The sequence below is a fragment of the Chromobacterium vaccinii genome (genome assembly GCF_001855275.1).
GTDB classification, from domain to species: domain Bacteria; phylum Pseudomonadota; class Gammaproteobacteria; order Burkholderiales; family Chromobacteriaceae; genus Chromobacterium; species Chromobacterium vaccinii.
Map to the genome: position 1 here is coordinate 342,187 of NZ_CP017707.1, position 50,240 is coordinate 392,426.

78 protein-coding genes (2 of these 78 only partly in view) are annotated in these 50,240 nt (G+C 59.6%); 54 read left to right on the forward strand and 24 right to left on the reverse strand.

Annotation, left to right across the window (positions count from 1 at the left end; translation table 11 throughout):
* The 16 genes from BKX93_RS25650 to BKX93_RS01565 all read right to left on the reverse strand — a co-directional run.
* Positions 1 to 3, reverse strand: partial view of a DNA cytosine methyltransferase gene (locus tag BKX93_RS25650; RefSeq protein ID WP_070978304.1) — the 5' portion only. Its footprint begins 1,914 nt before the window's first position; 3 of the gene's 1,917 nt are visible here — the first part of the coding sequence; its start codon is at positions 1 to 3; its stop codon lies off the left edge, out of view.
* Between the two features lie 451 nt (positions 4 to 454).
* Positions 455 to 664 (reverse strand): hypothetical protein, encoded by a 210-nt coding sequence (locus tag BKX93_RS01510; protein WP_070978308.1) that lies wholly within the window; start codon positions 662 to 664, stop codon positions 455 to 457.
* Between the two features lie 74 nt (positions 665 to 738).
* Entirely contained in the window at positions 739 to 1,692 is a 954-nt protein-coding gene (locus tag BKX93_RS01515; protein ID WP_070978309.1) for a recombination-associated protein RdgC, read from the reverse strand.
* Positions 1,689 to 2,201, reverse strand: a complete 513-nt coding sequence (locus BKX93_RS23295) for a hypothetical protein (protein WP_083340381.1) — start codon at positions 2,199 to 2,201, stop codon at positions 1,689 to 1,691. Before BKX93_RS23295 ends, BKX93_RS01515 begins: the two co-directional genes overlap by 4 nt.
* 26 nt (positions 2,202 to 2,227) lie before the next feature.
* Positions 2,228 to 2,386: a hypothetical protein gene (locus tag BKX93_RS24995; protein ID WP_186009475.1), complete on the reverse strand. Its 159-nt coding sequence runs from the start codon at positions 2,384 to 2,386 to the stop codon at positions 2,228 to 2,230.
* Positions 2,387 to 2,575: 189 nt separating this feature from the next.
* A complete protein-coding gene (locus BKX93_RS01525; RefSeq protein WP_070978311.1) occupies positions 2,576 to 2,923 on the reverse strand; it encodes a helix-turn-helix domain-containing protein in 348 nt (115 codons plus the stop codon).
* Positions 2,924 to 3,020: 97 nt separating this feature from the next.
* Positions 3,021 to 3,443 carry a single-stranded DNA-binding protein gene (locus BKX93_RS01530; protein ID WP_070978313.1) on the reverse strand — a complete coding sequence of 141 codons (423 nt, stop codon included), beginning with the start codon at positions 3,441 to 3,443 and terminating at the stop codon, positions 3,021 to 3,023.
* Between the two features lie 7 nt (positions 3,444 to 3,450).
* On the reverse strand, positions 3,451 to 4,488 hold the full coding sequence (locus BKX93_RS01535) for a coiled-coil domain-containing protein (protein ID WP_070978314.1): 1,038 nt from the start codon (positions 4,486 to 4,488) through the stop codon (positions 3,451 to 3,453).
* A complete protein-coding gene (locus BKX93_RS01540; RefSeq protein ID WP_070978315.1) occupies positions 4,485 to 5,357 on the reverse strand; it encodes an ATP-binding protein in 873 nt (290 codons plus the stop codon). The genes BKX93_RS01535 and BKX93_RS01540 overlap by 4 nt, the downstream gene beginning before the upstream one ends.
* 14 nt (positions 5,358 to 5,371) lie before the next feature.
* On the reverse strand, positions 5,372 to 5,542 hold the full coding sequence (locus tag BKX93_RS25000) for a hypothetical protein (RefSeq protein ID WP_186009476.1): 171 nt from the start codon (positions 5,540 to 5,542) through the stop codon (positions 5,372 to 5,374).
* Between the two features lie 2 nt (positions 5,543 to 5,544).
* Positions 5,545 to 5,955 (reverse strand): hypothetical protein, encoded by a 411-nt coding sequence (locus tag BKX93_RS01545; RefSeq protein WP_070978316.1) that lies wholly within the window; start codon positions 5,953 to 5,955, stop codon positions 5,545 to 5,547.
* Positions 5,927 to 6,142 carry a hypothetical protein gene (locus BKX93_RS24340; protein WP_145929199.1) on the reverse strand — a complete coding sequence of 72 codons (216 nt, stop codon included), beginning with the start codon at positions 6,140 to 6,142 and terminating at the stop codon, positions 5,927 to 5,929. Before BKX93_RS24340 ends, BKX93_RS01545 begins: the two co-directional genes overlap by 29 nt.
* Positions 6,139 to 6,408, reverse strand: a complete 270-nt coding sequence (locus BKX93_RS01550) for a hypothetical protein (protein WP_070978317.1) — start codon at positions 6,406 to 6,408, stop codon at positions 6,139 to 6,141. The genes BKX93_RS24340 and BKX93_RS01550 overlap by 4 nt, the downstream gene beginning before the upstream one ends.
* 91 nt (positions 6,409 to 6,499) lie before the next feature.
* On the reverse strand, positions 6,500 to 6,748 hold the full coding sequence (locus BKX93_RS01555; protein WP_070978321.1) for a hypothetical protein: 249 nt from the start codon (positions 6,746 to 6,748) through the stop codon (positions 6,500 to 6,502).
* On the reverse strand, positions 6,745 to 6,924 hold the full coding sequence (locus BKX93_RS01560) for a hypothetical protein (RefSeq protein ID WP_070978323.1): 180 nt from the start codon (positions 6,922 to 6,924) through the stop codon (positions 6,745 to 6,747). The genes BKX93_RS01555 and BKX93_RS01560 overlap by 4 nt, the downstream gene beginning before the upstream one ends.
* A 417-nt stretch (positions 6,925 to 7,341) precedes the next feature.
* Entirely contained in the window at positions 7,342 to 7,521 is a 180-nt protein-coding gene (locus BKX93_RS01565; protein WP_070978325.1) for a hypothetical protein, read from the reverse strand.
* Between the two features lie 847 nt (positions 7,522 to 8,368).
* Between BKX93_RS01565 and BKX93_RS01570 the strand changes: the two genes are divergently transcribed.
* The 8 genes from BKX93_RS01570 (at position 8,369) to BKX93_RS01600 (ending at position 13,392) form a co-directional block, all read left to right on the forward strand.
* Complete coding sequence (locus BKX93_RS01570; protein WP_070978326.1) at positions 8,369 to 8,974, forward strand: helix-turn-helix domain-containing protein; 606 nt, start codon at positions 8,369 to 8,371, stop codon at positions 8,972 to 8,974.
* Positions 8,975 to 9,056: 82 nt separating this feature from the next.
* Positions 9,057 to 9,464 (forward strand): hypothetical protein, encoded by a 408-nt coding sequence (locus BKX93_RS01575; RefSeq protein ID WP_145929200.1) that lies wholly within the window; start codon positions 9,057 to 9,059, stop codon positions 9,462 to 9,464.
* A gap of 57 nt (positions 9,465 to 9,521) precedes the next feature.
* On the forward strand, positions 9,522 to 9,893 hold the full coding sequence (locus BKX93_RS01580; protein ID WP_070978330.1) for a hypothetical protein: 372 nt from the start codon (positions 9,522 to 9,524) through the stop codon (positions 9,891 to 9,893).
* A 91-nt stretch (positions 9,894 to 9,984) separates the two neighbouring features.
* Positions 9,985 to 10,383, forward strand: coding sequence for a hypothetical protein (locus BKX93_RS24345; protein ID WP_145929201.1), 399 nt, complete (start codon positions 9,985 to 9,987; stop codon positions 10,381 to 10,383).
* A 62-nt stretch (positions 10,384 to 10,445) separates the two neighbouring features.
* On the forward strand, positions 10,446 to 10,640 hold the full coding sequence (locus BKX93_RS01590) for a hypothetical protein (protein WP_070981624.1): 195 nt from the start codon (positions 10,446 to 10,448) through the stop codon (positions 10,638 to 10,640).
* Between the two features lie 304 nt (positions 10,641 to 10,944).
* A complete protein-coding gene (locus BKX93_RS23300; RefSeq protein WP_083340382.1) occupies positions 10,945 to 11,982 on the forward strand; it encodes a ParA family protein in 1,038 nt (345 codons plus the stop codon).
* A gap of 257 nt (positions 11,983 to 12,239) precedes the next feature.
* Complete coding sequence (locus BKX93_RS25950) at positions 12,240 to 12,575, forward strand: helix-turn-helix domain-containing protein (protein ID WP_070978334.1); 336 nt, start codon at positions 12,240 to 12,242, stop codon at positions 12,573 to 12,575.
* Positions 12,576 to 12,639: 64 nt separating this feature from the next.
* Entirely contained in the window at positions 12,640 to 13,392 is a 753-nt protein-coding gene (locus tag BKX93_RS01600) for an autoinducer binding domain-containing protein (protein WP_070978336.1), read from the forward strand.
* Positions 13,393 to 13,788: 396 nt separating this feature from the next.
* Here the strand turns inward: BKX93_RS01600 and BKX93_RS24350 are convergent, their stop codons facing one another.
* Complete coding sequence (locus BKX93_RS24350) at positions 13,789 to 14,322, reverse strand: hypothetical protein (protein ID WP_145929202.1); 534 nt, start codon at positions 14,320 to 14,322, stop codon at positions 13,789 to 13,791.
* Between the two features lie 167 nt (positions 14,323 to 14,489).
* Between BKX93_RS24350 and BKX93_RS01610 the strand changes: the two genes are divergently transcribed.
* Both BKX93_RS01610 and BKX93_RS01615 read left to right on the forward strand, forming a co-directional pair.
* On the forward strand, positions 14,490 to 14,759 hold the full coding sequence (locus tag BKX93_RS01610; RefSeq protein WP_145929203.1) for a phage regulatory CII family protein: 270 nt from the start codon (positions 14,490 to 14,492) through the stop codon (positions 14,757 to 14,759).
* Positions 14,759 to 15,271 carry a DNA N-6-adenine-methyltransferase gene (locus tag BKX93_RS01615; RefSeq protein WP_070978341.1) on the forward strand — a complete coding sequence of 171 codons (513 nt, stop codon included), beginning with the start codon at positions 14,759 to 14,761 and terminating at the stop codon, positions 15,269 to 15,271. Before BKX93_RS01610 ends, BKX93_RS01615 begins: the two co-directional genes overlap by 1 nt.
* Positions 15,272 to 15,418: 147 nt before the next feature.
* Here BKX93_RS01615 and BKX93_RS01620 read toward each other — a convergent pair whose 3' ends face one another.
* Entirely contained in the window at positions 15,419 to 15,646 is a 228-nt protein-coding gene (locus tag BKX93_RS01620; RefSeq protein ID WP_070978342.1) for a hypothetical protein, read from the reverse strand.
* Between the two features lie 162 nt (positions 15,647 to 15,808).
* Between BKX93_RS01620 and BKX93_RS01625 the strand changes: the two genes are divergently transcribed.
* Genes BKX93_RS01625 through BKX93_RS01650 form a run of 6 tightly spaced genes read left to right on the forward strand, consistent with a single transcriptional unit; the run spans position 15,809 to position 19,036 of the window.
* Positions 15,809 to 16,615 (forward strand): hypothetical protein, encoded by an 807-nt coding sequence (locus tag BKX93_RS01625; protein ID WP_070978343.1) that lies wholly within the window; start codon positions 15,809 to 15,811, stop codon positions 16,613 to 16,615.
* Between the two features lie 2 nt (positions 16,616 to 16,617).
* Positions 16,618 to 17,286: a DUF6475 domain-containing protein gene (locus BKX93_RS01630; RefSeq protein WP_070978344.1), complete on the forward strand. Its 669-nt coding sequence runs from the start codon at positions 16,618 to 16,620 to the stop codon at positions 17,284 to 17,286.
* Positions 17,283 to 17,720: a recombination protein NinB gene (locus BKX93_RS01635; RefSeq protein WP_222103278.1), complete on the forward strand. Its 438-nt coding sequence runs from the start codon at positions 17,283 to 17,285 to the stop codon at positions 17,718 to 17,720. The genes BKX93_RS01630 and BKX93_RS01635 overlap by 4 nt, the downstream gene beginning before the upstream one ends.
* Positions 17,717 to 18,079: a hypothetical protein gene (locus tag BKX93_RS01640; RefSeq protein WP_186009478.1), complete on the forward strand. Its 363-nt coding sequence runs from the start codon at positions 17,717 to 17,719 to the stop codon at positions 18,077 to 18,079. Before BKX93_RS01635 ends, BKX93_RS01640 begins: the two co-directional genes overlap by 4 nt.
* The gene (locus tag BKX93_RS01645; protein ID WP_070978346.1) at positions 18,076 to 18,531 is read left to right on the forward strand and encodes a RuvC family protein; all 456 of its coding nucleotides are present in this window, start codon (positions 18,076 to 18,078) and stop codon (positions 18,529 to 18,531) included. The genes BKX93_RS01640 and BKX93_RS01645 overlap by 4 nt, the downstream gene beginning before the upstream one ends.
* 19 nt (positions 18,532 to 18,550) lie before the next feature.
* Positions 18,551 to 19,036 carry a hypothetical protein gene (locus tag BKX93_RS01650; protein ID WP_145929204.1) on the forward strand — a complete coding sequence of 162 codons (486 nt, stop codon included), beginning with the start codon at positions 18,551 to 18,553 and terminating at the stop codon, positions 19,034 to 19,036.
* 170 nt (positions 19,037 to 19,206) lie between these two features.
* Here BKX93_RS01650 and BKX93_RS24355 read toward each other — a convergent pair whose 3' ends face one another.
* Both BKX93_RS24355 and BKX93_RS23305 read right to left on the reverse strand, forming a co-directional pair.
* Entirely contained in the window at positions 19,207 to 19,632 is a 426-nt protein-coding gene (locus tag BKX93_RS24355) for a hypothetical protein (protein WP_145929205.1), read from the reverse strand.
* A gap of 25 nt (positions 19,633 to 19,657) precedes the next feature.
* Positions 19,658 to 20,221: a DUF4879 domain-containing protein gene (locus tag BKX93_RS23305; protein ID WP_186009479.1), complete on the reverse strand. Its 564-nt coding sequence runs from the start codon at positions 20,219 to 20,221 to the stop codon at positions 19,658 to 19,660.
* A 320-nt stretch (positions 20,222 to 20,541) separates the two neighbouring features.
* Between BKX93_RS23305 and BKX93_RS01660 the strand changes: the two genes are divergently transcribed.
* On the forward strand, positions 20,542 to 20,757 hold the full coding sequence (locus BKX93_RS01660; protein WP_070978356.1) for a hypothetical protein: 216 nt from the start codon (positions 20,542 to 20,544) through the stop codon (positions 20,755 to 20,757).
* Here BKX93_RS01660 and BKX93_RS01665 read toward each other — a convergent pair.
* The gene (locus tag BKX93_RS01665; protein WP_070978358.1) at positions 20,732 to 21,025 is read right to left on the reverse strand and encodes a hypothetical protein; all 294 of its coding nucleotides are present in this window, start codon (positions 21,023 to 21,025) and stop codon (positions 20,732 to 20,734) included. The two genes, BKX93_RS01660 and BKX93_RS01665, sit on opposite strands and share 26 nt — an antisense overlap.
* A gap of 360 nt (positions 21,026 to 21,385) precedes the next feature.
* Between BKX93_RS01665 and BKX93_RS01670 the strand changes: the two genes are divergently transcribed.
* From BKX93_RS01670 to BKX93_RS24360, 4 genes are all read left to right on the forward strand, one after another.
* Entirely contained in the window at positions 21,386 to 21,820 is a 435-nt protein-coding gene (locus BKX93_RS01670) for an Ntn hydrolase family protein (RefSeq protein ID WP_070978359.1), read from the forward strand.
* A 57-nt stretch (positions 21,821 to 21,877) separates the two neighbouring features.
* A complete protein-coding gene (locus BKX93_RS01675) occupies positions 21,878 to 22,369 on the forward strand; it encodes a hypothetical protein (protein ID WP_070978361.1) in 492 nt (163 codons plus the stop codon).
* Between the two features lie 245 nt (positions 22,370 to 22,614).
* Positions 22,615 to 23,004 carry a DUF1842 domain-containing protein gene (locus tag BKX93_RS01680; protein WP_070978363.1) on the forward strand — a complete coding sequence of 130 codons (390 nt, stop codon included), beginning with the start codon at positions 22,615 to 22,617 and terminating at the stop codon, positions 23,002 to 23,004.
* Between the two features lie 231 nt (positions 23,005 to 23,235).
* A complete protein-coding gene (locus BKX93_RS24360; protein ID WP_145929206.1) occupies positions 23,236 to 24,081 on the forward strand; it encodes a hypothetical protein in 846 nt (281 codons plus the stop codon).
* Between the two features lie 51 nt (positions 24,082 to 24,132).
* Here BKX93_RS24360 and BKX93_RS24365 read toward each other — a convergent pair whose 3' ends face one another.
* Positions 24,133 to 24,348 (reverse strand): hypothetical protein, encoded by a 216-nt coding sequence (locus tag BKX93_RS24365; RefSeq protein ID WP_145929207.1) that lies wholly within the window; start codon positions 24,346 to 24,348, stop codon positions 24,133 to 24,135.
* A 142-nt stretch (positions 24,349 to 24,490) separates the two neighbouring features.
* Positions 24,491 to 24,718, reverse strand: a complete 228-nt coding sequence (locus tag BKX93_RS01685; RefSeq protein WP_070978364.1) for a hypothetical protein — start codon at positions 24,716 to 24,718, stop codon at positions 24,491 to 24,493.
* 147 nt (positions 24,719 to 24,865) lie between these two features.
* Here BKX93_RS01685 and BKX93_RS01690 point away from each other — a divergent pair, with 147 nt between their 5' ends.
* The 32 genes from BKX93_RS01690 to BKX93_RS01830 all read left to right on the forward strand — a co-directional run bounded on the left by BKX93_RS01690 (position 24,866) and on the right by BKX93_RS01830 (position 49,587).
* Entirely contained in the window at positions 24,866 to 25,654 is a 789-nt protein-coding gene (locus BKX93_RS01690) for a terminase small subunit (RefSeq protein ID WP_070978366.1), read from the forward strand.
* Positions 25,647 to 26,924 (forward strand): terminase large subunit domain-containing protein, encoded by a 1,278-nt coding sequence (locus BKX93_RS01695; RefSeq protein ID WP_070978368.1) that lies wholly within the window; start codon positions 25,647 to 25,649, stop codon positions 26,922 to 26,924. Before BKX93_RS01690 ends, BKX93_RS01695 begins: the two co-directional genes overlap by 8 nt.
* A 2-nt stretch (positions 26,925 to 26,926) precedes the next feature.
* Positions 26,927 to 28,285: a DUF4055 domain-containing protein gene (locus BKX93_RS01700; RefSeq protein WP_070978370.1), complete on the forward strand. Its 1,359-nt coding sequence runs from the start codon at positions 26,927 to 26,929 to the stop codon at positions 28,283 to 28,285.
* Entirely contained in the window at positions 28,263 to 29,234 is a 972-nt protein-coding gene (locus BKX93_RS01705; protein ID WP_070978371.1) for a structural protein, read from the forward strand. The genes BKX93_RS01700 and BKX93_RS01705 overlap by 23 nt, the downstream gene beginning before the upstream one ends.
* Positions 29,227 to 29,487: a hypothetical protein gene (locus BKX93_RS01710; RefSeq protein WP_070978373.1), complete on the forward strand. Its 261-nt coding sequence runs from the start codon at positions 29,227 to 29,229 to the stop codon at positions 29,485 to 29,487. Before BKX93_RS01705 ends, BKX93_RS01710 begins: the two co-directional genes overlap by 8 nt.
* Positions 29,488 to 29,564: 77 nt before the next feature.
* Positions 29,565 to 30,302 (forward strand): phage scaffolding protein, encoded by a 738-nt coding sequence (locus BKX93_RS01715; RefSeq protein ID WP_070978375.1) that lies wholly within the window; start codon positions 29,565 to 29,567, stop codon positions 30,300 to 30,302.
* Positions 30,303 to 30,412: 110 nt separating this feature from the next.
* Positions 30,413 to 31,576: a major capsid protein gene (locus tag BKX93_RS01720; RefSeq protein WP_070978376.1), complete on the forward strand. Its 1,164-nt coding sequence runs from the start codon at positions 30,413 to 30,415 to the stop codon at positions 31,574 to 31,576.
* 47 nt (positions 31,577 to 31,623) lie between these two features.
* Positions 31,624 to 31,845 carry a hypothetical protein gene (locus BKX93_RS01725; protein ID WP_070978377.1) on the forward strand — a complete coding sequence of 74 codons (222 nt, stop codon included), beginning with the start codon at positions 31,624 to 31,626 and terminating at the stop codon, positions 31,843 to 31,845.
* Entirely contained in the window at positions 31,829 to 32,320 is a 492-nt protein-coding gene (locus tag BKX93_RS01730; RefSeq protein ID WP_070978378.1) for a DnaT-like ssDNA-binding protein, read from the forward strand. Before BKX93_RS01725 ends, BKX93_RS01730 begins: the two co-directional genes overlap by 17 nt.
* Before the next feature lie 19 nt (positions 32,321 to 32,339).
* Complete coding sequence (locus BKX93_RS24370) at positions 32,340 to 32,684, forward strand: hypothetical protein (RefSeq protein ID WP_145929208.1); 345 nt, start codon at positions 32,340 to 32,342, stop codon at positions 32,682 to 32,684.
* 12 nt (positions 32,685 to 32,696) lie between these two features.
* Positions 32,697 to 33,305, forward strand: coding sequence for a hypothetical protein (locus BKX93_RS01735; RefSeq protein ID WP_145929209.1), 609 nt, complete (start codon positions 32,697 to 32,699; stop codon positions 33,303 to 33,305).
* The gene (locus tag BKX93_RS01740; RefSeq protein ID WP_070978381.1) at positions 33,302 to 33,709 is read left to right on the forward strand and encodes a phage tail terminator-like protein; all 408 of its coding nucleotides are present in this window, start codon (positions 33,302 to 33,304) and stop codon (positions 33,707 to 33,709) included. Before BKX93_RS01735 ends, BKX93_RS01740 begins: the two co-directional genes overlap by 4 nt.
* Positions 33,710 to 33,724: 15 nt before the next feature.
* Positions 33,725 to 34,942 carry a phage tail tube protein gene (locus tag BKX93_RS01745; protein ID WP_145929210.1) on the forward strand — a complete coding sequence of 406 codons (1,218 nt, stop codon included), beginning with the start codon at positions 33,725 to 33,727 and terminating at the stop codon, positions 34,940 to 34,942.
* A gap of 14 nt (positions 34,943 to 34,956) precedes the next feature.
* Positions 34,957 to 35,283 carry a hypothetical protein gene (locus BKX93_RS01750; RefSeq protein WP_070978389.1) on the forward strand — a complete coding sequence of 109 codons (327 nt, stop codon included), beginning with the start codon at positions 34,957 to 34,959 and terminating at the stop codon, positions 35,281 to 35,283.
* Positions 35,284 to 35,343: 60 nt separating this feature from the next.
* Positions 35,344 to 35,817, forward strand: a complete 474-nt coding sequence (locus BKX93_RS01755; RefSeq protein ID WP_070978391.1) for a hypothetical protein — start codon at positions 35,344 to 35,346, stop codon at positions 35,815 to 35,817.
* 23 nt (positions 35,818 to 35,840) lie between these two features.
* The gene (locus BKX93_RS25955; RefSeq protein WP_425304948.1) at positions 35,841 to 36,098 is read left to right on the forward strand and encodes a phage tail assembly chaperone; all 258 of its coding nucleotides are present in this window, start codon (positions 35,841 to 35,843) and stop codon (positions 36,096 to 36,098) included.
* Positions 36,091 to 38,964 (forward strand): phage tail tape measure protein, encoded by a 2,874-nt coding sequence (locus tag BKX93_RS01760; RefSeq protein WP_070978392.1) that lies wholly within the window; start codon positions 36,091 to 36,093, stop codon positions 38,962 to 38,964. Before BKX93_RS25955 ends, BKX93_RS01760 begins: the two co-directional genes overlap by 8 nt.
* Positions 38,964 to 39,308: a phage tail protein gene (locus tag BKX93_RS01765; RefSeq protein WP_083340385.1), complete on the forward strand. Its 345-nt coding sequence runs from the start codon at positions 38,964 to 38,966 to the stop codon at positions 39,306 to 39,308. The genes BKX93_RS01760 and BKX93_RS01765 overlap by 1 nt, the downstream gene beginning before the upstream one ends.
* A 131-nt stretch (positions 39,309 to 39,439) precedes the next feature.
* Entirely contained in the window at positions 39,440 to 40,102 is a 663-nt protein-coding gene (locus BKX93_RS24375; protein WP_145929212.1) for a hypothetical protein, read from the forward strand.
* A gap of 14 nt (positions 40,103 to 40,116) precedes the next feature.
* Entirely contained in the window at positions 40,117 to 40,815 is a 699-nt protein-coding gene (locus tag BKX93_RS01770; protein ID WP_083340386.1) for a phage minor tail protein L, read from the forward strand.
* 58 nt (positions 40,816 to 40,873) lie between these two features.
* Complete coding sequence (locus tag BKX93_RS01775) at positions 40,874 to 41,557, forward strand: C40 family peptidase (RefSeq protein ID WP_186009480.1); 684 nt, start codon at positions 40,874 to 40,876, stop codon at positions 41,555 to 41,557.
* The gene (locus BKX93_RS01780; protein WP_070978396.1) at positions 41,550 to 42,161 is read left to right on the forward strand and encodes a tail assembly protein; all 612 of its coding nucleotides are present in this window, start codon (positions 41,550 to 41,552) and stop codon (positions 42,159 to 42,161) included. The genes BKX93_RS01775 and BKX93_RS01780 overlap by 8 nt, the downstream gene beginning before the upstream one ends.
* A gap of 37 nt (positions 42,162 to 42,198) precedes the next feature.
* On the forward strand, positions 42,199 to 45,855 hold the full coding sequence (locus BKX93_RS01785; protein ID WP_070978398.1) for a TipJ family phage tail tip protein: 3,657 nt from the start codon (positions 42,199 to 42,201) through the stop codon (positions 45,853 to 45,855).
* Positions 45,856 to 45,860: 5 nt separating this feature from the next.
* Positions 45,861 to 46,226 carry a hypothetical protein gene (locus BKX93_RS01790; protein WP_070978400.1) on the forward strand — a complete coding sequence of 122 codons (366 nt, stop codon included), beginning with the start codon at positions 45,861 to 45,863 and terminating at the stop codon, positions 46,224 to 46,226.
* The gene (locus tag BKX93_RS01795) at positions 46,223 to 46,462 is read left to right on the forward strand and encodes a hypothetical protein (RefSeq protein WP_070978401.1); all 240 of its coding nucleotides are present in this window, start codon (positions 46,223 to 46,225) and stop codon (positions 46,460 to 46,462) included. Before BKX93_RS01790 ends, BKX93_RS01795 begins: the two co-directional genes overlap by 4 nt.
* Complete coding sequence (locus BKX93_RS01800; RefSeq protein WP_070978403.1) at positions 46,452 to 47,354, forward strand: hypothetical protein; 903 nt, start codon at positions 46,452 to 46,454, stop codon at positions 47,352 to 47,354. Before BKX93_RS01795 ends, BKX93_RS01800 begins: the two co-directional genes overlap by 11 nt.
* A gap of 7 nt (positions 47,355 to 47,361) precedes the next feature.
* Positions 47,362 to 47,673, forward strand: coding sequence for a hypothetical protein (locus BKX93_RS01805; protein WP_070978404.1), 312 nt, complete (start codon positions 47,362 to 47,364; stop codon positions 47,671 to 47,673).
* Entirely contained in the window at positions 47,673 to 47,960 is a 288-nt protein-coding gene (locus tag BKX93_RS01810; protein ID WP_070978406.1) for a DUF5658 family protein, read from the forward strand. The genes BKX93_RS01805 and BKX93_RS01810 overlap by 1 nt, the downstream gene beginning before the upstream one ends.
* A gap of 17 nt (positions 47,961 to 47,977) precedes the next feature.
* Entirely contained in the window at positions 47,978 to 48,268 is a 291-nt protein-coding gene (locus tag BKX93_RS01815) for a hypothetical protein (RefSeq protein ID WP_070978408.1), read from the forward strand.
* A 62-nt stretch (positions 48,269 to 48,330) separates the two neighbouring features.
* Complete coding sequence (locus BKX93_RS01820; RefSeq protein ID WP_145929213.1) at positions 48,331 to 48,867, forward strand: transglycosylase SLT domain-containing protein; 537 nt, start codon at positions 48,331 to 48,333, stop codon at positions 48,865 to 48,867.
* 1 nt (position 48,868) lies between these two features.
* Positions 48,869 to 49,111, forward strand: coding sequence for a hypothetical protein (locus BKX93_RS01825; protein ID WP_070978412.1), 243 nt, complete (start codon positions 48,869 to 48,871; stop codon positions 49,109 to 49,111).
* Positions 49,108 to 49,587 (forward strand): hypothetical protein, encoded by a 480-nt coding sequence (locus BKX93_RS01830; protein ID WP_145929214.1) that lies wholly within the window; start codon positions 49,108 to 49,110, stop codon positions 49,585 to 49,587. The genes BKX93_RS01825 and BKX93_RS01830 overlap by 4 nt, the downstream gene beginning before the upstream one ends.
* An 8-nt stretch (positions 49,588 to 49,595) precedes the next feature.
* Here BKX93_RS01830 and BKX93_RS24380 read toward each other — a convergent pair whose 3' ends face one another.
* On the reverse strand, positions 49,596 to 50,015 hold the full coding sequence (locus tag BKX93_RS24380; RefSeq protein WP_145929215.1) for a hypothetical protein: 420 nt from the start codon (positions 50,013 to 50,015) through the stop codon (positions 49,596 to 49,598).
* 47 nt (positions 50,016 to 50,062) lie between these two features.
* Between BKX93_RS24380 and BKX93_RS01835 the strand changes: the two genes are divergently transcribed.
* Positions 50,063 to 50,240 carry the start of an SOS response-associated peptidase gene (locus BKX93_RS01835; protein ID WP_070978415.1) on the forward strand. 455 nt of this gene lie beyond the right edge of the window, so 178 of the gene's 633 nt are visible here — the first part of the coding sequence; its start codon is at positions 50,063 to 50,065; the stop codon falls past the right edge of the window.

Genomic DNA, 50,240 nt, shown 5'->3' on the forward strand with positions numbered 1-50,240 from the left:
CATTTGATGTCCTTGCATATCTTGCAGCGCCACTCGCTCCCGGCGCCGCTCGGTGTCGTCACATACGCGCCGCCAGCCAGCGGCCTGCGGAAATCACAGCGACTGCATATCCGATACAGGCTCATGCTTGGCTCCATGAATAATGGCCCGCATGGGCCGCGTTTAAACACTGGTCACTTCACAATCATCACAGTCGGTGGTAATCCTGAGCATCAACGAGAAAAGGAGCTCATCATGTGCGGATTCTGTGGACCGATAGTTGCTGGCACTGCCGGAGCCGATGAGGTTAAAAAACACCTGGACAAGCAGACCACGATGGGAGGTGAGAATGCCCATCGCACCATGTATGAGTGCAGGCATTGCCGCAGCATCCTATGGCACGACTCGAGAAACGGTACGTGGGAAGTTCAGTACCCGTAATCCACACGCCGTCTTAAACGGCCAGTGGCCTTGCTTAAGCGGCAATCCTCGGGATACCGACCGCATCGGCCGCCGCCTGCCGATCCCCCAGCTCCTTGGCGCACGTCACCATCGTTGCCAACTGCTCGTCCTTGATGGCGATGGTGTCCTGCAGCATCTGGATGTGGCGCTCCTTTTCGTCGAGCAGCCGGGACAAAGTGGCGATTTCCAGCGCATAGCGCATGGTGCTGATGTGGGTATTCATGCTCATCTCCTGGCGCGCTTGCGCCAAAAAAGAAGCCCGCATGTAGCGGGCATTGGGGTTTTGGCTCTTCAGTCCTAGGGAGTACTCATGACGGGCATGGGCGCCGGCGTCGTTGATACTGCGCCTGGACGAGCCTGGCTGTCCTCCAGGCCACCCAACGCCTCCACCAACGCTTCCACCAGCTCACCGAGCTCTTCGCTCATCAGGATGAAGGTGGCTTCGAACAGGCTTTCGCGGTCGTCGCCGGCCTGGCTGGCCTCGTCCTGCAGCACGCCCAGCCACTGGATGCGCTTCAGCTGTAGCGTGTCGGTCAGCTGGAAGCGGATCTTCTCGTTCCAGATCAAGCCCAGCTTGGTGGCCTGCTTGCCGGTGGCGATGTGCTGGCGGATCTCGTCGCTGGTCAGGTTGATGCGGCTGACGCGGACCTCGGCGCCGTTTTCGCTTCCATCCTTCAGCACCGCATCCTCATCCAGCTCGAACGCGCCCGGCGCTTCGCCGGCAGCCAGCCAGTCGGTCATCGCGGTGCGCGGCACGATCTGGGTGCGCGGCAGCGCGGCGGGGAAGGGCGGCAGCGCCTCGCGCAGCTTGGAGACCAGCGCCTCGGCGCGCGGCGCGCTGCCGGTATCCGCGATCAGCCAGCCGCCAGCCATGAGCGCCGGTACGCGGGACGGCTTCGCGAAGGCGCGCGGCAGCAAGTCGTCGGTCACTTGGTCCTTCAGCGCCAGCCTCTCCTTGCGGCCGACCTTGCGCAGCTCCTTGGCTTCGATCTCGGCGACCAAGGCGTCGACGGCCTTGCGGATCACCGCAGGTGGCAGCACCTTGTCCTCGCGCAGCAGGCTCACCAGCATGTGCCCGCGCGTTGCGAATACCGGCTCTTCCAAGTGGATGGCCGGCGCTACCCAGCCTTCGCTGAACCAATCCAGTCCCATGCAGGGTTGAAACGGGCGCTTGGCCAGGGCCTCGCTCAGGCGGATGGCGTCAGGCGCATCGGTGAGCCGGAACAGGGTTGCGTTGTTGAACCAGGTCATGCAGCCTCCTGTATCTTGCGAATCCAGGCGGCGGCGGGGCCATCGTCAGTGTCGTAGATTCCGGACAGGTACCAGCCTTCACCGTCGGGGCTGAGGGGCAACCAGCCGCAGACACTGCCGGTTTCTTCCAGGGCCTCGAATAGTTCGTCGCTATTTTCGGCCCAGTCCATCTCGATGACGGAAATTTCGTAGCCGTAACCTTCCAGCCACTCCCTCAGCTGGAAGGACTCATCCTCTTGCCAGCACAGGACCGGATGGAGCCACCAGCCGTTTTCATCGCGTTGCGGTGTCCGCGGGGCGAAAACTTTGGCGACGATGTCGTCAGACAGCCGCGGGAACGGCGCGCGGCAGGCGTCGGCATAGGCCAGAGCTGCGGGAACGGCATAGGGGTCGAACGTCAGGTCAAGCACAAAATACTCGGCGCCAGCGCGGTCGCCGCTGGACTGGTCGCGACCATCGTTGCGGCGCACGGTGAATTTCGGGTACAGGCCGGTAGTACGTTGATCCATGGGGTTCTCCAGGGTGTTGAGGCGAATCAATCAATGGAAACGGTTTGAATACCCAGCCGCTTCAACGTCAGCGGCTCTTTCAGCGCCTTGGCCTCGGCCAGCTTCGCGTCGAAGTCCTGCAGGCTGATGCTGTTACCGGCGTCGTCATAGATCCGCCAGCGGTGACGCAGGCCCAGGCCTTTCATCAGCGCTGAGAAATGGCGCTGAGCGCCCAGCAGCGCCGCGGTGAAGAGATGGGCGCCGGAGTAGTTGCTGCCGGGGGGGGGCTTCCCAGTCGACGCGGGCTCGGCCCATCGGCAGATCGTGTTCGCCGTCGGTGATGTGGAGATTCAGCTCACCGTGATATTTCTCCAGCTGCTGCTTGGGCTGTTTGCTCATGCGGCCTCCTTCAGCCCATGAACCAGCAAAGAAGTGTTCGCGGCCTCGGCTGCAATGCCGGCCGCGGCCGCCGAGAGCTTGCGCATGTGCTCGGCGGTCTTGAGCAGGGCGGAAACATCCAGTTCACCGGCCAGCAGCGCGCGGATGACCTGGGCGTTCTCGGCTGTGATCTTGGACAGGTCGATGCCGTGGACGTGGACCACGTTCATTAGGGTCTGGACCGGCTTGGGGATGTTGCGCTCGTTTTCGTACCGGCTGCCGCCGGATTGGGTGACGCCGAGGACGCCCCAGAACTGCTGCTGGTTGAGGCCGGTGCTGCGGCGGATGTCACGGGGGTTTTGCATGGTGGCTCCAGAATTGATGAAGCCCGCGCGAGGCGGGCTTGCTTGATCATGGCGGCGCGTATCCACATGCGCCGGCGATGGGCTGTTACTGGCATTGTTAGAAGGGAATCCCGTCGTCGTCTAAGTCATCCATGGGCGGCGGCGATTGCTGCTCACGACGACGCGGCGCGGCCGGCGGTTCCTGGCGCGACGAGGGCTGTCCGCCTTCCTCCTGCCGGCCGCCTTGCAGGCTCAGTTCGTTGACGCGGACGTCGGGAGACAGGCGCTTGTTGCCGTCCTTGTCCTGCCACTCGCGCAGCAACAGCTGGCCGTACACGGTCACTTGCTGGCCCTTGGCCAGATAGTTCTTCAGCGACTCGCCACGCTTGCCCCAAATCTGGCAGCTGAACCAGTTGGTGGACTTGCGGTCGCCGTAGCCGATGTCGCTGGCCACGCGGAAGGTGAGGATCGGCTCTCCACTCTGCGTGTAGCGCAGTTCGGCGTCGGCGGCCAGGCGGCCGTCAAAGGTGATGCTGTTCATGGCGTCCTCAATATTGGATGGCGACGTGGCGCACTTGTTTTTTGACGATGGCGCAGACCACTGCCTTGGCTTGGTCTTCGGTCAGCCCGGTGGCCATCAGGTCGTCCAGCGCCTCGCGGTTCACCTTGGCCCGGTGGGCGGTATCGGCTGCGCGACGGCGTTCTTCTGTTGCTTTGGCCTCGGCTTCCCGCTCCAGTCGGCGGCGCTCGGCCGCTGCAGCTTCCTCTGCGGCACGGATGCGGTTGGCTTCAGCCTGGATTGCGGCCTGCTTGGCGCGTTCTTCAGCTTCCAGGCGGTCCTGCTCGGCCTTCGCCTCGGCCTGGCGGATGCGCTCCTCGGCCTCGGCCTTCTCGCTGGCGGCGCGGGCCTCGGCGTCTTTGGCGCGCTGTTCTGCCGCCTGGCGCTCTTGTTCCGCGCGCTCGGCGGTGAGCTTGGCTTCCAGTTCGCGTCGCATGGCTTCTTGGCGTTCGGCTTCGGCCTTCTCCTCAACTTCGCGTCGCGCTTTCTCTTCGGCCTGCCGACCAATCTCGGCCTCACGCTCTTGCTGGGCGCGTAGATCAGCTTGGCGCTTCTCCTCGGCCAGGCGGTCATGCTCGCGGTTCATCAGCAGGCCGATTTCGTGATCGGCTTCGATCTGGCGGGCGAGGGCAGCAGCCTCTTCGGCAGCCTTCTCCGCGGCTATGCGTTCAGCCTCAATGCGTGCTTGCTCCGCCTCCCAGTCGGTCAGAGGTTTGCGAACCGAGTCGCGGAGGGCGTCGCATTGCGTGACGAAGTCGCGCAGCTCATCCTCGATCTTCTTTGGCAGCTCCTTGACCAGCTTCAGGTAGTCGCGGCCCGGCTTCTCGACAGCCGTCTTGCTCTGGCTGACCTTGTAGGCGAGCGAGGCAATGCGGTCGCGGCCCTTCTTGGTGGTCAGATCCGGTACTTCGTTGACCATGGCCTTGATGTACTCAAAATACACATTGAGGCCTTTGCCGGTGTAAATGGTAGGCGCTTGGCTGGCGTCGATCTCCAGCGAGACGGCGGGGAGGGCGGCGGTTGTCATGCGGCTTGCTCCTTGGTTTCCAGTGCCGACTTCAGTTGATCGTATTCAGCCTTCAGCCGGGCCTTGTTCACTTCGTCGCAGCGCTTCCATGCGCCGGCGAAGATGCCCTGCAGCGAGCCCAGGTTGTCGCAGCCGCGCATCGCCTCGATGGCCATGTCGACCTCTTCGGCCATCATCTGCGCCGGGTCTTTGCCGCTCTCCAGCCATTCCAGCAGCAGCTGGCCTGTTTCGGCACTCAGGCGGACAGGGTCTGCGAAGAGGCGCGTCCGGTCCTTGCTGGCCAGCGCGATATTGCCGTCGTGCGAGATGTCCAGGACGACAGTGAATTCGTACTCCAGCCCGTCGCGCTGCTCAGACTTCATGCCCAGCTTTGCGACCTTCTTTTTGCCGTTTTCCTCGACCTGGGTTGTTTCGGTCTTGCTTCGCATCGTGGCGATGACGTGCATGGGCGAGCGAAGGATGGCGTCGATGAAGGCGCGATGGCGCGGGGTGGTCTCGTTCCAGGCCGACCAGGTGTTGCCCTTGAATTTGGCCTTGGCCAGCGCGTCGTTCATTTCCAAGCAGCCGCCAACGCCGCTCCATTCGTGGGTGATGCTGTCGAGGATTACCGTGCTGTAACCGGCAGCCTCTGCGGCCTTCATCGCTTCAAGGAAGCGCTCAGGCGTATAAGGCGGGTCCAGTTCCAAGACATCGAAGTCCACGATGTCAGAGTAAAGCGATGCGCTCCCGCGCTCGGTGTCGATGACGGCGATCTTGCCGCCCAGGCCCTTGGCAACCACGAGCGCGCCGTAGGTTTTGCCTGCTCCGCTGGGGCCAGTCAGTGCCAGCCGTAGCTTGGCCTTTTTGCGCTGTGCCTGATGGAATTGCATGATTGTCTCCGGTCTTAAAACGGAAGCGCCAGCTTGTGGGCTGGCGCTGCGGTGTTGCGTTGGTCGAGGTGGTTGGCGGCTTGGCGCTGCTGGGCGGTGAGGTGCTTCCATCCGTCGCCCTGGTTGATCTGCGGCCACATGGCGCGGACGAAGCGCCAGGCTTGCTTCCATTCGGTTCGTTTCATGGTCATCCCCATACGCTGCGAGTGCCAAAGAAGCCTTCACGATCATCGTTGCTGCTGGACTGAATGGGCTTCTGCTCAGCTTCAATCTTGCGCGCCGCCTCAATCGGCACGACGTTCGGCGCCGGCGGCTGGCTTGTGCCGAGGCGGTCGATGGAGGCTTCGAGAGAACTGCGGAGCCGGCCACCTAGGGCGTCTGCCTCAGCGTCGCTCAGCTCGCGGATGGTGAAAGCAAGGCCTGGGTGCTTTTCCCACGGGATGGCGATCTCGCCGATAAGCGCCTGGCCCTTCACCTTGATGGCGAAAGACGGCCGCGGCTTGATCTGATCGAAGTAGCTGTTCACCCGGGCAACAAACTCGGCCAGCAGGTTGGCGGCGCTGATCAGCTCAGACGCGCCTGAGAGGTTTGCGATCATCCTTGTTGCTCCTATTCGTTAAAGGCGCGTTGAGCTGAAAGAGGATGTCCTCGATCACATGGCGCTCGCGCTGTTTTTTGGCGGCGCGCCTGGCGTGCGGCGGGGTGTCTTTCAACGATCCGCCTTGCTGGATCTGGCGCGACTTCAAGGTGTTGTGCATCCGATCGAGAGGGATGGTGCGGATCACGCGGCATCCCTCGTCACTGCCTGGGCGTAGCTCGCACGAGCCGACTCCAGCAATCGAACTGTTTGGCGCCGTGCCGGCCCGTCCGGCATCGCGTTGACAAGCGACAGCACCTGCGCGGCCATCGCCATGGTGGCCTCGCAACTGTCTGCGTCGGACCAGTCGCTCTGCGCCGGCGGACAGTCGAGTGGCTGAGTTGCGGCAAGGCGTTCGCCGTAAATGTGGCGGGCGATGGCACCTTGAATAGGGAGGAACTGACGTGCGGTCATTGGAGTTGCTCCACGGCCTGAGCCAAAGTGACTGCGGCGAAGAAGAGGGAGGTGGCGACGAGCCCGCCCAGGGCGTATTTGATCCGCGCCTTCATAGCCGCGACATTCCAGTGGGGAGGTAATCGGGCAGCATGGCGCCGGCGCGATCCAGCGCCTCGCCCTTGCTGCGGGCCAGCACGATCAGGTTGTCGATGCGGCGGCGGGTGCGTGGATACTGGAAGTGGACGCGAAACCCGGACATCGCATGCACTGCATAGCAGCCGGAGTTGGCGGCCTGCAGTTTGCGACAGTCGACGTTGATCTGCGCGGCGGCCGGCGTCGCGGTAGCGTTGGCGATCATGCTGCTTCCTTTCGCTGAAGGGTGGCGCGCGGCTTGTAGTTGGCAGCGTTGATTCGCTCCTGGCTGGCGGCGCGGATGATGGCGGAGTGTCTGTCTGATGCCTGCACACCCTCGATGCGGAGGGTGGCACCCTTGGTCTTGGCGCGCGGCACGAATTCGACGGTGAAGGTGTGCATGGCGAACTCCAAAAAGAAACCCGGCGCGAGGGCCGGGTAAATTAAGGAAAACTGAGGAGAAACCTGCGAATCGCAGGGGTGGGGCGACTGGCATGATCCATCATCCAGCCGGGGAGGGCGTGGCCCTCGGCCCCACCGCTGAAATCAGCGGTCCTACCGGCATCAGACTACCTGTGAAGGCTGCCGGCGCTGCTGCAAGGGTCTACGGTGTTCTGTGACCCACCCATCTGCGCAGTCGGTTGGGGTGCGCAACCGGAAGGTGTCCCGCCGAAGCGGCCCCGGCACAGTACGGGGGTCTACACTGCATTGCTGAACGTCTTGTGGCTCCTGCCCGGGTGGCGCCCGGTAAGCGCGGCCAGCGCTACACTTGCTCGCACAAGGCGTTCAGCAATGCAGCCGGCTGTCGCCGGCGGCGGCTTAGGCGGCCTTCAGCTGCTTCGGGCGGCAGGATGTCACCTTGTCGCTGCCGTCTTCCTGCACTTTGATGAAGTCGCCCTTGGCGCCCTTGGTGATGTCGATGATCTTGCCTTTACCTTCGCGGCCGTGGATGGTGGTGAAGCTGACCGCCTGGCCCTTCGTGAAACCCTGTTCGCTCATGCGATGTCCTTTCAGTTGTCTCGGCCGCCGAAGCGGCCCGTCTCTCAGGTTGGCGATGGCTACTGCGCGCCCTTCGCGCAGGCCATCTGAGGTGGTGGCGATGCTACTGCCGTAGTGGATCTGACTTCCTTGCCGCGCGAGGAAAGTCGCTCTCGCGGGCGCCAACCAATCAGAATCCAAAGCCAGAGCAAAAATATATCCATGCTTCTCCTGGCGTTGACCTACACGGCTGGGAACTGAGGAGGCCCGCTCTTGGCGCTGTCCAGCCAAAGGACCCAGGCGTGTGGGTGCCCGTTTAACGACCGGGCCAGTCGCATAAGCCGTTTTACTCAGGCCGCTCTCGCCTGTTTACCGCTCACACTGGATGAGGCTGGCAGACACCTACTTTCCAGCTTGGGCCTCGCGGTTGCCGCCGCTTGCGCATGTCCAGTGCGCGATCCCATCCAGTGTGCCGCCTCTCTCAAAGCGGCCTTCTACTTCACTCCCCCGTTACTCGCCACGGTGGGGTGGGCGCTTGCGCTGTCATTGGTCCGCTCCTTGCGAACCTCTTGCGCGACATGCAGGTGCTTCTGCATGACTTGGCCATCGCTTCCTCAGGTCTGAGACCTGACAGGGGGTGCCTTGCTGCGCGCCCTGGGCTGTGCCGTATCGCTGCTGGTTGTTAGAGATCGGTGCACTGTGTTGCTGTGCTGATGGGGTAACAATAACAAACAGATATTCATCAATCAATAACAAAATGATATTTCCAATTGGTTGTGTTGCTTTAATGCAATTACATTGTGTAATTGCCCGCCACGCCGCCCAACCCATGGCTGTAAGATGCTGGCATTGGAGACGGGAGGTTGGAATGAGCGATGATGACGAAGAGACGCAGCGTGAAGAGGGGCACGGATTTGCCGACGTTTTCGAAGTGCGCAAGGAGAAGCTGTTTTCACTTGTGGCACGCCGAGGGGCAACGGCCGAGCTGGCGAGCAAGCTTGGGATCAAGCCGAATTACTTAAGTCAGGTGAAGAACGACAAGAAGAGGGTGGGGGAATTGCTGGCCAGAAAGATTGAGGCCGCTGTTGGTAAGCCGAGAGGCTGGATGGACTTCCCTGGAGGCGGGGATGCAGACGTTCCCGTAGAACCCCTTGGCGAGCTGAAGGACGTATATGGAATTCGCCGAGATAACCTTATGTCCATTTTGGCAATTCGTGGCATGGCGGCAAAGCTTGCCAGCGAGGTAGGGACATCGCCCTCTTACTTAAGCACCGTCAAGTCAGGGGAGCGGCGCTGCGGTGATGAGATCGCCAGGAAGATCGAAGTGGCTGCTGGCCTTCCGAACGCGTGGCTGGACAATAATCATGCCACGGTAGGCATGCTGCCCAAGTTGTCTGACGAGAAGCTGGCAGAGGAAATTAGGCACCGGGGTCCATTGGCGGTGCTGAGTTTCATCAAACTACTTTTGGCATGATCGATCCCGATAAAGTAATGCAGATTGGCTTGGCTTGTAGCCAAGTGTAAGATGCCAATGTCAACCATTGGGTTTGCTTCACATGTGGAAAATTTCAATGTGCATTGCTTTTTCACTTGTCCTGAGCGCCTGCGCGACGCAGCCAGTTTCTTTTGCAAAAGCAAGGCCGGTAGAGCCGAGCAAAGTCATGGATATTGGTGAAGGGAGTGCGCAGATACTGGTGAAGCGTGACGCTGGAATGGTCGGCTCAGCCTGTGATACCCGCATCTACGTGAATGGAAAGTTGCGCGCCCTCCTAGGGGCTGGCGAGGTTGTCAGATTGAGGAGCAACCCGGGATCGGTAGTGATTGGCGCTGAACCGAACGGAGCGTTTTGTGGTGGCAATCTGAAGGAGGTGGCCGGCGTGGCGGGGGCCGAGCAGGAGGCTCGCTTCCGAGTGCTGATCGACCAGTCAGCCTCTATGTCAGTTGTACAGACGGCTACAGACTGAGGCTCTGGCAGGGGTAAGTGACCGAGCCGCCCTTTGATGCGGGTAAAGGAGAGGGTTGTGAAGGTATGGGTATTCGCTTGCATCCTGGCTCTGGTGCCGACCGCAACTTACGCCGATTCGATGACACGGATTGAGGCTGCGCTGAAGGCGATCCCTAGCGCGGCGCACGGCACGGCGTGGGACGCCTTTAAGGCCTGCCGCTTCAAGATCGACAAGAGATTTTCGGAGCTGACGAACACTGGAGGCGACCCTAAAAATCAGCTGCTGCACATCATCGCCGCGGCGCCGCCACCAACACCGGATGATGCTCGCTACTACAGAGAGTTTTTGATGCGCTGGACGATTAAGAACGGCAAAGCTACTCCGATGAGTACCTGGGCGGATGCGGTGCAGAACAAGTCGGATATTGCGCCATGGCTGGGATGCTGATGTCCGGCGGCTTCGACGAAAAGTCTGTGTTCACGGAGTTGCGACAGAGGCGTCTGCCGCATCTGATGGGACAGAGATGAAGGTGTGTGTATTGGCGGCCAGCATTGGCCTGTTGGCTACCAGCCCTGCAAAGGCATATGACACACCAACGGCCATTGCAAATCTCGCGGACGACATGGCTGCATGCGCCGCTTACTACACAATTGTTTCAACGGTCTCAGAAGAATCAGGGCGGACGGACAGCAAATGGAAGGCAGCTGCAAAGGCAAGTAAGACATCTGCTCTCCATGCGATGCAGATGCTTGAAGTGCTGATGGAGGGGCAGCCGCCGGAATACGCTCGATCAAAGCTCCTGCTACACACCCAGATCGAGTCAAAAGCCTTAGCAAACGAAGGTTTTGATGGACTGCTCTTCCAGTATTCCGACATGTGCAAATCCTTGATGGAGGACCCGGACAGTCGGATGCATTATTGGCTTGAGAAGAAATAAAGACAGCCGCAAACGGTGGACGAGTGCGTGCTGCGGAGATGCCGACAGTTAAAGGGCTCAACATGGCGACCTACGTACTGGCAACGACTGGCGATAAGGTGAAGTGGTACGTGTACCAGCGCGACAAGCCCGAGGCCGGCCACACACTGGCCGAAGCCCTGGATCTGAGCGCTACCCCGCTATGGGGCAACAAGGAATCCGCCAAGTTTGCCGCACTCAAGATGGGGCTCAAGACTTGGCGGTATGTGTCCATATAGCAGGTGTCGGAGCCCAATCTCTGCCCCGCCACTTGAATGGTGATGAACCGGCCGAGGCTTGGCGCAGTTGAGTGCTCTCTTTATTTTTACCGTCAACTCCTGCACCACCTGCACTTCTTCGTTGCACCTGCGCCACCTGCACTTCTTCGTTTCACCTGCATCACCTGCACTTATTCGTTGCACCTGCACCACCTGCACTTCTTCGTTTCACCTGCACCACCTGCACTTCTTCGTTGCACCTGCACCACCTGCATGCTATGCTCAACTCGTCTGCCGTACAAACTCAACATTTGGGGAAGCTAAAATGGGTGGCCTGGATAAAATCTTTGAAACGCATCGAAAAGTCGTGGAAGAAGGCTTCGTCAGAGCGGGAGATTTAAAATACAAAAACTATGCCGTCACTACACTACGAGGTGGTGTCGGCAAGTCCACGCTTAGCTTCAATTTGGCATTTGAAATGAGTATCAGAAGGCCAATGCTTGTCGCAGATGTTTGCCCTCAGTGCAATCTGAGTGAAACTCTAATGCGTGATGAAACTCCAGAGGTGACTATTCTAAAGGGCTTGCAGCCTGTACTGCTTGGTCCTGCATTTGGTGAAAAGCCATCTGATCTTTCATATAGAGTTTCTCAATATTGTGGTGCTTTTAAAACAACAAAGCCGAGCTATGTTGTTCCTGGAGATGCTGAAATGTTTGCATTTCCTTCGACACTTTATCAGCAGCTGCAGCTGGCGCACTCGCAAAGCAATCCCAAAGCTGTGAAGTCTTTGCTGGAGAGCTTGAAAAATGTTCTAGCGGAAGAGGCAAAAGAAAAAAAAGCTGAAGGCGTTCTCATCGATACAAGCCCATTTTATGCGGGCGGAACCCATCTTGCATGGTGTGCTGCAGACGCATTGGTTATACCTGTGCGAGTAGACGAGCACTCTATTGAGTCGCTGGAGCTTACGTTGGATATGCTTCATAATAATAAGCGAGATTTTGCGGTATGGAATGAACGTGCTGGGGGATTGTCAGTGCCTAAAGTAGCTGCAATTGTCATGACAATGGTAGGTTCGAAAAGTCGAATACGTTCCACGCCTGATAGAGCATCAAAAATGTATGTCGAGCGTGCGCTTTCAATTGCAGAAAAATTTTATCATGCTTTTGATGTGTCAGATCCTGCGGATGCATTTGTTCTAACTGATGATTTCGTTTCTTCAGGTCGAATTAGTGGTGCAAAAAGCATCCCTATTTCAAAGCTTCAAATAGGTGGTTTTCATACTGTGGAAGGGAAGAGGCTTCAAGTAAATTCGTCTGTTACCCGCTACCAGAGAGAGTTGGCCTATTTAGTTAGTGTGTTGTAATTTACAATCCTTCCGCTTGAAGCGGCAAAATATACTTGCCAATTTCCCTAACCCGCTCCGGCGGGTTTTCCTTTGTCTTGACCGCGCCGGCCACCACCGGCAGACTCACCTCAAGCCCAGGCTGAGCCCACCCGTTCAGATAAAAACACCTGGCGCCCGCAACAAGCCCGCTCACGCGGGCTTTTTTGCGCCCGATTGTGATGTAATGCCATCTCTGAATGGTGCCATGGCATCTCTGCCGTAATCGACAATGCGGCATGAATGTAAGAGGTGATCGAATCAGGGCCGAGCGCATGCGCCGCGGCTGGCGCCAGGAAGATCTTGGCCGGCGGGCCGGTTGCAGTCGGTCGATAGTTGCTGACCTGGAGAATGGTCGCAATCGCGAGTCTGCCAAGCTGCCGGGCATTGCGAAGGCGCTGGGGGTCTCGCTGACATGGCTGGAGACAGGCAAGGGGCGTAAGACGCCCTTGGCGAGCACGGAGGCCCCTTACGTCTCTGCGGACTCGCTGGAAGATGTAGCTGAGCAAATGCTGAGCAAAGGGCCGGACGAAGTCTGGCGCCTGGTGCAGCGGCTACTGACCACCGCACGCTGAGAAATCGGCGGCGCGGTTTTCTGCGTCGTTGAAATGTCCTACCTTGAATAGACGGGGAGGACTCATGACGACAGCTATCGATCAGCTGCCGGAAGTCGCGGCGATATCCAATAACAGAATCAATGCAGCAATCTGCGCTGCTGCAGCGCTGCGCAGCATGCTGGTGCGTGCTCGGACGCGCGATGATCTTGACGCGGCCCTGGCTCTGGTGTGCACGGTAGCCGGCGGTGCGCCGACGCTGTTGGCGACGTTCTACGGGACCAAGGTGCCATCGCTGTACATAAATCACGGCTGGTCTGAGGATTGGTTGCTGCGGTACGTAGAGCGTGGTTACGTGAAGGTTGACCCCATTGTGAGGGCGTCCGCAGGTGAGCCGGTTGTGTGGTCGACGCGGCTCTACGCCCAGGGCCTGACCCAGGCGCAGCGGAGGTTCGTCTCTGATTGCGAGCACCACAAGCTAACGCATGGCCTGACCTACATTGCCGATAAGGGCGGCGGTGTTCGATACGTGCTGTCGATGATTGGGCGCCAGGTGGAAGACGACCGCGCGCTGCGTGATTTGCTCGAAATGCTGCTTCCCGATCTGGCCGAGGTCGCGCATAGAGTTTTTGCCTCAAACGCACGAATTGCTAAAACGAGCAAAATCCAGCAAACCGTAATCGATCTGTATTGTAAGCGAGGGTTTAAAAGAGCAGAGGTGGCATCAGCTTTAGGCAAGAGTGTCTACACAATCGATTACCACATCGGACGCCTGATGGAGACTTACGAGGCGTCAACTGTAGAGCAGCTGATGTACAAGATCGGGGCATGCGAATAATACATGGCATTTAAACCATGTATTTATAAATACGTATTTTTACTGTGTACAGATTTTCTTACTATTTCTAGTAATGACCTGACAGATGTCAGGTGGGACAATGTGGCAATAAAACAAGAAGATGTCAGTAGTGACATATGACAGACGGCTACGATTGAGCACCTGAAACGGAGTTAGGAATGCAGAGCAATTGCAATACCGCTCATGCGCCATGTGTGCATGCGGCAAACTGTCATCACCACAGAGCTGGTTTCGACGCGCGCGGCCCGGTTGTCGCCGAAGTGGCGCTCAGGCGCTACCAAGATGGCTCCTTGGAGTTTGTGCGGAGCGGGGATGTGAGTAGTCTAGATTTGACCCAGGCCAGGTTTGCGGCCTAGAGGGTAGAGTGGGGCGACATCAGTCGCCCTTTTTGTTTTCCTGCTCCATGAATGCCTTGCGGAGCAGTTCGAACGCGTAGGCTTCGCCCTTTTCGCGCAGGAGCTTCACGAGCTCCTCTTCAGACTGAGCTGTGATCGTAACTGATGCCACATCTTGGGCTAGGTCCAAGTCGCCACCATCGTGAGGCAAGTCCATCCAGCCCACTGGCTTTCCTACAGCCTCCTCGATGCGACGCGCAAGCTTATCCCCCATGTTTCTTACATGGTTTTTCACAAGGCTCAGATGGTTTGGGGCCACATCAACCTTTTCGGCTAGGTGCCTGATTGTTCCATATTGCTCGATCAAGGCAAGCAAGTTGGCACGACGAAATTCTTTACTTTCCATGCTGCGATTTGACAGCAAATTGTTATTGCCTGGAACTCCCAAAATGTTATTGCTAAAAGAATAACAAATTGTTATTCTTTCTGCGTGTGCGTCTTTACTCGCTCCCTGCGATAGCTGCAACGATTGCGGTGTGTATGACAGCCTGGCGCCACTTCTTTGTGCATGCATTTATGGATTTCCTTTGCGTTTTATCCAGTTGTCAAAGAACTCCCGCATCGCGCTCCAAGGTGGTAGCCGGTCGAGGCGCTGTAGCGGGTCTGGCTTGGTGCTGAGTGAAGTATGGCAAAGCACTAAACCTTTGAAAATGATCACTTTTCAAGGAAATGTTGCGAACCATGTTTTCTGAGATCGATGTGGTGATCTACCAGGTCGTTGCCGACTGGAAGGATCGGACGGGGCTGAAGTTGAAGCACTTGGCGGACGAGCTGGGCATAAACCCCAATTCGCTGAGGAGAAAGATAAACCGGGATAAGGTTTCGCACTGCCCGGCGCGTTTTTCTGTTGCGGAACGCGCCAGGCTGTACGAACTCACTGGCGATGAGCGCCTCGCCCCGTTCCTGCCTCGCGAAGCCGCCAACGACTATGCGCTCGCGGAGGCCGCCTGATGGCGGATCTGAGCGAGCAGGTGCATTTCAGCAGCAAAACGGACGAGTGGCCGACACCGCAGGAGCTGTTCGACCAGCTGCACGCGGAGTTCGGGTTCACGCTGGACGTCTGCGCGACGCCGGAGAACGCCAAGTGCGAGAGATTTTTCACGCGCGAGCAGGATGGATTGGCCCAGGACTGGGGCAGGGACGTCGTCTGGATGAACCCGCCGTTCGGCCACCAGATCAAGCTGTGGATGGCCAAGGCCTACTGCTCCAGCATCGATGGCGCGCTGGTGGTCTGCCTGGTGCCGGCGCGGACGGATACCCGTTGGTTCCATCGCCACGCGCTGAAGGCCGCGGAGATCCGCGCGCTGGACAAGCGGCTGCGGTTCGATGGGGCAAAGGCGAAGGCGCCGTTCCCGGCCGTGCTGGTGGTCTACAAGCCGGGCGAGAACGGGCAATGCAAGTTGAGCGCGTACAAGGTGCCGGGCGCTGGCGGCCGGGCGCACGAGATCAAGGGAGGGGAGTGATGGACATCGAACAGTTGCAGCAGCAGATCAATGCGCTGAGCAGCGTGGTGACTGGCTTACGGGCGGACTTAGGGGCGACGCAGCAGCAGCTTTGCGAACTGAGCGCGCAGCTGCCGCAAGCGATCAAGGCCGCGATTGCGGATGAGCTTAGGCCGGGCGGAGCGCTTTATCGAGCCAAGCGTGGTGGCGACAAGCCTCGCGGATAGCCATCTCCATGAGGACGCCGTAGCTCGACTCATAGGCCTTGTTGATGGGGATTTCTACATCAATGGTGACCACCGATCCGAGCTCGTCGTTATCGGCAGGAATCATTAACTCCACTGCTGCATATCCGTTCGAGTGGTCGTATCTGATTTTGTTGATGAAGGTCTTCATACAGCCTCCTGTATGCAAATGGGATTTAAGCATATCAGAGGGCAGGTCTCGCAGTCTTGCAGGAAAAGAAAAACCCCCGGTCAACGGCCTGGCCGGGCCTCGCGGGGGTTAATCAAGATCAGGAGAAATTATGGCAACGAATACCGATGGAGGCAAGCGGGAATGAGCGTAGTTCACTCGTTCGATATCGCCCATGCCGCCATGTATGGCGTAGAGGAGGCAGTGTTCATCAACAACATGGCGTTCTGGATTGCCAAGAACAAGGCTAATGGGCGCCACCTCTACGACGGACGGACTTGGACATACAACAGCATCAAGGCCTTTGGCGAGCTGTTCCCGTACCTGTCTGAGAAGCAAATTCGCCGCGTTTTAGACAGCCTTGTCCGCCACGGCGTGATCATGAAGGGCAACTACAACGACCAGGGCTACGACCGGACTTTGTGGTATGCCTTCGTGGACGAATCCATTTTCCTGAACGGGCATCTCATCTGCCCAAATGGGCAAATGGAAGCGCCCAAACGGGCGAAACGAAACGCCCAGAAGGGCGAACCTATACCAGATGGCTTACCAGATAGTTACACAGATGGTAGTAAAAACAGTACTCCGCCCGCGTCCGCGGACGACGAAAATAGCAAGCCCCTTACAGCCAAAGACCTGAAACTGAGGGGAGTTGATCCTCTGCATGCCGCCGACTTCTTGCTCATCCGCAAGGCCAAGCGCGCACCGCTGACTGCCACCGCCCTTGCCGGCATCGAGCGCGAAGCCGCAATTGCCGGCCTGACGTTGGCCCAGGCGATCCAAATTTCCGCCGAGCGCGGTTGGCAGGGCTTCAAGGCCGAATGGCTGCACCGTGACACCCCTCAATCCAGCCGCCCATCCGGTGGCAAGCCAACCCTTGCCGAACAGAACCGTGCCGCTGCTGAAGAGGCTAAGCGGATGCTCTTTGGCGACGAACCTACGGATGCATGACCATGCAACAGAACGACTACGACACATTCGTCAGCCTGCTCCAGGCGGTCGCCGAGCTTTACGGCAAGCCGCTGACGACGCCCGCGATCACGATCTACTGGAACGCCCTGAAGCATCTGGACCTGGCCGTGTTCCGTGAGGCCATGAACCGCCACGTCACCAGCCCCGACAACGGCCAGTTCATGCCCAAGCCGGCCGACCTGATCCGCATGACTGCCGGCTCCAGCCAGGACAAGGCCCTGCAAGCCTGGCACAAGGTCGACAAGGCCCTGCGCCACGTCGGCACCTACCGCAGTGTCGTGTTCGACGACCCGCTGATCCACCGCGCGCTGGCGGAGATGGGGGGCTGGATCGCACTTGGCACGAAAACCGAGGACGATTGGCCGTTCGTGGCACGCGATTTCGAAAGCCGCTACCGTGCATTCGCCGGCCGGCAAGAGGTGCCGGAGTATCCGCCGGTGATGATCGGCCAGTTCGAAGCCGATAACCGCAAGGCTAGGTTGCGCTGCGAGCCACCCATGCTGCTGGGCAGCCCTGCGATTGCCAAGACTGTCATGCTGGCCGGCTCCTCGCGACCGCTGTTGGAGCGGAACGAGATGGGGGCGGAGCAAGCGGACAAGATCCTGAAGCTGGTCGACCAGCGCTCAGCGTCTCCGCGGGAGGCTGCATGAGCCGGGAAGCGCTCACCATCCAGACCGGCGCCGATCTCCGGCCGCGCATGGCCCGCGCATATCAGCTGGCGTGCCAGATGCTGGACGAGGCCGCCGATGGCAGAGGTTTAAAGGTCACGATCCAAACCGCCAGCATCCGCAACTTGAGCCAGAACGCTGCCATGTGGGCCGCGCTGACGGACATCAGCGAGCAACTGGACTGGTACGGCAACAATCTGACGGCGGAGGAATGGAAAGACCTGCTGACCGCCAGCCTGCGTCGGACCAAGGTGGTGCCGAACATCGATGGCACGGGCTTCGTGATCTTGGGCCAGCGCACCAGCGACATGAGCATCCGCGAGATGGGCGAGTTGCTGGAGCTGATCCATGCGTTCGGCGCGGAGAAGGGCGTGAAATTCGGGCTGGGCTCAGCGTACGGGAAGAAGGCGGCATGAAGCCAAGCAAAATCGTTCCTCGCCCTGGCTCCACGCCTGGCACCGGCCGGCGTGACACGACGAAGAACGCCGACTGGTTGGCCGCCGTGGGTTCGCTCAAGTTCTGCGTCCTTTGCGGCGCATACGGCATCCAGGTCGCGCACCGCGACGAAGGGAAAGGCATGGGCATGAAGTCGGCCGATGCGCTGACTGCTGCGCTCTGCCCGGGCTGCCATCACGAGCTGGGCAACGGCAACAAGCTTTCGCGCGACGAGCGGCGCGCGGAGATGAACAGGGCCATCGTGCTGACGTTGGAAAAGCTGGCGGCCGGCGGACTGGTGATCGTGAACAAAGAAGCACTCAGGAGGGAGGCCGCATGAGGCTAGGAATCGACCCGGGCATCAACGGCGCCATCGCGGTGCTGGACGGAGATCAGCTGCTGGACGTCTACGACATGCCGGTTGTAGAGCTGAAGAGCGGCAAGACCACCAAGCGGAGTGTGTCGCCGGCGCTGCTGGCCAGCCTGCTCAGGCAGCACGCCAGCGCGCATGTGGTGATCGAGAAAGTCGGGGCGATGAGCGGCCAGGGCGTTACCAGCATGTTCAACTTTGGTAAAAGCGCCGGCATCGTGGAGGGCGTCTGCGCGGGCCTGGGCCTGCCGGTATCGTTCGTCACGCCTCAGCAGTGGCAGAAGCGGGCGGGCCGCAAGGATGGCAAGGACGGCAGCCGGGCTCGCGCCGCGGAGCTGTTCCCGGCCCAGGCCTGCCTGTTCGCCAGGGTGAAAGACGATGGTCGCGCTGAGGCCGCGCTGATTGGTCGGTTTGGCATGTGAAAGGGGCGGTGCAATGGTGATGAACGAACTGGAACACGACGACAAGCTGAAGGCGCTATGTGCGCTGGAACAGTGGGGGAAATGGCAACGCCAGGGTAATGGCAAGGACCGCTCTCCCGGATTGGAAGGCAAGTTCCGCGCGAACCGTTGCCCGGCTTGTTTCGAGGACGACGATCCGTGCGAGTCCTGCAGATATCTCAAGGGTGCCGGCGAGGTGCTGGACCTGCGCCAGGTGCTGGCCGTGGAGCGCGCCATCAGCTACGGCACTATGCGAGTGTCGATGGGCGGCGGCCGGGCCCGGGTGACGAATGGCTGCAGCGTGAACGAGCGCGACATCCTGCTGAACCACTACCGCGGCAAGATCGACGCTGCCGGCACTTTCAAGCTGCCAGACCTGCGATTCAAGCGCGACCGGCTGGGCATGCACGCTGCGCAGTACGACGCGATTGTGGCGAGGCTGACACAAGAGGTCTGGAATCGCGCCAAGCGAAACCTGAGAGCTTGACCAGTTAAATGAAACGATATAACATCACATATATAATTTGATTGACCGTCGAACGGTTTGAGATGCCACCCTTGCGGGTGGCTTGTCGCGTCCGGCGGAAATGAAATGGCCCCGCCGTTAGTAAATGATTAGCAGGGCCAAGAAAGAAGGGCGGCTGATGCCGCCCTTCTTCATGAATTTGTCTGATATGCCTTTAAAAGTTCAAGACCGTGAGTTTGCGCGCGGACCTGATCATACCTACCAATCATCTTGCTGTTTTCGATAAGGCTTTGTACGCCAGAAAGCAAGTCGAATCGCTCGGGCTGCGGGCTCCCTTGCCCTTCATTCAAGGCCCTTAAATAAACCGTTGGCGCCATGGTTTGATATTCTTCAGGCGTCAATTTTCCTGACTTGGCCAGACCCGATAGCACGTCATATGCTTCATTAGTGGTGAGATTTTCCAGGTTTGGTGAGCTGGGCACTGACGAGACTTGAGCGGACGCCGATGCGTCAGACTTTGCCTTCTCCAAAAACTGCGAGAAGTTGGATGCTTGTCCATTAGCAACCACACGTTGTGTGGCGGCTAACTTCTGTTCGGAAGTCGAAAGGATTAGCATATAAGCCTCGTCAGTGTAATAAGGTTTAATGGACCTTAATATTTGCGTGATATGTGTTGGTCGGCATATTCAATGAAGTAGACCAAGATTCAAACTGACCTGCCCCGCGGCCTGCTGCATTCCAGGTTCGCATCCAACCACCGACTAATTCACCGTTCTGGCAAGGTCTCCATATCCCAGACCAGTCTTGGCAAATAGCCGTATCGGTAGATGAAAGGTTTGCTCCATTGTATTTCGCGTAGGCCCTGCCAAAACCTACTTCCACCGTTACTACATTGAGCCGTGCGCCGCCAGCGTGCTGCTTTTGAGTCTCATACGGAGGGAGATTTTCCGTATTGTATGTCTCAAGGCCTGCTCGATCAGAGTCTACAGCTATTACCCTCATGCTTTTTAGTGCCGGAGCTGGTGCCATAAGCGTAGTTATTTCACCAAGCTTGTACACCGGAGCCGTCTTTGGCAAGAGCTTGATCAGCTTCTGCGATAAGTCTTGATTGAAGATTACTGCAGGGTAGGTCGTATTTGCTCCGTTTTCAGCCATTGCAAGGGTGCTGAATGCCATGCCGAATGCAATTATAGCAATTTTATTCATGTCGTTTCCATATTTCATCGCGGAAACAGCTTTTTACTCCCTGTTGTCATGTTGATATCACTGGACTAATTGCCAGTTCCATTTCAAGCCCTTCCATAGGAAGGGCTTTTCATTTCCGAGGCCCGCATGCGGCTACGTCACACAACCATCGTCTACGAGGCTGCGCCCTGGGGCCGCGGCGCCGAGTTGGTGCTGATCACCGGCACGCGCTGCCGAGTCATCTGCCGAGACGCCGACGAGATCACGGTGCGATTTCACCGTAACCGGCAGCACGCCACGTTCACCCGCCGCGCACTCATCAAACTGGTACGGAGATAGCCATGACCCAGCACATCACCGCCCGCGTCCAGTTCGACAGCGCGACCGCCGAGGAACGGATCAAGTCCTTGGTGGCCGAGTACGACGGCCAGTCGATCAGTCCGCACCGGATGGAGGTGATCCAACGTCGCGCGGTGGACATTGCGATGGAGTGTATGGACGTGAAGATCGTGCCGGAGCTGCGCCGGGAGGCTAGAGGCGCTCCAACACTTCAATAGAGCTGGTCCTACTTGTGTTCGGAAAGCCATCCAGGTCATGAGGGAACTCGCTGGACATGATAGTAAGGGACTTGTCGGGCGCGGTTGGGTCTGGATGGACGTCCATGACAGTCAATGCCAATTCTTTTCTCTCCGCCCCACCAATTCTGACGGTGATTTCAGCAAAGTGCGCTTCGTACTCTCCGGGGAGGATGTCTATCCGGCTATGGTTGTATGCAATGCCAGCGATCGTCCTGCCGTCTTTGATGCGAATGCGGAATGCTTCCATGTTTGCTCACCTTAAATTAGCCACCACGGCTTTCCGGAGCGGGGCACTTGCCATCCCGCATCTGGTAGCCCTTCTCAGCGCATTTCCAGCCGGCAGTGTCTGCTACGACATTGGTCAACAGTATGCCGGCCACAGTCGGCAGCCCTACCAGCAGCGCAACGATATAAATCATACGGAGTGGCATCTTAACCTCCATTCATGTCAATTGGGTGGATTGTAGCAGGGTGCCGCCGTAACTATGCGGGTTTAACCCCATGCGCGGGTTGAAAACGCTACTGGTATTAACAGGGCCAGGTATTCACCTGGCAAAAACGCATCAAAACGGCAAAGTGGTATTAACGACCACCTCCGAGATGGCACATGACTACCATCGCATTCGACGGCATCACCATGGCCGCGGACGGCCGCGCTACGGCCGAGGAAGTCATCCTGGCTGACGACCTGCAGAAATTGCACCGACTGGAAACCAACCGCTGGAGTGGGCGCCCGGTCATCATCGGAATGGCAGGAGTCACTCGCAGCGTACCTGACGCGCTGGCATGGATTGAAGGCCGCGCTGATCAGCCTGGCGAAAACGCCGACTTCGCCGCTTTGGTGTGGGATGGCGAGCGGCTGGCCATGGTGAGCGATGAGTGCCTTGCCCCCGAGTCCTGGCCGGCACCCATGGCCATTGGCTCTGGCAAGATCCCCGCGCTGGCGGCTATGCGCGCAGGTGCCGATGCTCCCCGTGCTGTGGAGGTGGCGATCAGCATGGATGTGTACAGCGGCGGACACATACGAACAGCTGTCTTGTAGCTGAATGCGTCTTCCGGATGGCATAATGTTGCTCCATGACTATGGAGTATTGTGAATATGCAAGAGAGATTGAGGAAAGCCACCCAGCTCCAGTACGAATCGGTAGAGCTTTGTGACCGACTTACTGGCTATAAGATAATTTTCGAGGACGCCTTGACGACATGGTTTACGGCCATGTCTGGATCGGGAATTTCCGGAATCGTCAAGAAACGCAAATCATCCGAAACGGGGATCGTGCTCGAGATTTTTGGGTGGCAGGTGGAGCTTAGGACTAAAACGGTTGCATACGGCGGTGAAATCGGCGACATTGCTCTGCTGCTGGACTTTGTTCACGCTGGCGATGATCAGGATGTGTCTGTTTATAAGGCCTGGATCAATAAAGATGGTTGGCTGGGTGATTCGCATGGGACTTTTTCACGCCATCAATTCAAAGCGCCGTCAGCAATTGAAACCCTGATGCAAATGGCAGCTTTGGGGATTTACGAAAGTCCGCTGATGCAGGTTGGCATTGGGAAGCCGCAGCCGAAGGGTTGCATGGAGATTTTCTAAGGGATCATCTCGAGGAATTGTGGAGGCCGCAACCGCGGCCTTTTTCTATTTTCACGCCGACAAAATACTAACTGGTGAGCCATGGCGCTGAGTGGATTCTGTAATTGTTTGCGATAGTCTTGTTCCTATCCTTAAGGGCAAGGCCATAAGCTGAGCCATCGCCTAGAGTGGGTATGCATCCTGCCGATGTTGGGGAGACGATAGGTCGTCATTCCATCTGCGATATATCCACTGGAGATTTTCTTATGGCACAAGAAGGCCTGTATTTGCTTAAGCTGAGCTTTACCCCTGAAGGTGGCATGGTTGGCGCAGGCCGCATGGTGCTTGCAGTAACGGTCAATGCCTCCTCCGGCGCATTGCATGGCCAAGCCGCTGGAGTCATCCATGAGGGGACGCAGCACCCGCCGGTCTTCACCGCTCCTGTCACGGGTGCAATGCATAGCACTGGCTATGGAAAGATAACCAAGGTTGGCGCCGTTCATGGCGAAGCCGCGGTATCTGTGCCACCTCCAGCGATCGGCACCTATCTTGCCCCATTTATCGCCAGTTTTGCCCTCGATGCAGACTGGTCTGGCCATGGCCAGTTCACCGTAGGTTCAGACACCTATAAGTGTGAAGTGAAGATGGTTGATTAAGATTTGGTTTTGAGGTTGCGTGGCTGGCCATGACAGTCTGATGCAACTGTGAAAATTTTAGCAGCCCGAACTGCATCCAGAGTTCGGGCTGTTTTAAAGCTTCCTTCCGCAGTGTGAACTCTTCTCTAGGGTGAGCGTTTTTTGAAAGCTTTTGTTGGGCTCATATGATAAAAGTAATTTCATGCACTAGGTCGCAATTTATTTTGGCCTTATAAATGAGATGAAAAAATCATGATCCAATCATCATCCAGTACTGCACCTTCCTCAATTTCAATAGATTGGAATAGAGGCGAAGGAAAGGTTGGGCTTTCTGCTGAGACATTCGAAAAGATAAAAAATGGACTTGACACAAGAGATAAGTCATGGACCATAAATGACAAGCAATATAATATTCGAACAGAAAACGGGAAGATTGTAGTCAAGCGTGACTGGGAGCGCGAAAATCCACTCACTAGGTGTCTTGTGCAGCCCCACTCAGGGCATTTCTCCACGGCGCTAAGCGAAGAGTTGAATTCCAGGCAAGCTTATGGTCAAGAAGTCGTTCCTAGCTGGCGCGCCTTTGCTAATGATAATGGCAGGGGTGTAGCCAATCGGGGTGTTGCAAGCCTTCTCACGGCAAAATTCAATGATGATCTGAAAAGAATTTGTAGCAAAATAAATATTGAAAAACCGAGAGACATGCCAGGGAAAGTATTGGTAGAGGAAATATCAAGACAAATTGCAAATCAATTTCATTACAATTCCACCTCTACTGGCATATCAACCTGCCAGCAAGATGGGATGCTTAAAGGTGATTGCAAAACCATCGCCCAACTTGTGCAAATTGTTGCAAATACATTAAAACCCGGGGCTGACGTTAAAGTTTTCATGACGACAAATCCGGTTGCTCTGCCAGCGGAAAGAATGCAAATTGCAGAAGGTGCCGACCCTCACGTCGATGCCGAATCTGGGAAGTGGGAGTGTAACTTCCACGCTTGGGTCAGTGTAGATAACTATGACTACGATCCTCTGTATCTCAAACCACTGGATCAGTCTAATTGGACGGCAGGGAGGGCAATACAGAATCCTTCCAATTAGATTTTGACGAATAGATATTGCAGCCCGAACTATGTATAGAGTTCGGGTTTTTTATTTGGCGTTATTGGGTTGCCCCTTTGGATTGCTGCTTTGCATCTTGGCATCACTGGCTACAGCCTTGTTGTCCTTGCATGAACCATCTGAGCTCAGCTCGAGACCTTTTTGCATGCAATCTGCCGCGGTGATGCCATGATCGAAGTTCTTCTTCCATACTCCCCAGGCAGCAGTAAGTCCGACTATCAAGAAAACAAAATAAATCCACTTCATTCTTCGGCCCAATCGCTCTAGTCGCAGAAGGTGTAGTTTAACCGCTATGCACTGATAATGCATGCTGGATATTTGATGGCATCCCCCGACCTTTGCCATCTGCGTGAAGTCCATCGCGTGCTGATGGCCTGGGAGTAACCAATCATGCCGGCAGGAACAACATGAGAGAGCCCAGCGCCACAATGGCCACGGAGCACGCCTCGAAAGCCAGCGTGCGCCATTTCCGCCGCTGCTGATACGGATAGTCCATCAGCAGCATCCTGTGGTTGACGTAGGCAGCAGCGAACATGCCGACGATCAGCGCCATCAGCAGCAGCGCGGCGACGCGGATGAGCGGGGAGATAAACGGCCAGACGTTGATCGGTTCCATGACAGGGCTCCCAGTCGATAGCGAGAGCCTAGCATTTGCCGCATACCACCGAATCCGTACCCGTCCAGCAGGACAGACCAATCTCCGCCCAGCCACCTCGACAGGAGGTGATCTGGGCAACAACAACGCCGAGGAGGCGAGAGCCTCATGGCAAAAGAGATATCCAAGCAGCAGAAGTTGTTTGTCCTGGAGTACCTCAAGGATCTGAACGCAACTGCCGCGTACCTGCGGGCCGGTTATAAGTCGAAGGGGCCGGCAGCAGAATCGAATGCGGCAAGGCTGATAAGAAATGATAGGGTGGCGCGCGCTATCGAAGAGGCGATGCAAGCACGCTCCTATCGGACCGAGATCACCGCCGACAAAGTGCTGGATCGCCTCTGGCAAATCGCTACCGCCGACCCGAACGATCTGGTGCAATACCGTCGCGACAACTGCCGGCACTGCTGGGGCGCCGGCCACCAGTACCAATGGACCGAGGCAGAGTTCGAACAGGCCCAGCGTGAGGCGAAAGAGAAGGGCGACGACCAGCCGGATATCGCTGGCGGCTTTGGATTCATCGCCACCCGTGATCCTCACCCGGAATGCCCCGAATGCGCCGGCGAAGGTCGCGGCAAGATATTCGTCACCGACACGCGCCGAGTGAAGGGCGCCGCCAGGCTGCTCTATGCGGGCGTGAAGCAGGGCAAAGACGGCCTGGAGCTAAAGATGCACGACCAGCTGGCTGCACTGAACAAGGTGGCCGAGCACATCGGTTTATTCCGCGACGCTGCAGCAATGCGCAGGGCCGAGGAGATGCACCGTGCGGAGCTAGCGGCAAAGCAAGCCGCGACAGACAAGATTCGCCGCGACCTGGACGATGGCGATGACGATAAGCCGACGCCAGTCCAAATCGTGGTTGAGGTGAAGGACGCCAGAAAGCGGGGCGACGATGCCTAGCCTCAACGTCCCGCAATCGCGTTTCCTGGCCATGGATCACAAGTTCCGCGCCTACGTCGCCGGCTTCGGTTCCGGCAAGACCTGGGTGGGCTGCGGCGGCCTGATGCAGCACTTCTGGCAGTACCCGCTGATCAACGCCGGGTATTTCGCCCCGACCTATGCCCAGATCCGCGACATCTTCTACCCAACTGTGGAGGAGGTGGCGTTCGATTGGGGCCTAAAGGTTAAAATCAACGAGTCGAACAAGGAAGTCCACGTCTACGAGGGGCGCAAGTACCGCGGCACGACCATCTGCAGGTCGATGGAGAAGCCCGAGACTATCATCGGCTTCAAGATCGGCAAAGCGCTCTGCGACGAGCTGGACGTCATGAAGGCGGAGAAGGGGCGCGCGGCCTGGCGCAAGATCATTGCCCGGATGCGCTACAAGGTGGACAACCTCAAGAATGGCGTAGACGTCACCACGACGCCGGAGGGCTTCAAGTTCGTCTACGAGCAGTTCGTGAAGCAGGTCGCCGCCAAGCCAGGGCTGTCCGCGCTGTATGGGCTGATCCAGGCGTCGACCTACGACAACGAGGCGAACCTGCCGGACGACTACATCGACTCGCTGTTCCTGACCTACCCGCCGCAGCTGATTGACGCCTATCTGAAAGGGCAGTTCTGCAACTTGGCAAGCGGCAGCGTCTACCCCTGTTTTGACCGGAAGCTCAATCACTCCGACGCCGAGATGCAGCCCTATGAGCCGCTGCACGTCGGCATGGACTTCAACGTGCTGAAGATGGCCGCGGTGGTTTATGTGATCCGCGATGGCAATCCGATTGCCGTTGACGAGCTGGTGGATGTGCGGGACACGCCGGAGATGGCGCGAATGATCGTTGAGCGCTGGAAGTCGAAAAACCACTCGATCACGGTTTATCCGGACGCCAGCGGGCAGAACACGAGCAGCAAAAGCGCCAGTCAGTCCGACTTGACCATCCTGCGGCAGGCCGGCTTCACGATCAGCGTCGGATCTGCCAACCCTGCCGTGAAAGACCGGGTGTTGTCGACGAACGCCATGCTGCTGAATGCGAACGGCGAGCGGCGCCTGAAGGTGAACACTCGCCGCTGCCCCAAATTCACCGAGGGACTGGAGCAGCAGGCGTATGACGCCAACGGCGAGCCGGACAAGAAGAGCGGCGTCGACCACGTGAACGATGCCGGGACCTATCCCATCGTCAGACTGTGGCCTATCGCCAAGCGAACTGCGACGGTGAGCAAACCAACTGGATATTAACCATGCCGATCAACAGCACGCATCCCGATTACGATGCCAACATCGACAAGTGGCAGCGGTGCCGGGACGCCTACGACGGCGAGGACGCAGTCAAGGCCGCGAACACCAAATATTTGCCGAAGCTGGGCGGCCAGACCGGCGAGGAGTACGAGGCTTATAAGCTGCGCGCTCTGTATTACGAGGCCATGGGCCGTTCGGTGGACGGTTTCGTCGGCGCCATCGCCAGGAAGCCGACCATCATCGAGCTGCCAGATGGTCTGGCTGCGCTGGGGCAAGATGCAACTGCCGATGGCGTGAACCTGCAGGAGTTCATCAAGAACTTGTGCAGTGAAAACCTGCTCGAAGGCCGGCTTGGCATCCTAGTGGACCACGATGGCGCTCGCGCCTATCTGCGGATCTACCGCGCCGAGAACATCATCAACTGGGGCGCGAATTGGCTGGTGCTGACTGAGTCGGTATGCATCCCCGATCCGAAAGACCCGTACAAGCAAAATGAAGTGACCCAGTGTCGCGAGCTGATGCTCGATGGCTCGACGTACAAGGCTCGTATCTGGCGGCAGAAGGCCGACGCCACCGGGCGCGGCGAGTGGGCCATTGTCGAGGAACTGACGCCGACCAAGCGCGGCGCGGCGCTCAGCAGCATCCCGTTCTTCTGGCTGTCTCCGCAAGGGGGGACGCAGGCCATCAGCAAGCCGCCCTTGCTGGGCCTGGCCAACGTCGCGCTGTCGCATTACCGCAGCAGCGCCGACCTTGAGCACGGACGGCACTTCACCGGGCTGCCGACGCTGTGGGTGTCTGGTCTTGATGACAACGAGCAGCCGATCATGATCGGGTCGGCGACGCTGCTGAAAATCCCCAATCCGCAGGGCCGCGTGGAGTATGCCGAGTTTCACGGCACCGGCCTAGGTAGCCTGGAGAAGGCGCTCGAAAGCAAGGAACACATGATGGCGGTGCTTGGCGCTGCCGTGTTCGCCGACCAGCGCCGCGGCGTTGAGGCAGCTGAGACGGCGCGCATCCGCACCAGTGGCGAGACTTCGCTGCTGATGGGGACGGTAACGGCGACTGAAAGTGTCATCGTCGCCGTCCTGCAGTGTGCGGCCGACTGGATGGGCGTCTCAGGCGACATCAAAATCACCATCAATCGCGATTTTGTGGATACCCAGCTCGGCCCGCAGCAGCTTCAAGGCCTGGTGCAGGCTTACCAAGCCGGCTCGATGTCCCTCGACACGTTCATCTTCAACATGCAAGAGGCTGAGATGCTGCCGCCGGATCGCACTATCGACGACGAGAAGGAGCTGATCCGCGCCGCCGGCGCTGTCCCACCCATGGTGACCACAAATGATAGACCGCCTCAGGGATGACATCCTCGACAACCAGATGGACGTCATCCGCTATGAAGCCGAGACGGCGCGCGAGCGGCGGGATAGGGTCAAGCAGATCATCGAGACCATCGTCGCCCTAGTCCTGATGCGTAATCCCTGGGCGGTGACGATGCTCTACGCGCGCCAGCGGCGACTTGAAGCGCTGCTTGGTGACATGGGTAGCCAGGTGCGCGAAGCATATGCTGCCATGGCGGATGAGGCGCTGATCGACTCCGGCGATCTGGCCGATATCCAGACGGCCGCCATGGATCAGGCACTCGGCCGGGCGCTGGGCGATCAGCAGGATGACCGGCGCCGGCGTAAGCCGCCGTTTGACGTGGCCGACCTGATGCTTTTCGGAGCGACGCTCAAAACGTGGTACGAGCGCCAAGCTCAGGATTTGCTGTGGCGCGCGCGGCTTGCACTGCAAAACGCCATCGCCAGAAGCATGAGCCTTGATGACGTGATCGCGGCGCTTCGCGGGATCCAGGTGTCGGCAGAGGCAAACGCAGATGCGCTGATCAGGTCGTTTGTCCAGGAAGTGGCGGCATCCTCGGCGATGGCGGTTTACCGCAGCAACGCCGATACCATCAACGGCCTGGTGCAAGTCAGCGTGATGGACAGCAGAACGACAGCCATCTGCCGGCGCTACAACGGCGCCACCTGGGATCTGGACGGCGCGCCGATCTTGGGCAATCAACTACCTTTCGATGGTGGCACGCCGCGGCACTGGGGCTGCAGGTCCATCATCCTGCCGCTGGTGAATGGCGTGATGCCATCAGATATCACTTTCGAAGATTGGCTAAACAGCAGGCCCGAAGCCAGGCAGCGCGACATCCTGCGTGGCCGATACGACATGTGGCGTCGCGGCGCTCTCAGTCCGGCCGATGCGCTGGACCAGCGAGGCAATCCGATTACTCTCGACGAAATGAGGAGCCGATATGGCTAAGTACAGGCTGAAATCAGCCATTGTGGATGCGGTGCAATGGAATGCCGCCGGCGACCACCCGGCTGTGCGCAATCCGCTTGCCCATGAAATCAAGCACGTTTACGCCCTGCGCAATATGGCCGGGCGCGGGTTGCTGCAAACCCACGGCGGCACCGTGGTGATCAACCCCGGCGACTTCATCGTCAACGATGAGCGGGGCGTCTCCGCCATCCCTGCGGCTGCGTTCAACGCCAAATACGAGCTGGCCGCGTAAGCAACGCATTACCTCAATCTCAAGCCTCATCCGGTGGATGGGGCTTTTTTCTTTTCTGACCTGGGAGGTCAAAGCAAATGAGTCTCAAAGCCCGCATTAAGTCCCTGTCCGAAGTGCCGGAGGCACTGCAAAGCTTTTACACCGAGCAGAGCGGCGAGTTCGTCCTGTCGGTGGAGGGCATGGTAGGCAAGGACAAGCTGGATGAATTCCGCGACAACAACGTCAATCTGAAGCGTCAACTGGAAGAGCGAGACGCCAAGTTCAAGGATGTCGACATCGACAAGTACCGCGAACTGCTGGACCGCGACCAGAAAGAGCGCGACAAGAAGCTGATCGACGCGGGCCAGTTCGAGCAACTGCTGTCCGAGCGAACTGCCGCCATGAAGGCCGACTTCGAAAAGCAGATCAAGGCGGCCGGCGACGAAAAAACTAAGCTCTCGGGCCAGTTGGAAGGGTTGCTGATCGATAGCGCCATCCGCGATGCGGCTGCGAAGACCGGCGTACGCTCGACCGCCGTCGACGACGTAATGCTGCGCGGTCGTGCAATGTTCCGCTTGGTGGAGGGTAAGGCCACCGCCATGAATGGCGATGCGCCGCAATTCGGCAAAGATGGCTCGCCGCTGGGAATCTCCGAATGGGTCTCCGGCCTGACCGAGTCCGCGCCTCATCTGTTTGAGCCGTCGAGCGGCACTGGCGCGCCGAAGGCTGGCAGCCAAGCCGTCAACGTCGGCGCCGGCAAAGTGGCCCGCAACGATTCGGCCGGCTTCCTGGCCAACCTCGACGCCATCGCCTCCGGCAAGACCAAGGTCGTCTAAACAAGTTTCAACCAAATCAGGCCTGTCACCCGGCGGGCCTTTTTCTTTTGCGCAAACCGCGCAGATCGAATGCCAGCGGGGCTGGCAGTCCATAACCGCTGGAGTAATCAATGCCGAACAATTTGCAGGGACTCGTCCCGACCATTTTCGCCCAGGGTCTGAAGGCTCTGCGCTCCAACTGCGTGATGCCGTCGCTGGTGAACAGTGACTTCGGCACGGAAGTGAAGGAGAAGGGCGACACCATTCAGGTGCCAGTGCCGTCCATGGTGCCGGTACAAGACGTCGTGCCGGGCCCGGTGGCGCCCGATCCGCAAGGGGTCTCGCCGGGCAAGGTCAGCATCCCGCTGAACAACTGGAAGGAAGCGCCTTTCTACCTGACCGAGAAAGAGCTGGCGCAGATCGTCGATGGCGTCGTACCGATCCAACTGTCCAGCGCCATCGAGTCGCTGGCCACCACGATCAACGCCTCGATCCTGAACTGCTACAAGGGCGTCTATGGCTTCGTTGGCACGCCGGGCACGACCCCGTTTGCCTCCGACTTGTCCGCCTCGACCCAGGCGCGCAAGGTGCTGGGTATCCAGAAGGCTCCGACGCAAAACCGCCGCATCGTGCTGTCGCCGGATGGCGAAGCGAATGCGCTGGGTCTGCCGCAGTTCACCAACGCCATGGCCGCAGCCGACGATGGCGTGATCCGCGAAGGCATCATCGGTCGCAAGCTGGGTTTCGATTGGGCGATGGATCAGCAGATCCCGACCCACAACGCCGGCTCGATCACTGGCACTGTGACCGTCAGCGGCGCACAACAACCTGGCAATGGCTCGATGGATGGCGGCGCGACCGGCGTTATCACGCTGGCGACCGCTGCCGGCGCAGCCATCAATTTGGTCCAGGGTGACATCCTGACCTACGCGGGCGACAAGCAGACCTATGTCGTCTTGTCGCCGGTGTCCGCCGGCGGTTCGTCCACCGTTACGGTGAACACCGCCCCGGCGCTGCGCGTGCCGAAAAGCGGCGGCGAGGTCGTGCAGGTGGCCGCTCCCCACGTTGTGAACCTGGCGTTTCATCGCGATGCTTTCGCGTTTGCCTCCCGTCAGCTTGGCAATGAGTCCCTGACTAAGGAGGTGGATGAAACCTTCCAGGTGGCGGACCCGGTATCCGGTCTGACGCTGCGCCTCTCCTATCGCGAAGAGTTCCATCGTACCCGCCTGGCGTTCGACTCGCTGTGGGGCGTTGGCCTTGTCCGCCCCGAATTGGGCGTTCGCATCGCAGGCTAAACCAATGGCGAGGGCTTCTCCTCGCCATTCCCACTTCAGGAGAAAGTATGGACCCGCTCGTTATTGGCACCGTGCCGAACTATGACTACTCGCAGTCGACCGTTCAGGTCGTGAACTCGGACGTCGTTGACGGCTTTGTGGTGATCAACAAGGAAGACTTCGACCCGAAGCTGCATAAGCCGTACAGCGAAAAGGCCAAGCCGAAAAAGAGGGCCGATGACACGGACGGCCAGACTCAAGGCGGTGAAGGCGATGGCGCTCCTGCTTGATACGACTGTCGGCGGCCCGACTTCCAATAGCTACTGCGATGTCGCCTATGCAGATGCCTTCTGGCAGACCAGGCTCTATGCCGATGCCTGGACCGGGGCAACCGCAGACCAGAAAGCAGCGGCGCTGGTGATGGCGACCCGACTGCTGGATGAGTTGCCCTGGAAGGGGCAGCGCATCCGGATCGGCCAGTCGTTGCGCTGGCCGCGCGCGGGGATGTTCGACCGCGACGGCATCTACATCCTTCAGAACCAGATGCCGCGGGTTCTGCTGGATTGCACTGCAGAGCTTGCTGGCATGCTGCTGAAGGAAGACCGCACCGAGGACGAGGGCGCGCTCGGGCTTTCAATGGTGCGCATCGGCTCGCTTCAGGTGAATTATCGGCCGGGGCGAATCCAACGCGAATTGCCGGACATCATCATGAACAAGATCAGCCATTGGCTGAATGGGTTCGGCTCCAAGCTGGTGAGGTGCTGACATGTCGCTTGGGCAGAGAATGGCCAAGATTGCTGCCGATCAGATCGAAAAATACGGAGCACCGATAACGCTTAGTCATGCGACTGGCTCAGGCCAATTTGACCCAGTATCGAGGCGCACCTCACCGGTCGTGGCTAAGTACACGGGCAAAGGGGTATCGCAAAAAATCGGCGCTGGAGAGGTGAACGGCACGTCGATACAAGCCGGAGACCGTCGATTGATTGTGGCTGCCATTGTTGTTCCCTTTGTGCCATCGCCAAATGACTCTGTGGTCGTGGATGGCGCAATCTGGAATGTGTCCCATGTGGCTACGGAGTCCGCTCAAGGCGTGGCTGTTACCCATGAACTGCTGATTCGCAAGTGAGCAGGTGGGCAAATGGGCATTTCATTTCAAGCCCAGGTCCGGGCTATGGCGGACCACCAGCGGCTCCGTATGGAGAATGTCGCGAAGGTGGCGATAGTCGAGCTGGTCGACGAGGTGCTGCAGGGCGCCGCGACGCCAATCGACACCGGCCAGTTCATGGCCAACATGCGGGCCAGCCTGAACGCGCCCGACACGACATGGACCATGGACACCGATACGGATGGCGTGCCAACCGCGATGCGGATTCGCGCCGTGGTCGACGAGCTGAAGCTGGGCGACGTGTTCTATCTGACCAACTCAGCGCCGTATGGCCCGATTCTGGAATACGGGCTGTATCGCCTGCTGAAGGGGTTCGACAGGCAGACGGAGCGAACTGTGAACGGTTACTCCACGCAGGCGCCGCAGGGCATGTTCCGCGTGTCGTGCGTCAAGTGGAAGGGATTCGTCTTCGATGCTATCGGCAAGACCATGAACCTGACGGAGGCGGCCAGCTACAACGCGCCCGGCCTCGCCAGCAGGCTCACCAATACCAGCACCAGCCAAACCTCCTACATCGCCGACTATGGCAGGGTGCATGAGCCGCGCATTCTGCAAAACCAGATCAATCGGAGCAACAAATGACCCCATCCGACATGGAGGCGGCGCTGTGCGCGCACTTGGCACAGCTCACCGCCTATCCCATCGCCTGGGAGGACGTGACGTTTACACCGGATCTGGCGCGGCCATACCTGCGAGTGGACAACCTGCCGGCGGGCAGCGTTGCTGCCGGCATTGGTGAGGATGCGATGAACCGCGCCGCTGGCATCTTTCAGGTGATGGCGTGCACGGCGACGGGCGAGGGCACCGGGCTGGCCGGCCAGATGGCGGACCAGGTGGAAGCTCTATTCCGTCGTGGGCTGGCGTTGCCGGCCAGCGACGGCTTCGTCCGGGTCGACAAGCCGCCCAGCCGCGGTCGGGCGATCCACACCGACACATGGTCCTATCTGCCGATCAGCATCAGTTACTACGGCTACTGCAATCCATAACCACACGAGGCCACTATGGCAATGAATATCCCCGCCGGCTCTGGTGTCCGGCTAGCGACCTGCGTAGAAACTGCGCAGGGCGTGCTGCCGGCAAGCCCGGCATTCAAGGTGAAGCGAATCACCAGCCTGAAGCCGCAGTTCCAGCGCGATGCCCTGAAGTCCGATGAGCTGAATGTATCGCGCCAGGTGCTGTCCATGCGCCTGGGCATGTACAAGGCGAACTACCAGTTCGACGGCAACCTGCTGCTGGGCGGCTGGGACGATGAGTTGGCCTGCGCGATGGACAACTCTTGGGTGAGCGGGCCGGCCTTCACCGGGTCGGTAGCGATTGCCGGCGCCGCCGGCACGGTCACCCGCTCGGCCGGATCCTGGATCGCCGACGGCTTCATGGCCGGCGTGTGGGTGAAGCTGGCAGGCTTCACCGCAGGAGCCAATAACGTAGCCATTGCACAGATCAACGCGGTGACGGCCCAGGCGCTGACGCTGACCGTCATCTCGCCTGCTGGCAGTGCGTTGGTCGACGAGGCCGCCGCTGCTGGTCGATCCGTGTCGGTGATCGGCAAGTACTTGGCCGTTGGCCTGGCCACATCGCTGCCCGGCTCGATGGCCATCGAGCACTACATCCCGGGCAATGGCGTATACGAGCTGTTCACCGGCATGTGCGTCGACAAGATGACCATCACGGCCAAGCCGAATGAGATGGTGAAGGTGAGCTTCGATTTCGTCGGTCTAAACTCGGTGCAGGGCACTGTCGCCAACGGCGCCACCTATCCGGCCGCGCCAACCAATGCGCCGATGGATGCGTTCAGCGCGCCGCTGTATATCGGCGGCCAGCCGGTCGGCAACATCACCAGCATGACGCTGAACCTGCAGAATGGCCGGAAAGCCGCGGACGGCGTGCTGGGTTCCAAGGTGGCGCCGGCCATCATCGAGGGCACCAATGAGGTCACCATCGACTTCACGGCCTACTTCAGCGATCAGGCGCTGGTGCAGGCCTTCCGCAATGAGACCAACGTGGCGATTGATCTGCCGTTCTTCGACGTCAATGGCGTGGACTTCATCAAGCTGCGGATGGGGAACGTGAAGATCCTGTCCGCCGACGAAGATATCAAGCTGAACGCCGGCGTGCTGCTGAACATCAAGGCACAGGCGCTGGCCGATCCGGGCACGGCAGCGCAGACCGGCACGCAGTACGGTACGAACCTGCTGATCCAGCGGAGCAACTCCGCCTGATGTAGAATGATGGCATGGGAATCTTCCTCGCCATCACCTCATTCCTGCTGATCCTGCTGCTGGCGCGCCCGCGCGTACGGCAGGTCGGCTACACCCCGCCGGATGCAGTGATTCCGCTGCATCGCGGCGAGGACACGCCGGAGCGCGTGGCGCAGTCGCACATGATCGCCATCACCGAGCACATCCAGCACGCCCAGGCCAATGTCGGGGCGATTCGTGGCTATCACGCCGAGGAGGCGCAGCGGATACTGGACTCGCTTCACAACGAGGCGCAGCACTTGCCGTTCACGGTAACCGGGCTTATTGAAGCGCAGGCGGCAATCAGCCGGCTATTGCGATAAGCCGCAAATACACAGCAGAACCCCGCTACGGCGGGGTTTTCTCATTTCTGGAGCCATTGCATGGACCTTTCCTCCCCGAGCCTGGCCGATCTGGCCGATGTCGCTCAACCGCTGAAAATCCTCGATCCGCTGACGCTGCGACCGAATGGCCTGGTGCTGGACATCGTCGGCCGCGAGTCGGCGCGCGTGCGTCACCACGACCGCCAGATAGAGGCTGAGCTGTTCCAGCGCGCCGCCGCTGCCTTCAAGGAGGGGCGCGAGAATCTGCCGCTGACCGATGCCGAGAAGGACGATTTGGAGGCTCGGCGCGCGGCGGCTGTAGTCGTAGGGCTCGCCGGCCTGACCGACAATGGCCAGCCGGTGGCATACAGCCCCGAGGTTGTGCTGCAGCTGATGCGCCGCCACGCCTGGATACAGCGTCAGGTGCAGCGTGCCCATCTGGACGACGAGAGTTTTTTCGGGAGCAAGCCCGGCGACTCCTCGACTGGGCAAAGCACTACTTCCGACTCCACCGACCAGGCGCCGACGGCGTAGCGCCGGCGCGGCACCTGCAATCCATCTGGAAGGCCACCGGCATCCGGCCGGCTGATCTTGACCCGCCTTGCGCATTTCCTGAGTTGCTCTCCGGCGTTTGGCGCTGGTTCGGTGAGCTCTCCGTTCGCCGCGGGCAGTCGGAGTTTGGGCCTCTGCCCATCGGCTGGGCTGATATGGCGGCATGGAATGCCATGACCCAGACGAATCCGTCGCCGCGCGAGGTGGAGCTGATCATGCAGTTGGACATGGTGTATTTCGAATCGAGGAGCAGCAATGGCTGACAACGCAGAGCTTGGGTTTTCGGTCGATACCAGCCAACTGGATGAGGCGACCAAGGCGCTGGACAGAGTGACGGATGCGGCCGGCCGCACGGAGCAGGCAACGATCTCCGCCGGCGGCGCCGGCCGCAAGATGGCGCACGACTATGTGCCCGGTGTTGATGCGACGGTTGAAGCCATCCAGCGAAGTGAGCGCGCCGCCAATGCCTATATCCAGTCGCTGCAGAAGCAGCTGGATATGCTGGGCAAGAACAAGGCTGAGCAAGCTGCTCTGCAGGCCCAGTACAGTGGCTTCAGCCAGCAGATCCAGCAGCAGGCCTACGACATCGGCAAGAAGATCGATGCCTGGCACCGGGAGGAGGAGGCCGCCAAGGCCGCCGCGAAGGCGGAGGAGCTTGCCGGCCGTACTGCCGTCGCGTCCGCCGAGGGATTCAAGGCGCTGACCTTCGCCAATGCGGGCTCGACCCGAGAGCTGATTGTCCTGGCCCACGAGGCCATGACTGGCAACTTCAGCCGCATGCCCGGCTCGTTCATGGTGCTGATGGAGCGCGCCGGCGGCCTGCATGAAATGCTGGGTGCGCTGGTTTCTCCGTTCGGCCTGATGGCCACTGCCGGCGTGGCCTCGGTTGGTGCCATTGCGGTAGCTTTTTACCAAGGCACTCAAGAGGCCAAGGCCTTCAACAACGCCATAGCGTTGACCGGCAACTATGTCGGGATGACCTCGTCGTCGTTTGAGACCATGGCCCAGCGGCTGGCGGACGCCAACCACGTCAGCGCCGGATCCATGCGCGAGTTGATGGATCAGATGATCCAGACTGGCCAGGTGGGCGGTAAGCAGATTGAGCTGATTACCGATGCGGCGCAGCGCTATGCCAAGCTTACCGGCGGCGATGCCGCAGATGCCGCGACCAAGTTTGCCAAGGCACTAAGCGACCCTTCCAAGAGTGCTGTCGAGCTCAACAACCAGATGCATTTCCTGACGCTGGCCCAGTACGAGCAGATCGTGGCTCTTCAGAGGTCGGGAGATGTGCAAGGTGCCCAGCTGGCCCTGTCCAAGGCCCTGGACGACCACCTGAAGAATGTCAGTGGGCCGAATCTAAGCTATATCGCCATGGCTTGGGAGGGCGTCGCTATGGGCGTCCGCAAAGCGTGGGATGCAATGAAGGGGTGGGGGAGGGAGGAGTCCAAGGCTGAGGAGATTGCGGCAAACAAAGCGGAAATCGCCAGTCTGATGGCGGCGCCGACAAACTCGGGGTATGGCGCGGGCAATAAGGCGCGAGCTGACGCATTAAGAGCGAGAAATGCAAAGCTCCAGGCCGATCTGGCGAAGGAAACCAGTGCCGCTCAATTGAAGGCCCAAGTCGAGCAAGTCAACCAAGAAGGAATTGCAGCCCGCGCTCGATACGACCGCTTCCAAACTGAGTTTGCCAGCCCGGCAGAGAAGCGCCAGAAGGAAATCGCGGAACGCATGCGCGACTTCGACGCAATGATCATGGCAGGCGATCAGGTCACGCCAAAGATGCGCAATAACGCCATCGCTGCGATCAACGAGAAATACAAGGACAAGAAGCCGCCGCGCACCAAGATCGACCACGCCGCCCGCCAGACTGATCAGGAGATGGCGCGCGCCCAGGCGATGCTGGCGGAGGCTAGGGCGCAGATCGGCATGCTGGCCGACGGCGACGATAGCCGGCTAGCGAAGCTGACCGCTGCGGAGAAGCGGATCACCGAGCTGCGCACGCAGCTCAACATGCCGCAGCAGTTCCGCTTGGGGCAGATGAGCGACGGCCAGATCAAGAACGCGATTGCCGAGTACCAGCAGGTGATCCCGTTGCAGCGCAAGTACATGGAGGATCGGCTGGCCGCTCACAACCAGGAACTGGCGAGCAAGTCCGCGCTGGATGCTGGCAACAAGTGGCGCGGTGCCACCGCTCAGCAACTGGCTCAGTTGCAGCAAGAGCGTGATCTGGTCGGCGCATCGACGCAGGCACGCAAACTCTACGCTGCGCAGCTGAAGATCGAGCAGGATCTGCGGGCCGCCATCTCCACCGCGGCCAGCAAGGTCAACCTGACGGACCAGGAGTTTATCGCCCAATACCCGCAAGTCGTTGAGCAACTGCGCCAGGGGGCAAAAGTCCGGCGGGAGCAGGAAATCCCGGCCATCCAGCAAGAGATTGAGCTTCAGCAGCGGTGGTCCACTGGCTGGGCGGATGCCTGGGCATCGTATCAGGACATTGCCAACAACAATGCGCGCGCTGCCAGCGGAGTCTTCAATTCCATGACGCACAGCATGGAGTCCACGCTCACCCAATTCTTCGAGACCGGCAAGCTTGGCTGGAAGAGCTTCGCCGCGGCGATCCTGCAGGAGATCGAGAAGATCATGGTGGCGAAGGCTGCTGCCGGCCTGTTAACGCAGGCGGTGGGCTTCATTTCCGGCATGGTGCCGACCCAGGCGGCGGCGCCGGTGGAGGTCGGCACTCCGACATGGACCGCGCAGGCAGATGGTGGGGCATGGTCGCGCGGCGTGCAGTTCTTCGCAAATGGAGGCGTGTTCGACAGGCCTACCGGGTTCGCGCATGCCGGAGGGCTGGGAGTATTGGGCGAGGCCGGGCCGGAGGCAGTAATGCCACTGACGCGCGGCGCTGATGGTCGGCTGGGCGTGCGAGCGTCCGGAGGCGCAGGCGGTGGCGACGTGGTGATCAACCAGACGGTGATTTATCAAGATGCCGGCGGCAAGCAGACGCAAGGGGATGCCCAGGGCAGCGCGATGATGGCTGGCATGGCCGAGGCAATGAAGGCCATGGTGAAACAGGGCATCGCCGCAGAGTTGCGGCAGGGCGGCATGCTTTACGGCGCGAGGAACGCATAGTGGCGGATACATTCACTTGGACGCCATCCGTGAACATGGAGACCGAAACCGCGCCAGCGGTGACGGTTTCCAAGTTTGGTGATGGCTACAGCCAGCGGGCGCCGGCCGGGATCAACAATCTGGCCGACACATTCACATTGGCTTTCAACAACCGGTCACCGGTTGAAATTGCTGCGATTGATGTTTTTCTGACAAAACAACGCGGCGTGTCCTGGTTCTGGTTCACGGGGGCGGATGGCAATAAGGTCAAAGTTGTTTGCCAGAAGCCTTGGAAACGTACGGATCCAGTGATGGGCGTAGTTAGTCTCATTTGTATTTTCGAGCAAGTTTTTGATGCAAATTAGATTTAAAGAGGAGTGGGATATTAAACGTTGATGAAAATGATGTTGGAATTTTGATTGGTAAGTAATACCTCTAATAATATTCCTGGGAATAAGGAGCTAAATAGAAAAAGTGAATCGGTTAGGTGGATGATATGGATGCGGCTAAATTGGCTTTTTTGAGTGCTATTCTTGTTTTGGAGTCTGGCTGTGTTGCGTTTCGTGCGCAATGGCCTTGGCAAGATGAAAACAATTTCCCTTGTTTGAAGAAAAATTCTGAGTTCTGCACATCTGAAGATGCGATTTCCACTTATATTAAGGCAACTACATTCTGTCGACAGGTTTTGAATTACTATGAAGCTGGCGGCGCGCTTGATGATGGCTCTAAGCTTTTAGTCGGGTCGGTGGGTGTTCTTTCTGGCTCAGTGTTGTCTGTGGTCGCAAAGGGGACTGCTGCAAAAGGTTGGGCTGGAATGTCTGGAGCAGCAAATGGTATACAGGGCACAATGGATAAAACTTTTTCAAGCATTTTGTCTTACAAAAGAATGAGTGCGGTCAATCAGGCGTATGTGCAAGATGTTTCGGTCATTCTTAAAGAAAGCGAGAGTGCCGGTGCGGACTCGAATAAGAAAATTGTATTCGGATCAATAATGATGGCGGCAGACTGCGCAATGGGTTCTTCCAAAGTTGATTCGGATCTCCTTCAGAAGGTTGCTGATTTGCCAGTTGACAACCATAAGCCAGTCAATGGGGCCGATCCTAAAAAAAAGACTGATGCATCTGCACCTGCTCTGGCAGCAGCGTCTGCTAGTAAATAACCTAGAGTTTTAATATGCAAATCCAGCAAGACGTCCAAGGCTTCACCCTTGATGCAAGGGTGGAGCTTTTTCAATTGGCCCCGCCGCCAGGCACGCAGTACCCGACGCAGTACTTCACGCCGGCCGGCACAGACGCCAGCACCAACCCGATCAGCTTCATGGGGCAGCAGTATCAGCCCTGGGCAATCCAGGCCGAGGGATTCGAAAAGTCCGTCCAGGGCAGCGCGCCGCGGCCCACACTGTCCATTGCGAACGCGGTGATGGGCGCCAATGGCCCGATCTACGGCATCTTCACCCAGCTGGTGCGTCAGTTCAAAGGCCTGGCCGGTTGGAGGGTGACGCGCATGGTCACCTACGCCAAGTTCCTGGACGGCGGCGCGCTGGCGGGCTCGCCCGAGTTCCACCAGCAGGAAATCTGGTTCGTGAACCGGCGTACCCAGGATGACGGCACGGTTCTGCAGTTTGAGCTGGTGAGCGCGCTGGATCTGGAGGGCAAGACGGTTCCAAACACAATGGCCAGCGTCTATTGCCCTGCTCAGACACAGTATCGGAGCGCGGCGTGCGGCTATGCCAGCGCGGCCATGTTCGACGTCGACGGCAAGCCGACGAGTGATACCAACAAGGATGCGTGCGGCAAGCGCTATAGCGACTGCCAGTGCCGTGGGAACCAGACCAACTTCCCCGGGCTGCTGGGGCTGCGTCGCTACGGCTGAACGACCTCAATACAACCAACAACCCGCTTCGGCGGGTTTCTTCGTTCCTGGAACCCTGATGATCAACGAAATGCTTCACCTGGCGGAGCTGGCGCACCCGCAGGAGGCCTGCGGAGTGCTGCTGGACTCCGGGCGCGTCTACCCGTGCAGGAACATCGCCGGCGATCCCCGCTCGCAGTTCGAGCTCGACCCGGTAGATTACGCCGCCGCGGAGCAATTGGGCCGAGTCGTCGGCATCTGGCACAGCCACCCCGACGACACTGCTGAGCCGTCGCTTGTGGATCGTGTGATGTGCGAGCGGACCGGACTGCCCTGGCACATCGTCAGCTGGCCGAACGGCGAGCACACGCTGACCGATCCGGGCGGCTGGCAGGCGCCTTACGAGGGCCGGCCATTCTGCTGGGGAATGTTTGACTGCTTCAGCCTGGCGCAGGACTGGCACCGGTGCGAAACCGGCATCAGGCTGCCCCGCGCCGAGGCCAGAGAGGACTTCTGGCGACATGGCGAGAATCCGTTTGCCGCCTGGTTGGCTTCGGCGCCGGTGGACGTCGTAACAGACGAAATCCAGCGCGGCGATCTGATCTTCATGATGTGCGAGGCCAACGTGGTCAACCACGTTGCCGTCTATCTCGGCGACAGCCGGATCCTTCACCAGCTCTACAACCAGCCAAGCCAGATCGGCATTTATGGCGGCTGGTGGCGTCGCTGCACCGTAACCGTTGTGAGACCACGCCATGAGTGAAAAAAGAACCGTCCGCCTCGGCGGAGAGCTGGGCGAGAAGTTCGTGAGGGAATTTGCCGCCTATGTCGACAGCGTCGGCGAGGCCGTACGGATGCTGGAGGCCAATTGGCCAGGGTTTGCCCAGCACTTGCGCGAGAGCGATCCGGAGACGGTTGGCTACCGCATCACGGTGGCCGGCCGCGACGTAGAGGAAGACGAGATCGTACTGGTGAGCAAGGGGGACATCCTCATCATGCCGGTAGTGGTGGGCGCCAGCGCTGGGCTTCGGATTGTTGCAGGTGCGGCCATTATCGCTCTGGCGTGGTGGAACCCTCTTGGTTGGAGTGCTGCCGCAGTGACTGCTGGCTATGGCGTTGGTGCAAGCATGATGATCGGAGGGGCAATCCAGCTGCTCACCCCCATCCCCAAGCAGCCAGACTGGCAGGCCAAGGACGGCAAGCCGAACTACTGGTTCAACGGTGCCCAGCAGACCAGCGCTCAGGGTCTGCCGATCCCGATCGGCACCGGCACCATGCTGATTGCCGGCACGGTGATCTCTGCCGGCGTCAGCGTCGAGGACATCGGCACCGGGGCGCTGCCCACCAACTCACCCGTACTTGTATAGCCCGCTGCGCGCGGGCTCTTCTGTTTTTGGAGCATGAATGTCCGACGATGCAATCTTTGGCGCCAAGGGCGGCGGCGGAGGCAGCCAGCACACCCCGGTAGAGTCGCCTGATACCGCGCAGTCGATCAGCTACGGCCGCATGATGGTGCTGCTGGGCCATGGAGAAACCGGCGGTCCAGCCGACCCGGCCAATCCGCTGAAAAGCATTTACCTGGACGACACGCCGATCCAGAATCCTGACGGTTCGTTTAACTTCCAGAACATGCAGGTTTCGTATCGCACAGGCACCCAAACGCAGCCAGCGATTCCGGGGTTCCCGGCTGTCGAAACCGAGATCGGCGTGGGCCTGGAGGTGAAGTCGACGAATCCGATCACACAAACTGTGGCGGATGTGAACGCCACCGCCATCCGGGTGACGGTCTCGCTGCCCGCCGGCCTGCGCTCCACCGATTCTAAGACCGGTGACACCGGCGGCGCGTCGGTGCAGTACGCCATCGATCTGGCGCCGACAAATGGCAAATTTGCCCAGGCGGCCATTGTCACCATTTCCGACAAGACCACGGCCAACTATCAGCGCAGCACTCGGCTGCCGCTGACCGGCGCTGGCCCGTGGTTGGTTCGCGTTCGCCGGATCACGCCCGACAGCACGACGCAGTACCTTGCCAATCAGACCGTCTTCACATCCTTCACCAGCATCATCGACGCGCAGCTGCGCTACCCGAACCTGTCGGTGCTAGCGCTGAAGTTCGACGCGCGGCAGTTCAGCCGGATGCCCACAGTGTCGGTGCTGTGGCAGCAGCTGAAGTGCCAAGTACCCAGCAATTACGACCCGGTCGCGCGCACGTACACCGGACCGTGGGATGGCAACTTCAAGCCGGCGGTGACCAGCAATCCCGTCTGGTATCTTTGGACCTACTGCACGGACAATCGCTTCGGCATCAACATTCCCGCCGCCAACATGGACCGGTGGGGGATGTATGCGATAGCCCAGTGGTGCGACCAGTCTGTCCCCGATGGGTACGGCGGGTTCGAGCCGCGGTTCCAGTTCCACAATTTTCAGCAGGACACGCAGGATGCTTGGAAGGTCGTGTCCGACATCGTGAGCAGCTTCTGCGGCCAGGCATACTGGTCGGCCGGAGGCATTCGGATCGTCGCAGATATGCCTGGCAAGCAGCCGGTCAAGCACTTCAACGCCACCAATGTTATCGACGGCAAATTCACCTATTCGTCCACGCCGAAGAATGGGCGCTTCACCGCGGCGGCGGTGGCCTGGACGGATCCTAGCGACCGCTACCGGCGCGCGGTGGAGTACGCTGAACACGGCCAAGGGCTGCTGACCTATGGGCTGCAGCAGACCTCCGCGGTGGCGATGGGGGCTGTTACGCGCGGCCAGGCGCGACGCTGCGGCCGGTACATCTTGGAGACTGCGCAGCGCAGTACCGAAATGGTGGCTTTCAAGGCTGCGGCCTATTGCGCGGATTTGCAGCCGGGCGATCTGTTCGCGACGTCCGACTTCCATGTGGCCGGCGCGCGGATGGGCGGTCGGGTGGTGTCGGTCGTTGGCACGGTGGTCAAATTGGATGCGCCGGTAACGCTTCAATCAGGCGTGACTTACACGCTTGAGGTGTCCGGCCCCGATGGCGTGCCAGTTCGCCGTGGTGTTGTCGCATCGCCCGGCACGACCGATACCCTGACCATCGTTTCGCAGTATCCGGCCCAGCCAGTCGCCGGCGCCACCTGGGTGTTGATCGCGACCAACCTGCAGCCAGACCTATGGACCTGCGTTTCCATCAAGTCGGTGGACAACGGAGAGTTCGAAATCTCGGGCCTGCAGTACGACGCGAACAAATGGACTGCCATCGAGACTGGTCTTCGCTTCGACCCGGCGCCAACCAGCAATCTGCCCGACCCTGGCGCGATGCCGCCAGTCCTGGCTGTCCAGCTGCAGGAGCAGCCCAGTCTGGCGCCAGACGGTAGCCGAAAGGTGAAGCTGTTGGTGGACTGGCCGGCGGTTGTGCACCCTTACCTACGTGGATATCGGGTGACCTATCGGCAGAATGGCGGAAACTGGGTAGTGCTCCCGGATCAGGTCAGCAACCACGCCGAAATCACGGATGTGGTGCCCGGCAGTTACGATGTCCGGGTGTCGACGGTATCGGTAACCGGCGTCGTCAGCATCCCTGTTGCCGGCAACCAGCAGACGCAAGGGCAGGTGACGCCGCCGCCGGCGCCGACGCTGACGGCGGTGGGCGGGGCGATGAAGATCGACCTGGCGTGGACGTATCCCGCGGGGCGGCCAGACATCGCGAGGGCTGAGCTTTTCTACAGCACAACCTCTGGAGATGCCAGCCCGGTCAAGTTGGCCGACTTGGCTTTTCCGACCTCTACGTTCAGCTGGCAGGGCCTTCAGCTTGGGGTGACTTATTACTTCTGGCTGCGCGTGTACGACACCTGGGGGAATGTCAGCGCTTTTGCTCAAGCCCAGGCGCAAACGGTCAAAGATCCCGGGGCGCTGCTTGACCAGCTCAAGGACAGCCTCACGTCTGCGCAGCTTCAAGAGTCGCTACGGACGCCGATCGAGCAAGCTGTTGGCGTCCAGGGCAGCGTGAACTCGCTGATCCAGGCGCAGATGCAGCAGATGCTGACAGCGGACGAGATCCGCGGCACACAGGGCAACCACTACGCTTTCGCCAAGCGGCAACTATCGACGTTGGGTGATGCCATTTCGCAGGAGGCCAACGAGAGGGCGCTGCTGGCCGCCAAAGTAAAAGACAACGCCGCCGGCATCATCGAGGAGTCCAAAGCCCGCGTTGCGGCGGACTCGGCGCTGACAGACCAGGTTGTGACGATGCAGACCACGGTCGGCAACCACACGGCCTCCCTGCAGGAGGTCGGCCGGACGGTGGACGGCGTGATGGCTGAGAAGATCATCAAGCTGAACGCCTCCGGAAAAATTGCCGGCATAGGTTTGAGGACCGATCAAAACGGCAGCGCGGTGGATTTTCTGGCTGACCGGTTTGTTGTGTCGCAGCCAGACGGCAATGGCTCGCGCCAGGTGTTCATCGTCGCCAGCATCAACGGGCGCCCGGCGCTGGCGATTGCCGGCGACATGATCTCCGACGGCTCAATCATCGGCCGCCGGGTCATTGTCGACGGCTCAATCGACGCCGCGCAGATCAACACCCGGGGACTGACGATCAGGGACGCGGCCGGAAATGTCGTGGTCGACATGACGGGGATCGGTGCGGCGTACATCAAAGGGAAGTTGAGCGTCGGCCAGATCGATACCGAGAGCCTGCGGATCACGCAGAACGGCAATGTCGTGGTCGACGCCAACGGCGTAGACGCGACATACATCCGTAATCTGATGGTCGACACCGTTCAGATCCGAGGCGAGGCAGTCAGTAAAAACGATACGAGGACCGTGACACTGAGCGGCTGGCAGGCAGCAGGTTGGAATTTCAATTTCCCATTCTACTGCTCAGACAGAGGCACCCTGCTAGTGTTCGGCGATGCGCCGTTTCCCAGCATCACGCTGCGAGCCCGTGGCCGCGCAGTGGGGATCAGCAATGGTAGCGGGGTCCTGGTACTGGATGTATCGGCTGGCGAGACTGTTGCCGTCGGAGTTGAGAGCATCGGCGGTTACAGCGCAAATGGCCAGATCCGCTACGGCGCGGTGTTGTACAGGAGATAGGGGACATGGAGAAAATCAGCATCATTGAGTATGAGGAGGAAACCGGCCGTATTCTGCAGACGGGCGTCGCCTCGCTCGAAAACGTCGAGGTGGAGTTCGCCAGCGGCAAACTACTGTTGCAGGGCGAGGCTGACCCGCTGACGCAGTATATCCGCAGCGACGGGGTGATCGAGGTGCGGCCGCTGAACCCGGCCCGGCTGGACGGCATGGTGCTGCGCGATCTGCCGGCGCCGTGCTTGCTGGTTCTGGACGGCACGTCGTATGGCTGCGACGACGGCGAGTGCGAGCTGTCGTTCTCGCTGCCCGGGCGGCATCACATCCAGATTGAGGCATGGCCGATGCAGTCCGCGGTGTTCGAGGTGACGACATGATGCAGATCCATCACCACGGCGATCACCGCGCCGCACGCAAATCGCAGTACCCGCCCCTGGGCGACCAATGGGACGTGCTGTGGCGCTGGGTTGCCAGCCTGCCGCCGGAGCTGCTCAACGACGAGATGCGGCAGATGCTGGACAGAATCCGGGCCGTAAAAACAAATTTCCCGAAGCCCCGCCAGGATCAAACCGGCGGGGCTGATTCTTTGGAGGGGGCAGAAAATGGCGGATGATTGGGCAGGTCTCGCCGCGGGGCTGGGGAAAATGCAGCAGGCGTGGTATGTCGCCGCGCGCAGCTACTGGAGCGTGTTCGACCAGAACTCGGACACGGCGACGATCGTCGCGGAGGACGGCAGCACGCGGCAGGTGCCATCGTGGCGGGCCATTTCCGGCGCCCTCGGCGGCAAAGCCGACAAGGCGACGACGCTGACCGGCTACGGCGTCGTCGCGATTGCTCTTGATAGCCCCTACACCGCCAGTATCCGGAAAACCACACCTACAACATACGATTCAAACGCATACAGCGGCGGCACGCTGACATTGAGTTCTGCCGGGGCAACAGGAACCGACTATCCGTCCCTGGGCCTGCATCGCCCTGGCAAGAGCGGAGTGGCGTTAGTGCATAAGGGCTATGGCGCCGACACCCTGATGCTGATGGAGGCGTCTGGTAATGAGTATCGCGTCTGGCACTCCGGCAACATCACCCCTGCGGCGACGGATGCAGACGGCCGGCCGCTGTCGGCAGCGGTGAACTGCGTGATGGTGGGCGGTGATAGTTCGGCCGCGCTGCGGGTGCGAAATGCAGGCGGCACGGGTGACTCGAGCGTGGCAGCCATCTCGTTTGAATGTACGGGCGTCTACGGCACAAAGCTCGCGCTGCGAAACGACGGGATTTTTGGCGTTGGCGGGTGGAGCGCGGCGCCATGGCGGTGGTTCGTCGATACCCGAAACGGCAACATGGTGACGGCGGGGGTTGTCAATGTCGGGTATTTCACCCGGGCGACGCTGCCGGCCGCCAACTCGTCGCCATCCGGCATCGCATACATCACGGACGGTCCGAATGGGCCAACGCACGTTTTCAGCAACGGCCAGAAATGGCGAATTCCAACCATGACAGACCTCTGAGGGCTATATGAGCGAACCCTATTTGTATGAATTCCTGGTGCGCGGCACGGCGGCCGGCATCGCCGGCGCGCATGTGATCTACGCCGCCGAGGCCAAAAACGCATTGACCGGTGAGTCCAGAGCGGAAACCGGCATGGCCCAGCCAGTGGCGCTGGTGGCCGGCGCCGCCGGCGAGCCGCTGGGCGACATCGCCGCCGCGCTCAACCTCAACGCGCTGGCCGAGGTTGAGGCGCTGCAGCAGCAACTGAAGGCGCGCGACGCGGAAATCGCGGATCTGCGCGCACAACTCGCGAATGCCACGACGGTGAGTGCGTTGTGATGCGCCTGCTGATGTTCATCGTGGCCATCCAGCAACTACTGGACATTGCCAGCACCTGGTACGCGCTGCGCACCGGGATCGGACGCGAGGCCAACGGCTGGCTGGCGCGCATCATGCGCCGGGTCGGCGTCCAGGCAGCGCTGCTGCTGACCAAGTTGGCGCTGCTGGCCGCGTGCTGGTGGCTGCGGCCGCCATGGCCGGCATACGCCATCCTTGCGGTGATTTACACCGCGGTGCTGATCAACAACGCAAGAGCAATCCACCAGGGCCGGCAAAACCGGCCCTGATTCATTTGGGAGCAATCATGCTGAAAAAACTACACGACTATCGAATCTACGCCCTCATCCTGCCGGCGGCGCTGGCGCTGCTCTGGATTGACCGCGTCGTCGCCGTCACCTGGCTTCAACTCGGCTTGGCCCTGCCGGTGCTGGTGGGCGTGGCGCTGCTGCTGCGCAAGGCGTTGTTCCATGTCGACGTGTCTGAGGCTGCTGACATCGCCCTGCATGCTCCTACCGGCGCCGCGCTGGTGGTGCTGGCCGACCGGCTGTTCATGGCGGCCGTGGTGATCGGCGGTGTGCTGTGGCTGCGGGGCTGAGCGCCGGCGCGTTGGCCTTGCTGCCGCTGTTGAATGCCGCCGCGACACAGCATTGGCCTGACATGCCGTCGCGTTCCGTGCTGGCGGCCCAGGTGGAGCAGGAGAGCGGATGGCGCGAGTGGGCGGTCCTGAAGACTTCCCGCGAGTACGGCGCCGGGCTCGGCCAGTTCACCAAGGCGTATCGGGCGGACGGCAGCGTGCGCTTCGACGCGATCCAGGAGATGGCGGCGCGCCATCCAGAGCTGCGGGGCTGGGGCTGGGTGAACGCCTTTGATCCGCACTGCCAGCTGACGGCGATGGTGCTGAAGAACCGGGACAACTACCGGTTGATCCGCTGGGCCGAGGGAGAGGACAGGCTGGCGATGATGGACGCGGCCTACAATTCCGGCTTCGGCTCGGTGCTGCAACGACGCCGCTTGTGCGCCAATATGGCGGGTTGCGATCCGGCGCGTTGGTTCGGCGGGCTGGACAAGGCCAGCGGCCAGTCCCGGCGCAAGCAGGCCGGTTATGGGCAGTCCTTCGCCGATATCACCAATACGCATGTCCGCAACGTGATGGTCGTTCGGCGCCCGAAGTATCGGGCCTATTTTGGAGAATGAAATGGGTGATGAAGTCGTGCTGCCGCGAGAAGAGTTCCGGGCACTGCTGGAGGCTGCAGCGAAGGCTGGCGCTCGCCAAGCACTCGATGAATCTGGAGTGAGTGAGGCGGTGAAGCTGGCCAAGCGGGTGGATGGGGTGGCGGATGCCGTGCTGCGGGCACTGGCCGGTGGCATTGTGATCGGTCTGCTGGGAGCGATCTGGGCCGGCATTGTTGTACTGGCTAAGGCAAAAGGAGGTGGATGATGATGATGCCGTGGAGGGAAATTGGACTGGCCGCCGCTCTGGCGGCCTTGGCATTTCTGGGCTGGGAGATGCGGGCCGTGATCGCCCAGCGTGACGTCGCAGTGGCGCGCGCCAGCCAGGCCCAGCAGCAGGTAGCTGCCACTCAGGCAGCCCGGGCGCGCGAGCACCAGGCGGCAGCAGATGATGCGGCCACGGCGCTCGCCTACGAAAAGGAATTGGAAAATGGACAACTCGAACTGCAAGCCGCTCTGGCTCGCCATGCTGCTGCTCTCCGGCTGCGCCAGCAGCAACCTGCCGCCGAGCGCGGCGATCTGCCCGCAGTTGCCGCCGGCGCCGGCCAGCGTGATGGTGCCGCGGGAGGCGACTTTCTTGCCGCGCATGGAGAAGATGCTCTACGGCTCGCCGGCGAAGCCGATGACGTCGCCAGGCAGCTCGCTGCCTGTCAGGCGTTGATTCAGTCCGATCGGCAACCGTAACAAGCATTCTATTGCGGAGTTCTAGGTGGGCGGAGGAAAAATCCGCCCAACACAAAACTTATGCTCCAGAAACAGGCTGCCACAATAATGGCAAATATCACTGCCCCTAATGAAAATCCAAGGTGGTCGTGAATACAGGCATTCAGCCCCTGCTCTTCCTTTTGCATGGCAACCATTGCTGAGAATTCTTGTAGACTCTTGTCTAGTGCAGGGTCATTCATGAGCGGATTGGACGAAGATGGACTCTTGTGAGGCAGGGTGGGGAGCCGTTTTAATTTTTCGTATTCATGTTTGGCAGCTTCCAGCTGTGCAGAGTGCGTGCGTCTGCACTCATATGCATCATATGCGATACCAAGCTGTGCAAAAGCAGCAATCGCAAGTGTGAAAAGTCCTATCCACCAAACTACCACCGCAAGCCTTTTCAGCATTTCTTCAATCTTTAAATATAGTTTGGCGATTTTGCTATGCTGTATGCATGTGCGTCAACTTCACACCACCCTCGGCGCAGCAGATTCGCCTGCACTTTGGTTATGAGGTCGAAGACGGCCTTTGGAAGCCTGATTGCTGGCAGGACTACGCTGCGCCGATCATCACTCGCGACGGCCTGAGGCTGGCGACCTATGGTTTCGTGCCAAAGCGCCATCAGCCGCCTG

What these genes read in the sequence shown, in the direction of transcription:
- BKX93_RS01770 (WP_083340386.1), top strand. Translation starts at nt 40,117, where the DNA reads ATGCAAATCCAGCAAGACGTCCAAGGCTTCACCCTTGATGCAAGGGTG.
- BKX93_RS01750 (WP_070978389.1), top strand. Translation starts at nt 34,957, where the DNA reads ATGGGAATCTTCCTCGCCATCACCTCATTCCTGCTGATCCTGCTGCTG.
- BKX93_RS24380 (WP_145929215.1), bottom strand. Translation starts at nt 50,015, where the DNA reads ATGCTGAAAAGGCTTGCGGTGGTAGTTTGGTGGATAGGACTTTTCACA.
- BKX93_RS01785 (WP_070978398.1), top strand. Translation starts at nt 42,199, where the DNA reads ATGTCCGACGATGCAATCTTTGGCGCCAAGGGCGGCGGCGGAGGCAGC.
- BKX93_RS01715 (WP_070978375.1), top strand. Translation starts at nt 29,565, where the DNA reads ATGAGTCTCAAAGCCCGCATTAAGTCCCTGTCCGAAGTGCCGGAGGCA.
- BKX93_RS01820 (WP_145929213.1), top strand. Translation starts at nt 48,331, where the DNA reads ATGCCGTCGCGTTCCGTGCTGGCGGCCCAGGTGGAGCAGGAGAGCGGA.
- BKX93_RS24370 (WP_145929208.1), top strand. Translation starts at nt 32,340, where the DNA reads ATGGCCAAGATTGCTGCCGATCAGATCGAAAAATACGGAGCACCGATA.
- BKX93_RS01530 (WP_070978313.1), bottom strand. Translation starts at nt 3,443, where the DNA reads ATGAACAGCATCACCTTTGACGGCCGCCTGGCCGCCGACGCCGAACTG.
- BKX93_RS01685 (WP_070978364.1), bottom strand. Translation starts at nt 24,718, where the DNA reads ATGGAACCGATCAACGTCTGGCCGTTTATCTCCCCGCTCATCCGCGTC.
- BKX93_RS01635 (WP_222103278.1), top strand. Translation starts at nt 17,283, where the DNA reads ATGAGCCGGGAAGCGCTCACCATCCAGACCGGCGCCGATCTCCGGCCG.
- BKX93_RS24350 (WP_145929202.1), bottom strand. Translation starts at nt 14,322, where the DNA reads ATGCATGCACAAAGAAGTGGCGCCAGGCTGTCATACACACCGCAATCG.
- BKX93_RS01700 (WP_070978370.1), top strand. Translation starts at nt 26,927, where the DNA reads ATGCCGATCAACAGCACGCATCCCGATTACGATGCCAACATCGACAAG.
- BKX93_RS01680 (WP_070978363.1), top strand. Translation starts at nt 22,615, where the DNA reads ATGGCACAAGAAGGCCTGTATTTGCTTAAGCTGAGCTTTACCCCTGAA.
- BKX93_RS01745 (WP_145929210.1), top strand. Translation starts at nt 33,725, where the DNA reads ATGGCAATGAATATCCCCGCCGGCTCTGGTGTCCGGCTAGCGACCTGC.
- BKX93_RS01610 (WP_145929203.1), top strand. Translation starts at nt 14,490, where the DNA reads ATGTTTTCTGAGATCGATGTGGTGATCTACCAGGTCGTTGCCGACTGG.
- BKX93_RS24375 (WP_145929212.1), top strand. Translation starts at nt 39,440, where the DNA reads ATGGATGCGGCTAAATTGGCTTTTTTGAGTGCTATTCTTGTTTTGGAG.
- BKX93_RS24355 (WP_145929205.1), bottom strand. Translation starts at nt 19,632, where the DNA reads ATGCTAATCCTTTCGACTTCCGAACAGAAGTTAGCCGCCACACAACGT.
- BKX93_RS01535 (WP_070978314.1), bottom strand. Translation starts at nt 4,488, where the DNA reads ATGACAACCGCCGCCCTCCCCGCCGTCTCGCTGGAGATCGACGCCAGC.
- BKX93_RS23295 (WP_083340381.1), bottom strand. Translation starts at nt 2,201, where the DNA reads ATGGATCAACGTACTACCGGCCTGTACCCGAAATTCACCGTGCGCCGC.
- BKX93_RS01565 (WP_070978325.1), bottom strand. Translation starts at nt 7,521, where the DNA reads ATGAGCGAACAGGGTTTCACGAAGGGCCAGGCGGTCAGCTTCACCACC.
- BKX93_RS01625 (WP_070978343.1), top strand. Translation starts at nt 15,809, where the DNA reads ATGAGCGTAGTTCACTCGTTCGATATCGCCCATGCCGCCATGTATGGC.
- BKX93_RS01670 (WP_070978359.1), top strand. Translation starts at nt 21,386, where the DNA reads ATGACTACCATCGCATTCGACGGCATCACCATGGCCGCGGACGGCCGC.
- BKX93_RS01815 (WP_070978408.1), top strand. Translation starts at nt 47,978, where the DNA reads ATGCTGAAAAAACTACACGACTATCGAATCTACGCCCTCATCCTGCCG.
- BKX93_RS24365 (WP_145929207.1), bottom strand. Translation starts at nt 24,348, where the DNA reads ATGAAGTGGATTTATTTTGTTTTCTTGATAGTCGGACTTACTGCTGCC.
- BKX93_RS01755 (WP_070978391.1), top strand. Translation starts at nt 35,344, where the DNA reads ATGGACCTTTCCTCCCCGAGCCTGGCCGATCTGGCCGATGTCGCTCAA.
- BKX93_RS01600 (WP_070978336.1), top strand. Translation starts at nt 12,640, where the DNA reads ATGACGACAGCTATCGATCAGCTGCCGGAAGTCGCGGCGATATCCAAT.
- BKX93_RS23305 (WP_186009479.1), bottom strand. Translation starts at nt 20,221, where the DNA reads ATGAATAAAATTGCTATAATTGCATTCGGCATGGCATTCAGCACCCTT.
- BKX93_RS01615 (WP_070978341.1), top strand. Translation starts at nt 14,759, where the DNA reads ATGGCGGATCTGAGCGAGCAGGTGCATTTCAGCAGCAAAACGGACGAG.
- BKX93_RS01545 (WP_070978316.1), bottom strand. Translation starts at nt 5,955, where the DNA reads ATGATCGCAAACCTCTCAGGCGCGTCTGAGCTGATCAGCGCCGCCAAC.
- BKX93_RS01550 (WP_070978317.1), bottom strand. Translation starts at nt 6,408, where the DNA reads ATGACCGCACGTCAGTTCCTCCCTATTCAAGGTGCCATCGCCCGCCAC.
- BKX93_RS01695 (WP_070978368.1), top strand. Translation starts at nt 25,647, where the DNA reads ATGCCTAGCCTCAACGTCCCGCAATCGCGTTTCCTGGCCATGGATCAC.
- BKX93_RS01510 (WP_070978308.1), bottom strand. Translation starts at nt 664, where the DNA reads ATGAATACCCACATCAGCACCATGCGCTATGCGCTGGAAATCGCCACT.
- BKX93_RS01825 (WP_070978412.1), top strand. Translation starts at nt 48,869, where the DNA reads ATGGGTGATGAAGTCGTGCTGCCGCGAGAAGAGTTCCGGGCACTGCTG.
- BKX93_RS01810 (WP_070978406.1), top strand. Translation starts at nt 47,673, where the DNA reads ATGCGCCTGCTGATGTTCATCGTGGCCATCCAGCAACTACTGGACATT.
- BKX93_RS01780 (WP_070978396.1), top strand. Translation starts at nt 41,550, where the DNA reads ATGAGTGAAAAAAGAACCGTCCGCCTCGGCGGAGAGCTGGGCGAGAAG.
- BKX93_RS01830 (WP_145929214.1), top strand. Translation starts at nt 49,108, where the DNA reads ATGATGATGATGCCGTGGAGGGAAATTGGACTGGCCGCCGCTCTGGCG.
- BKX93_RS01740 (WP_070978381.1), top strand. Translation starts at nt 33,302, where the DNA reads ATGACCCCATCCGACATGGAGGCGGCGCTGTGCGCGCACTTGGCACAG.
- BKX93_RS01640 (WP_186009478.1), top strand. Translation starts at nt 17,717, where the DNA reads ATGAAGCCAAGCAAAATCGTTCCTCGCCCTGGCTCCACGCCTGGCACC.
- BKX93_RS01665 (WP_070978358.1), bottom strand. Translation starts at nt 21,025, where the DNA reads ATGGAAGCATTCCGCATTCGCATCAAAGACGGCAGGACGATCGCTGGC.
- BKX93_RS01620 (WP_070978342.1), bottom strand. Translation starts at nt 15,646, where the DNA reads ATGAAGACCTTCATCAACAAAATCAGATACGACCACTCGAACGGATAT.
- BKX93_RS01735 (WP_145929209.1), top strand. Translation starts at nt 32,697, where the DNA reads ATGGGCATTTCATTTCAAGCCCAGGTCCGGGCTATGGCGGACCACCAG.
- BKX93_RS01515 (WP_070978309.1), bottom strand. Translation starts at nt 1,692, where the DNA reads ATGACCTGGTTCAACAACGCAACCCTGTTCCGGCTCACCGATGCGCCT.
- BKX93_RS01705 (WP_070978371.1), top strand. Translation starts at nt 28,263, where the DNA reads ATGATAGACCGCCTCAGGGATGACATCCTCGACAACCAGATGGACGTC.
- BKX93_RS01660 (WP_070978356.1), top strand. Translation starts at nt 20,542, where the DNA reads ATGACCCAGCACATCACCGCCCGCGTCCAGTTCGACAGCGCGACCGCC.
- BKX93_RS01710 (WP_070978373.1), top strand. Translation starts at nt 29,227, where the DNA reads ATGGCTAAGTACAGGCTGAAATCAGCCATTGTGGATGCGGTGCAATGG.
- BKX93_RS01725 (WP_070978377.1), top strand. Translation starts at nt 31,624, where the DNA reads ATGGACCCGCTCGTTATTGGCACCGTGCCGAACTATGACTACTCGCAG.
- BKX93_RS01555 (WP_070978321.1), bottom strand. Translation starts at nt 6,748, where the DNA reads ATGATCGCCAACGCTACCGCGACGCCGGCCGCCGCGCAGATCAACGTC.
- BKX93_RS01805 (WP_070978404.1), top strand. Translation starts at nt 47,362, where the DNA reads ATGAGCGAACCCTATTTGTATGAATTCCTGGTGCGCGGCACGGCGGCC.
- BKX93_RS01630 (WP_070978344.1), top strand. Translation starts at nt 16,618, where the DNA reads ATGCAACAGAACGACTACGACACATTCGTCAGCCTGCTCCAGGCGGTC.
- BKX93_RS01795 (WP_070978401.1), top strand. Translation starts at nt 46,223, where the DNA reads ATGATGCAGATCCATCACCACGGCGATCACCGCGCCGCACGCAAATCG.
- BKX93_RS01790 (WP_070978400.1), top strand. Translation starts at nt 45,861, where the DNA reads ATGGAGAAAATCAGCATCATTGAGTATGAGGAGGAAACCGGCCGTATT.
- BKX93_RS01525 (WP_070978311.1), bottom strand. Translation starts at nt 2,923, where the DNA reads ATGCAAAACCCCCGTGACATCCGCCGCAGCACCGGCCTCAACCAGCAG.
- BKX93_RS01800 (WP_070978403.1), top strand. Translation starts at nt 46,452, where the DNA reads ATGGCGGATGATTGGGCAGGTCTCGCCGCGGGGCTGGGGAAAATGCAG.
- BKX93_RS01650 (WP_145929204.1), top strand. Translation starts at nt 18,551, where the DNA reads ATGAACGAACTGGAACACGACGACAAGCTGAAGGCGCTATGTGCGCTG.
- BKX93_RS01675 (WP_070978361.1), top strand. Translation starts at nt 21,878, where the DNA reads ATGCAAGAGAGATTGAGGAAAGCCACCCAGCTCCAGTACGAATCGGTA.
- BKX93_RS01720 (WP_070978376.1), top strand. Translation starts at nt 30,413, where the DNA reads ATGCCGAACAATTTGCAGGGACTCGTCCCGACCATTTTCGCCCAGGGT.
- BKX93_RS25950 (WP_070978334.1), top strand. Translation starts at nt 12,240, where the DNA reads ATGAATGTAAGAGGTGATCGAATCAGGGCCGAGCGCATGCGCCGCGGC.
- BKX93_RS01645 (WP_070978346.1), top strand. Translation starts at nt 18,076, where the DNA reads ATGAGGCTAGGAATCGACCCGGGCATCAACGGCGCCATCGCGGTGCTG.
- BKX93_RS01760 (WP_070978392.1), top strand. Translation starts at nt 36,091, where the DNA reads ATGGCTGACAACGCAGAGCTTGGGTTTTCGGTCGATACCAGCCAACTG.
- BKX93_RS01540 (WP_070978315.1), bottom strand. Translation starts at nt 5,357, where the DNA reads ATGCAATTCCATCAGGCACAGCGCAAAAAGGCCAAGCTACGGCTGGCA.
- BKX93_RS01730 (WP_070978378.1), top strand. Translation starts at nt 31,829, where the DNA reads ATGGCGCTCCTGCTTGATACGACTGTCGGCGGCCCGACTTCCAATAGC.
- BKX93_RS01560 (WP_070978323.1), bottom strand. Translation starts at nt 6,924, where the DNA reads ATGCACACCTTCACCGTCGAATTCGTGCCGCGCGCCAAGACCAAGGGT.
- BKX93_RS01590 (WP_070981624.1), top strand. Translation starts at nt 10,446, where the DNA reads ATGGCGACCTACGTACTGGCAACGACTGGCGATAAGGTGAAGTGGTAC.
- BKX93_RS24360 (WP_145929206.1), top strand. Translation starts at nt 23,236, where the DNA reads ATGATCCAATCATCATCCAGTACTGCACCTTCCTCAATTTCAATAGAT.
- BKX93_RS23300 (WP_083340382.1), top strand. Translation starts at nt 10,945, where the DNA reads ATGGGTGGCCTGGATAAAATCTTTGAAACGCATCGAAAAGTCGTGGAA.
- BKX93_RS01690 (WP_070978366.1), top strand. Translation starts at nt 24,866, where the DNA reads ATGGCAAAAGAGATATCCAAGCAGCAGAAGTTGTTTGTCCTGGAGTAC.
- BKX93_RS25000 (WP_186009476.1), bottom strand. Translation starts at nt 5,542, where the DNA reads ATGAAACGAACCGAATGGAAGCAAGCCTGGCGCTTCGTCCGCGCCATG.
- BKX93_RS24995 (WP_186009475.1), bottom strand. Translation starts at nt 2,386, where the DNA reads ATGAAAGGCCTGGGCCTGCGTCACCGCTGGCGGATCTATGACGACGCC.
- BKX93_RS01570 (WP_070978326.1), top strand. Translation starts at nt 8,369, where the DNA reads ATGAGCGATGATGACGAAGAGACGCAGCGTGAAGAGGGGCACGGATTT.
- BKX93_RS01775 (WP_186009480.1), top strand. Translation starts at nt 40,874, where the DNA reads ATGATCAACGAAATGCTTCACCTGGCGGAGCTGGCGCACCCGCAGGAG.
- BKX93_RS01575 (WP_145929200.1), top strand. Translation starts at nt 9,057, where the DNA reads ATGTGGAAAATTTCAATGTGCATTGCTTTTTCACTTGTCCTGAGCGCC.